43 protein-coding genes, 2 tRNA genes and 1 pseudogene are annotated in these 55739 nt (G+C 56.9%); 29 read left to right on the forward strand and 17 right to left on the reverse strand.

What is annotated here, in order from left to right; genetic code table 11:
• Positions 1-317, reverse strand: a pseudogene (locus tag RDN59_RS01815) (hypothetical protein); the annotation flags it as partial.
• 190 nt (positions 318-507) lie between these two features.
• Between RDN59_RS01815 and wecC the strand changes: the two are divergent.
• From wecC to RDN59_RS01865, 10 genes are all read left to right on the forward strand, one after another.
• Entirely contained in the window at positions 508-1773 is a 1266-nt protein-coding gene (gene wecC / locus RDN59_RS01820) for a UDP-N-acetyl-D-mannosamine dehydrogenase (protein WP_308606307.1), read from the forward strand.
• Between the two features lie 113 nt (positions 1774-1886).
• The gene (locus RDN59_RS01825; RefSeq protein WP_308606308.1) at positions 1887-3149 is read left to right on the forward strand and encodes a glycosyltransferase family 4 protein; all 1263 of its coding nucleotides are present in this window, start codon (positions 1887-1889) and stop codon (positions 3147-3149) included.
• Between the two features lie 602 nt (positions 3150-3751).
• Positions 3752-5842 carry a glycosyltransferase gene (locus RDN59_RS01830; protein ID WP_308606309.1) on the forward strand — a complete coding sequence of 697 codons (2091 nt, stop codon included), beginning with the start codon at positions 3752-3754 and terminating at the stop codon, positions 5840-5842.
• A gap of 77 nt (positions 5843-5919) precedes the next feature.
• The gene (locus tag RDN59_RS01835; protein WP_308606310.1) at positions 5920-6852 is read left to right on the forward strand and encodes an ABC transporter permease; all 933 of its coding nucleotides are present in this window, start codon (positions 5920-5922) and stop codon (positions 6850-6852) included.
• Positions 6836-7783, forward strand: a complete 948-nt coding sequence (locus RDN59_RS01840) for an ABC transporter ATP-binding protein (protein ID WP_308606311.1) — start codon at positions 6836-6838, stop codon at positions 7781-7783. Before RDN59_RS01835 ends, RDN59_RS01840 begins: the two co-directional genes overlap by 17 nt.
• 102 nt (positions 7784-7885) lie before the next feature.
• Positions 7886-8800: a hypothetical protein gene (locus RDN59_RS01845; RefSeq protein ID WP_308606312.1), complete on the forward strand. Its 915-nt coding sequence runs from the start codon at positions 7886-7888 to the stop codon at positions 8798-8800.
• Positions 8797-10980: a glycosyltransferase gene (locus RDN59_RS01850; RefSeq protein ID WP_308606313.1), complete on the forward strand. Its 2184-nt coding sequence runs from the start codon at positions 8797-8799 to the stop codon at positions 10978-10980. The genes RDN59_RS01845 and RDN59_RS01850 overlap by 4 nt, the downstream gene beginning before the upstream one ends.
• Before the next feature lie 161 nt (positions 10981-11141).
• Positions 11142-13676 (forward strand): glycosyltransferase, encoded by a 2535-nt coding sequence (locus RDN59_RS01855; RefSeq protein ID WP_308606314.1) that lies wholly within the window; start codon positions 11142-11144, stop codon positions 13674-13676.
• A 12-nt stretch (positions 13677-13688) separates the two neighbouring features.
• Positions 13689-15641, forward strand: coding sequence for a glycosyltransferase (locus RDN59_RS01860; protein ID WP_308606315.1), 1953 nt, complete (start codon positions 13689-13691; stop codon positions 15639-15641).
• 390 nt (positions 15642-16031) lie between these two features.
• Positions 16032-17828 carry a heparinase II/III family protein gene (locus tag RDN59_RS01865; RefSeq protein ID WP_308606316.1) on the forward strand — a complete coding sequence of 599 codons (1797 nt, stop codon included), beginning with the start codon at positions 16032-16034 and terminating at the stop codon, positions 17826-17828.
• On the opposite strand, the gene RDN59_RS01870 is transcribed toward RDN59_RS01865, so the two are convergent.
• Complete coding sequence (locus tag RDN59_RS01870; RefSeq protein ID WP_308606317.1) at positions 17815-19206, reverse strand: sialidase family protein; 1392 nt, start codon at positions 19204-19206, stop codon at positions 17815-17817. The two genes, RDN59_RS01865 and RDN59_RS01870, sit on opposite strands and share 14 nt — an antisense overlap.
• Before the next feature lie 163 nt (positions 19207-19369).
• Between RDN59_RS01870 and RDN59_RS01875 the strand changes: the two genes are divergently transcribed.
• Complete coding sequence (locus RDN59_RS01875; RefSeq protein ID WP_308606318.1) at positions 19370-20275, forward strand: UTP--glucose-1-phosphate uridylyltransferase; 906 nt, start codon at positions 19370-19372, stop codon at positions 20273-20275.
• A gap of 75 nt (positions 20276-20350) precedes the next feature.
• Here the strand turns inward: RDN59_RS01875 and RDN59_RS01880 are convergent, their stop codons facing one another.
• Complete coding sequence (locus RDN59_RS01880) at positions 20351-20956, reverse strand: hypothetical protein (protein WP_308606319.1); 606 nt, start codon at positions 20954-20956, stop codon at positions 20351-20353.
• Positions 20957-21058: 102 nt separating this feature from the next.
• The gene (locus RDN59_RS01885; protein WP_308606320.1) at positions 21059-21253 is read right to left on the reverse strand and encodes a type II CAAX prenyl endopeptidase Rce1 family protein; all 195 of its coding nucleotides are present in this window, start codon (positions 21251-21253) and stop codon (positions 21059-21061) included.
• 474 nt (positions 21254-21727) lie between these two features.
• Here RDN59_RS01885 and RDN59_RS01890 point away from each other — a divergent pair, with 474 nt between their 5' ends.
• Entirely contained in the window at positions 21728-22105 is a 378-nt protein-coding gene (locus RDN59_RS01890; protein ID WP_308606321.1) for a hypothetical protein, read from the forward strand.
• A 517-nt stretch (positions 22106-22622) separates the two neighbouring features.
• Here RDN59_RS01890 and RDN59_RS01895 read toward each other — a convergent pair.
• Positions 22623-23321: an ImmA/IrrE family metallo-endopeptidase gene (locus RDN59_RS01895; protein ID WP_308606322.1), complete on the reverse strand. Its 699-nt coding sequence runs from the start codon at positions 23319-23321 to the stop codon at positions 22623-22625.
• A 97-nt stretch (positions 23322-23418) separates the two neighbouring features.
• Entirely contained in the window at positions 23419-23751 is a 333-nt protein-coding gene (locus tag RDN59_RS01900; protein ID WP_308606323.1) for a helix-turn-helix transcriptional regulator, read from the reverse strand.
• Positions 23752-24103: 352 nt separating this feature from the next.
• Between RDN59_RS01900 and RDN59_RS01905 the strand changes: the two genes are divergently transcribed.
• Positions 24104-25057 (forward strand): DUF2971 domain-containing protein, encoded by a 954-nt coding sequence (locus RDN59_RS01905; RefSeq protein ID WP_308606325.1) that lies wholly within the window; start codon positions 24104-24106, stop codon positions 25055-25057.
• A 214-nt stretch (positions 25058-25271) separates the two neighbouring features.
• On the opposite strand, the gene RDN59_RS01910 is transcribed toward RDN59_RS01905, so the two are convergent.
• Entirely contained in the window at positions 25272-27536 is a 2265-nt protein-coding gene (locus RDN59_RS01910) for a DEAD/DEAH box helicase family protein (protein ID WP_308606327.1), read from the reverse strand.
• 440 nt (positions 27537-27976) lie between these two features.
• Between RDN59_RS01910 and RDN59_RS01915 the strand changes: the two genes are divergently transcribed.
• The 3 genes from RDN59_RS01915 to RDN59_RS01925 all read left to right on the forward strand — a co-directional run bounded on the left by RDN59_RS01915 (position 27977) and on the right by RDN59_RS01925 (position 29776).
• Complete coding sequence (locus RDN59_RS01915; RefSeq protein ID WP_308606329.1) at positions 27977-28141, forward strand: hypothetical protein; 165 nt, start codon at positions 27977-27979, stop codon at positions 28139-28141.
• Positions 28138-28821: a Fic family protein gene (locus RDN59_RS01920; RefSeq protein ID WP_308606330.1), complete on the forward strand. Its 684-nt coding sequence runs from the start codon at positions 28138-28140 to the stop codon at positions 28819-28821. Before RDN59_RS01915 ends, RDN59_RS01920 begins: the two co-directional genes overlap by 4 nt.
• Before the next feature lie 94 nt (positions 28822-28915).
• The gene (locus RDN59_RS01925) at positions 28916-29776 is read left to right on the forward strand and encodes a hypothetical protein (RefSeq protein ID WP_308606331.1); all 861 of its coding nucleotides are present in this window, start codon (positions 28916-28918) and stop codon (positions 29774-29776) included.
• 185 nt (positions 29777-29961) lie between these two features.
• Here RDN59_RS01925 and RDN59_RS01930 read toward each other — a convergent pair whose 3' ends face one another.
• From RDN59_RS01930 to RDN59_RS01945, 4 genes are read right to left on the reverse strand one after another with little or no spacing between them, the layout of a single operon-like run.
• Complete coding sequence (locus tag RDN59_RS01930; protein ID WP_308606332.1) at positions 29962-31101, reverse strand: DUF3322 domain-containing protein; 1140 nt, start codon at positions 31099-31101, stop codon at positions 29962-29964.
• Positions 31088-34486, reverse strand: coding sequence for an ATP-binding protein (locus tag RDN59_RS01935; protein ID WP_308606333.1), 3399 nt, complete (start codon positions 34484-34486; stop codon positions 31088-31090). The genes RDN59_RS01930 and RDN59_RS01935 overlap by 14 nt, the downstream gene beginning before the upstream one ends.
• Positions 34479-35141 (reverse strand): DUF4194 domain-containing protein, encoded by a 663-nt coding sequence (locus tag RDN59_RS01940; RefSeq protein WP_308606334.1) that lies wholly within the window; start codon positions 35139-35141, stop codon positions 34479-34481. The genes RDN59_RS01935 and RDN59_RS01940 overlap by 8 nt, the downstream gene beginning before the upstream one ends.
• Positions 35138-36610 (reverse strand): DUF3375 domain-containing protein, encoded by a 1473-nt coding sequence (locus RDN59_RS01945; RefSeq protein WP_308606335.1) that lies wholly within the window; start codon positions 36608-36610, stop codon positions 35138-35140. Before RDN59_RS01945 ends, RDN59_RS01940 begins: the two co-directional genes overlap by 4 nt.
• A 223-nt stretch (positions 36611-36833) precedes the next feature.
• On the opposite strand from RDN59_RS01945, the gene RDN59_RS01950 reads away from it, so the two are divergent.
• Entirely contained in the window at positions 36834-37277 is a 444-nt protein-coding gene (locus RDN59_RS01950; RefSeq protein WP_308606336.1) for a helix-turn-helix domain-containing protein, read from the forward strand.
• A gap of 67 nt (positions 37278-37344) precedes the next feature.
• On the opposite strand, the gene RDN59_RS01955 is transcribed toward RDN59_RS01950, so the two are convergent.
• Complete coding sequence (locus tag RDN59_RS01955; RefSeq protein ID WP_308606337.1) at positions 37345-37764, reverse strand: organic hydroperoxide resistance protein; 420 nt, start codon at positions 37762-37764, stop codon at positions 37345-37347.
• A 63-nt stretch (positions 37765-37827) separates the two neighbouring features.
• Positions 37828-39162 (reverse strand): AAA family ATPase, encoded by a 1335-nt coding sequence (locus tag RDN59_RS01960; RefSeq protein ID WP_308606338.1) that lies wholly within the window; start codon positions 39160-39162, stop codon positions 37828-37830.
• 153 nt (positions 39163-39315) lie between these two features.
• Between RDN59_RS01960 and RDN59_RS01965 the strand changes: the two genes are divergently transcribed.
• The 6 genes from RDN59_RS01965 (at position 39316) to RDN59_RS01990 (ending at position 44939) form a co-directional block, all read left to right on the forward strand.
• Positions 39316-39741, forward strand: coding sequence for a hypothetical protein (locus tag RDN59_RS01965; protein WP_308606339.1), 426 nt, complete (start codon positions 39316-39318; stop codon positions 39739-39741).
• A 120-nt stretch (positions 39742-39861) separates the two neighbouring features.
• The gene (locus tag RDN59_RS01970; protein ID WP_308606340.1) at positions 39862-40401 is read left to right on the forward strand and encodes a hypothetical protein; all 540 of its coding nucleotides are present in this window, start codon (positions 39862-39864) and stop codon (positions 40399-40401) included.
• Between the two features lie 103 nt (positions 40402-40504).
• Positions 40505-40578: transfer RNA gene (locus RDN59_RS01975), tRNA-Ile, on the forward strand.
• 31 nt (positions 40579-40609) lie between these two features.
• Positions 40610-41683 carry a trimeric intracellular cation channel family protein gene (locus tag RDN59_RS01980; protein WP_308606341.1) on the forward strand — a complete coding sequence of 358 codons (1074 nt, stop codon included), beginning with the start codon at positions 40610-40612 and terminating at the stop codon, positions 41681-41683.
• A 48-nt stretch (positions 41684-41731) separates the two neighbouring features.
• Positions 41732-43330 (forward strand): ABC transporter substrate-binding protein, encoded by a 1599-nt coding sequence (locus RDN59_RS01985; protein ID WP_308606342.1) that lies wholly within the window; start codon positions 41732-41734, stop codon positions 43328-43330.
• Between the two features lie 43 nt (positions 43331-43373).
• Complete coding sequence (locus RDN59_RS01990) at positions 43374-44939, forward strand: mechanosensitive ion channel domain-containing protein (protein WP_308606343.1); 1566 nt, start codon at positions 43374-43376, stop codon at positions 44937-44939.
• Positions 44940-45091: 152 nt separating this feature from the next.
• Here RDN59_RS01990 and RDN59_RS01995 read toward each other — a convergent pair whose 3' ends face one another.
• A complete protein-coding gene (locus RDN59_RS01995; protein ID WP_308606344.1) occupies positions 45092-46741 on the reverse strand; it encodes an alkaline phosphatase D family protein in 1650 nt (549 codons plus the stop codon).
• A gap of 154 nt (positions 46742-46895) precedes the next feature.
• Here RDN59_RS01995 and RDN59_RS02000 point away from each other — a divergent pair, with 154 nt between their 5' ends.
• The 3 genes from RDN59_RS02000 (at position 46896) to RDN59_RS02010 (ending at position 49191) form a co-directional block, all read left to right on the forward strand.
• Positions 46896-47525 (forward strand): excalibur calcium-binding domain-containing protein, encoded by a 630-nt coding sequence (locus RDN59_RS02000; RefSeq protein ID WP_308606345.1) that lies wholly within the window; start codon positions 46896-46898, stop codon positions 47523-47525.
• 10 nt (positions 47526-47535) lie between these two features.
• On the forward strand, positions 47536-48339 hold the full coding sequence (locus RDN59_RS02005; protein WP_308606346.1) for a serine hydrolase domain-containing protein: 804 nt from the start codon (positions 47536-47538) through the stop codon (positions 48337-48339).
• Between the two features lie 399 nt (positions 48340-48738).
• The gene (locus RDN59_RS02010) at positions 48739-49191 is read left to right on the forward strand and encodes a hypothetical protein (protein WP_308606347.1); all 453 of its coding nucleotides are present in this window, start codon (positions 48739-48741) and stop codon (positions 49189-49191) included.
• 12 nt (positions 49192-49203) lie between these two features.
• Here RDN59_RS02010 and RDN59_RS02015 read toward each other — a convergent pair whose 3' ends face one another.
• Both RDN59_RS02015 and RDN59_RS02020 read right to left on the reverse strand, forming a co-directional pair.
• Positions 49204-49983 (reverse strand): HAD-IIA family hydrolase, encoded by a 780-nt coding sequence (locus RDN59_RS02015; RefSeq protein ID WP_308606348.1) that lies wholly within the window; start codon positions 49981-49983, stop codon positions 49204-49206.
• A complete protein-coding gene (locus tag RDN59_RS02020; RefSeq protein WP_308606349.1) occupies positions 49980-50285 on the reverse strand; it encodes an acyl carrier protein in 306 nt (101 codons plus the stop codon). Before RDN59_RS02020 ends, RDN59_RS02015 begins: the two co-directional genes overlap by 4 nt.
• Positions 50286-50311: 26 nt before the next feature.
• Between RDN59_RS02020 and RDN59_RS02025 the strand changes: the two genes are divergently transcribed.
• Positions 50312-51325, forward strand: coding sequence for an alpha/beta hydrolase (locus RDN59_RS02025; RefSeq protein ID WP_308606350.1), 1014 nt, complete (start codon positions 50312-50314; stop codon positions 51323-51325).
• A 231-nt stretch (positions 51326-51556) separates the two neighbouring features.
• Here RDN59_RS02025 and aceE read toward each other — a convergent pair whose 3' ends face one another.
• Positions 51557-54313, reverse strand: coding sequence for a pyruvate dehydrogenase (acetyl-transferring), homodimeric type (gene aceE, locus RDN59_RS02030; protein ID WP_308606352.1), 2757 nt, complete (start codon positions 54311-54313; stop codon positions 51557-51559).
• Between the two features lie 173 nt (positions 54314-54486).
• Between aceE and RDN59_RS02035 the strand changes: the two genes are divergently transcribed.
• Together RDN59_RS02035 and RDN59_RS02040 are read left to right on the forward strand one after the other, a co-directional pair.
• Positions 54487-54924, forward strand: a complete 438-nt coding sequence (locus RDN59_RS02035) for a DUF3052 domain-containing protein (RefSeq protein WP_308606354.1) — start codon at positions 54487-54489, stop codon at positions 54922-54924.
• 113 nt (positions 54925-55037) lie between these two features.
• A tRNA-Val gene (locus RDN59_RS02040) sits at positions 55038-55113 on the forward strand.
• Positions 55114-55739: the final 626 nt, after the last annotated feature.

Here is a 55739-nt window from a genome sequence, read left to right on the forward strand (position 1 = left end):
CCAATACTTGCGCCCCGATCAAGCGAGGGATCGGAGATATACACCAAGTTGGCATCAATACCTTCGACCATCTGCCTCCCAATGAAGACTGGGAGAGAGGTCGTCGCCGGGTCGATGGCCGCGTGAAAAAGCACGATGGTGGTATCGGCGCCGCGATCCTCAACGAGCACATCCATGAATGCAGCGCCGTACCGAATCGAAATCGCCTCGGCTTCCTCGGAAGAGCCAGCGGGCACGGGTGAGTAGAGAAACTCCTCTACGGAATCGAAAAAAGTAGTTGAAGCGCCGTAGCGGGCGTAGTTTCTCCTCAGAGCCATAGTCCGTCAGCTTATCGTGCCGAGGTGGAATGAGGTATTTTTGCAGGCAGTCGGCACAGCCCCATCTATGGAAACTAAACGGAGGGAAGACAAAACCTGTGATCGATGTTTTTATTAGTGAGGCTGGCGCGTTTGTCTAACGGCTCCCCGTGCTACCGTTGACTGAGCACAGTAGCGAGAAAGGTAGAAAATGACGCCTCAGGAGATTGCTGCCAATAGCTTTGACAAAGTTTGCGTTGTAGGCCTCGGATACATCGGTTTGCCTACGGCGGCTTTTATCGCCTCAAAGGGCGTCAAAGTCGTAGGTGTTGACGTAAATGAGCGTTTTGTCAAGCTTATTAATGAGGGTAAGGTGCCCTTCTTCGAGCCGGGTTTCGAAGAGCTTCTCTCAAGGGTGGTGGAGGAAGGAAACCTCGTCGCTCAAGCTGAGCAGGTCGAAGCCGACGCTTACATTGTTTGCGTGCCAACACCTTTCCAGGACAATCACAAGGTAGATACCAAGTACATTCGTGCGGCCTCTGAGGCGCTTGCACCGCACCTTCGTCCTGGCGCGCTTGTCGTTTTGGAGTCGACCTCCCCTCCGGGCACTACTGAGGATATGGCGAAGCACCTCATTGAGCTGCGACCGGATCTGTCCCTTAACGATGAAGACGACAACGCCATTTTCGTAGCTCACTGCCCAGAGCGAGTTCTTCCGGGCCAGATCATGGAAGAAATGGAAAACAATGACCGTGTTATCGGTGGTTTGACCCCCAAGGGTACCGAGCTTGCTCGTGATCTGTACGCAACTTTCTGTACAGCAGAACTTCTTATGACCAACGCTACGACCGCAGAGATGGCAAAGCTTACGGAAAACTCCTTCCGTGACGTCAACATCGCGTTCGCTAATGAGCTATCCCTGATTTGCGACCGTTTGGGGATTGATGTTTGGGAGCTCATCGAGCTGGCGAACCACCACCCGCGCGTTAACATCCTGCAGCCGGGGCCAGGCGTTGGAGGCCACTGCATCGCGGTTGACCCGTGGTTCATTGTGTCGGCGGCACCAGAGGAAGCCAAGCTCATTAAGCTGGCACGGGATGTCAACGATGGCAAGCCGGAGTGGGTTATTGAGCAAGTAGTTAAGGCTCTAGAGGGTAAACAGAAGCCAGTTGTGGCGGCTCTTGGTATTGCTTTTAAGAACGACATCGATGATCTGCGTGAATCGCCTTCCGTGGAAATCGTGAAGCGCCTCGGTGTGGATAACCCAGAACTCGATATCCGGGTCGTTGAGCCGAATGTCGATGAGCTTCCCCCTGTTCTCTCCAACATTTCCAACCTGACAAAGCAGGACACGAAGGAAGCTATTGCGGCTGCTGACGTAGTTCTCCTCCTCGTTAACCACAAGGAGTTTGTCAATCTCGATCAGTCTGTGCTGGAAGGCAAGATTGTTATCGATACCAAGGGTATTTGGCGTTAAAGAAACATCTTGTGCGGTTCAACTGTAGGCCCGCGCAGGAAGTCGACACTTAGGAAGAACGGCGTAGGATGCGGATTCTAGTCCTCTCCCAGTATTGGGCCCCAGAGAACGGCGTGCCGCAGCGCCGATGGTCGTGGCTGACAAAGATCCTCGTCGAAGCTGGGCATGAGGTGGCTGTGATTGCGCCTCCACCTCACTACCAGCGCCAAATACGTATGCGGGATTGGTTTTCTAAAGATGCAATCTTTGGTTCCCGCAGAGCTGAGGAAGGTGACTCGGGGGAGAAGATCTTCCGCTCAGGGTTTTTCCCTTCTGGTTCTACGTTAACTCGCCGAATACTAAACCAAGCCTCAGTCGCAGCTTCGATGTTGGCAATGCAGGTGACGCACCGGAAACAAATTCGGGAAATTTCTCCGGATCTGGTTATCGGCACCGTACCTGCTCTCCCAACATCGGTGGTCACTATGCTGGTCGCACGACATCTCGGCGTTCCTTATATCGTGGATCTTCGCGATGCATGGCCAGAGCTTCTGCGTGAGAAAGATGACTGGAACTCCGGAACGGGCAGACGCTCGATTCGCGAGGTGGTCTTGAGCAAAGGCCCTTTCCAAGTTTTGACGGCTCTTACTGAGAAGGCCATGATGCGCGCGTTGACCCATGCCAATGGAATTATCACGACCTCCAAGGACCTAGCAACGCACTTGGGCACCACATTGCCTGCGAAGCGGGACGGTCGTGGGCGCGTTATCCGCACCGTCCGTAATGTGTTTCCGCCAAAAACCAAGTATGTAGCTGCGGATATGAGCAGAATACAGCGGGATGAGCTACATGTCCTCTACGCCGGCACGGTGGGGCGTGCCCAACGCATCGATAATGCAGTCAGAGCGGTAAATATTGCTCAGGAACGCGGTTATAAGGTGCGGTTACGCATCGTCGGCGACGGCGCTGCGTGGCTTGCTGTTAGGGACTTGATTCAAAAAACAGGGGCTGACGCCACGATCGAGCACCGCTATCCTGCGGAGGGATTGGAAGAGTTTTATGACTGGGCAGACACGGCCTTAGTCCATCTCACTTCATGGGAGCCTCTAACGCGCACGGTGCCTTCAAAGACCTATGAGTTGATGTCGGTTGGCCTCCACATTAGTGGTGTAGTGCAAGGAGAAGCAGCCGCATTGGTTGAAAAACTTGAGGCTGGGCATGTTGTGGAACCTGATAATCCAGAAGCTCTGGCAAACATGTGGATAAGCCTCATGGAGGACCGCTCGAAGCTTCACGTATCCGCGCGTGGGCGTGAATGGGTTGCCAAACAACGTGATGAAGCCGTTCCGCACGTCATTCGTGAGATCGTAACGAGCGTTGTTTCGGAAAAGAACTAGCTGGGCAAGGACAACGTGCCGATGAGAATTGAATCGCTTGATGATTACAAGCCCGCCGACACCGACTACGCAGTGCTCCTGTGCTCGTCAGAGCAGCTCCAGCCCTTACCCGCTAGCCATGGGACAGTGGTGTTTTGTTTCAGCGAGGAGGAACTCGATCACGCGGTTAATATGCCAGCGGTGCTTGCCGACGTTCCCGCTGCCCAAGCAACTCCTATTCTCGCTCGGCTCATCCGGGATAGGGAAGTAGTCGAATACTGGGCGCCGCGCTCAGCGGCGGATAACCTCTATGACCTAGTTGATAGCGATGACGTAGTGAGCGAAGAACTAGGCGTCGCAGGATTGCATATTTCCGAAAGGTGGATTCATCTCAGAGTAGAGGAATCAGCTGGTACGTCTCGGCCCCCCGATGATTTTCTTCGGGGACTTTCCGCGCCTCTTTCGGCGTCCAATGTCGGTCCGCGTGACCAGGGTCCAGCCCCCGATACCCCGACGCTCCGAACACTAGTGATTTCACGCGTTGCGACTTTGGCTAAGCCAGTTAAGCAATATCTACCAAGCTCTGCGGTGGTGTCGCTGTACAAAATGTTGGAGAAGATAAGATGAGCACCAACCTTCCAGGAATCAGTGTCATCATTCCCTCTTATGCGCATGATTCAACCAACGCAGCAAGCTCTGGCCTCACTGCGGCGCTCGCTTCGCTTTCGAATCAAACCTTAAGCACCGATCTCTTCGAGGTCTTAGTCGTCTTCAACGGGCCAGCGGCACTAGACATAGAACTAGATCTGGAAGATCAATTCTCGCAGCTCGATCTACGAGTACTTCGGACCGCATCACCCGGCGTCGGTCGTGCCCGCAACCTTGGTATTGCAAGTGCTGGTCGCCATTTCGTTACTTTTCTCGATGATGATGACGCCCTTCAACCTCGATTCCTTGAGACGGGGTTAGAGCATGCTCGCAATGGCGTTTGTGTGCTTCTGCCGATCCTCGATAAGGCGCATGATGGGGCCCTTCAAGAGAATTCGCTCAACGCGCGTATATCAACACTTCGCGGAACCACCGTTCCAGTTGCGAGAGCGCCGTGGGCACTCGGCTTTAATGCGTGCAAGGTATTCCCCACGGAGCTGGCCCAACACTATCGCTATGAGGAATCGCTGCGTTCGGGTGAGGACGTCGCCTACTTTGCACACTTCCTTGAAGAATCAGGACTCGTGTTCAACGTTCCATCAGCACCAAGTAACTCATCGTATTTGAGAACCATCCGACGCGATTCTGTGTCGCGCCAAGTTGAGAGCTTTGATTTCAACGTAGCGCAGCGGCTCGAATGTATTGCACAGCTCCGAGAGATTCGTGAGGTTGACTCTAAGCAGCAGGCCCTTCAGAAGCTTGAGGATGCCCAATTCGGATTCATCGCGAATTACCTACGCGCCCATCCCACAGATGTTCAGCGGGCCATCGACACTGCCGTAGATATTGGTGTTCCTGGTTTGCGCTGGGGCGGTTTGCGTATCGAAAAAGCGAATCGACTAGTGTTCTCCTACTGTTTCCCGCCCTTCGCAGATACTTCGGCCAACGTGACCGCAAAAGTGATTCGGAATGATGCGGAGCTTGTTGACGTCTTCTATGCAAATATGGGGCGCGTGCGCGGTCGCGATGATTCTACAAAGCTCATCGTCGATCCTTACCTTGTTCATGCTGAAGAGCTCGATGTCGTCGCTTCTTTTGCACACTGGGGTGCAATTTGTTCCTACGCACGACAAGCAACTAGGAAGGCTAACAGGCACGCGAAGAATCAAGGCGGTTATGAGTCGATGTATTCGCGCGCACTTTGGTCTGCATCCCATGTCGCCGGAGCGCTTTTTAAAGACAGACATCCTGAAACACGCTGGGAGGCAGAGTTCTCCGATCCACTTAGCATTGGTATCGATGGAACCCCTCGGTCAGGCAAGCTCACCTGGGGAGTGACGACACACATATTGAAAAGGATGGTCAAGCGTTCTGCGTGGCCAGAAGCGCCGTATGCAACCCACTTTGAGCTGACTGAATTGGTAACTTTGATCTATGCCGATGAGGTCATTTTCACCAACGCTAACCAGCAACAGGTAATGCTGGAGCGCTATCCAACTGACCTGCAGGCGTTTGTTCGCGCGAAATCGACGATTCGCCATCATGCTGTGCCCACAGAGGATATGTATCAGCTCGTGGAGTCTGACTATGCTCTTGACCCAAGCTTCATAAACATCGCATATTTTGGAAACTTCTATTCCAACCGCGGTATTGCTGATGTCCTAACAGCGCTCCAAACACATCCGGAGCGGGACCGGTTCCGCATTCATATTTTCACTTCGAAACCTGAAGAGCTGCGGCGTGAGTTGTGGAATCATCCTGTAGTCGAATGCTTAAGGATCAATAGCTACATGCCGTACCTTAATTTCCTTAACGTTTCTACGCGCTTCGATGCTCTAATTGTCAGCGATACGAACACGGCCGGTACCTCGTTGAGCCTTAACCCGTTCCTTCCTTCGAAATATGCTGACTACGTCGGAAGCGGGGCCGCAGTTTGGGGAATAATCGTGGAAGGGTCCCCTCTGTCAGCGCTTCCGCTTACTTTTTCTTCTGTAGCGGGTGACATTCAGCAAGCTAGAAGTGTTCTCGACGTACTCCTGAAAAAGACTGAGTACAATTCCCTGTAGTAATTCTCGGCGCCCCATTGAAGCTTATGGCCTTGAAGGCGTGCGAACCCCGATAGATCTGGAAAGGCTGATGTATTTTGGCACGCCACAAATGGCGAGGTTCCAAAACTTCACAACTAGGAGTCGAAGAACTCAATGCCCAGGTTGCGCGGCACCAAGGGCGCGTACAGATTGTCAACCCAGAAGGTCTTCGTCCGTTGGCTATCCGACCTAGCCTGGCCAAGTACATTACACGGTTGGTGGAACGACGGCATTTTATCCTCGCTGACGCGCGTGCTAAAGCGCTACGTACGACACGGGATTATCGCCTTTGGCAGATATGGTTAGTACTTAATCCACTTTTTGATGTAGCACTATATGGATTTCTCTTTGGCCTGCTTTTGAAAACCTCTCGTGGCGTCGAGAACTTCATCGGATTTCTCTTTATTGGGATTATCTTTATGTCCATGATTACAGGACTCATGAGTTCTGGAATCGGGCTGATGCAGTCATCACGCTCGATGATCCGTGCATTCCAATTCCCAAGGGCATCTATACCTTTTTCCACCGCGCTTCGATCGATGATCGATAACGTTCTACCGGCTATTGTCGCGCTGACGGCTGCCTTTCTCTTTCAGTGGGGAACGTGGCCCTCGTGGACGGTTTTTCTCGTGGTACCGCTCTTTCTTTTGATCCATGTTTTTGGATGCGGTCTAATGATGATCACTGCTCGCCTTACCGCTCAGGTTCCAGAGGCTAAGACCGTTTTGGGACTCGTGATTAGCGGTTTGTTTTTCCTATCAGGCGTGATGTTTTCGGTGGATAGGTTTGCTGAGCACTCAGCTATTCACCAGATAATGTCAGCTAACCCTTGCTATATATTTCTTACCGCAGTCCGAGACTGTTCGATTTACCGAACCGTGCCTAGCCTTGAAACTTGGGGAGAGCTTATCGCGTGGAGCATAGGCGCTTTCGTGGTCGGATTTATCTTTTTTTGGAGAGCGGAGGATAAATATGTTCGACTCGTCTAAGTTACCGGCTGAACCTGGTGAGTATTTTGAAGCAAAGAGAAAAACTGGAGAATCGCGATCGCAGGAAGACCTTATGACTTCAGAGGTAGCGGAGCCGGACCCGGACATCAATTATATTGAGAGAGCAAACGTTGTTGTCGATGATGTATCAAAGCGATACGTAATTAGTCAGGGGCGTTCCTCAGACGCCAGCATGACGCGGGAAGGCCGTGGAAAAACAGTTGTCGATGCGTTGGTTGATGCTTCACTGATTGCTTTGCCAAGTGAATCGATCGGAATTATCGGGCTTAATGGTTCGGGAAAGTCAACCTTGCTTAGTTTGATTTCCGGTGGATTGGCCCCAACCTCTGGGCGAATTCTCACGCGCTCACAGCCCACACTTATGGGAGTGTCGCCTGCACTCCAACCTGACCTTTCAGGGGAACACAACATTTACCTGGGGTGCCTTGCTCTTGGGATGAGCCCGAATGACGCGAAAGATCAGATTGGGGAGATTGCTTCGTGGACTGAATTGGGTGACGCGATAAAACGCCCAATGAAGACCTATTCATCGGGAATGTCTGCTCGTCTGTCTTTCGCGATTTCGACAGCTGTGCGGCCCGAAATCTTAATGATTGACGAAGCCCTTTCAACAGGCGATGCTGCGTTCGGAGCGAAGGCTTCTGCACGCATGGAAGAGCTTTTAGGGAGAGCAGGAAACCTTTTTCTGGTTTCGCATGCACTTGGCGAGATCGAGCGAAACTGTAATCGTGCTATCTGGATTTCGAAAGGTCGTATTATCGCAGATGGCCCCACTGATGTTGTCGCGCCCCAGTATCGAGAATGGGCTAAATTAATGGGGCGAGAGAATAAGAAACCTGCTCACGCTTACTTGGAAGAGCTGAAACAAAGCTATAAGGCACCTCTTATCTTGCTGGAAAAAGCATTATGAAGTGCGAACACTGTGACGAAGAGTTAAGGGCTTGGCAGCGAAAATACTCGATTGCTGAGGTAGAAGCTGGGTTAAAGCGAGTTGTGGGAACGAGGATGAGGAATGGTTGACTTTTTCCGACGGGGACGTGGGCTGACAGTACTTTGCGCTGCGATCGTTGGTTTTCTAGCTCTCTCAGTTTTTGTTGGCAGTGGTTACCTTCATAAATTTCTTCTTTTAGCTTCTTTAGTATTGGGGTTTTTTCTAGCTGCGCTATGGATTTCCTCAATCAAGAAAGCGGAAGGGATCGATCGCGCCATTCTGCGTCGCGTGCGGCAGTTAGAACAGATGAGTGCGGATTTGCTTGCTCACGATAATTCAAGACTGCAAGGTAGCCAGAAAAAGGTACTAGATGCATTGAATTCTCGGAGTGGTCTCATTGGCGATCTGGAACGTAGTGAGGGCGTCGACAATGAAGGGCTGTTCTTCGCGCCCAAAGCTGTTCCTGCATCAAGAATAGTAGGGCGCCCTGCAGCGCAGCAGGCTGGGCGAATCGCAGCGGAGCAGGATATGGAAAGTGATGGTTCTGCTGTTCTTAGGGCGCTTTGGGGGGCAGACAAAGCTGCAAGGAAGAGGGGTATAGAACTAGTCGGTTCTAAAATTGTAGAAGAAGAGCTACGTGCGCTCGGGTGTGTCAAACGGCTGATGGCTCCGCATGAACTTGGTGAACCCGACCCGCGGACCGCTTACCTAGTTATCGAAGAAGCAGCTCTAGGAAATGGCCTTTGGGCGGGTGTGCTAAATACGCAAGGTACTGCCAACTTTCTGACTCTCTCGAAATACATTCGCGAATCAAAACTCGCCGGGGTTCTTGTGATTGTTGTTGAATCTTCAAGTCAAGAGCATTTTTCCAACGAGCTGAGAAGTATTGCAACTGTAGTCGTTAAAGATGGGAAGCCGCAATGGGAGTGGGAGAAAGACATTAGCCTTCCCGTCGTTTCACTGATCGCGGAGGTTTCAGGAAAGGGAAACAAATGAAGTCTGTCGTAGTTTATGGGGACGTCAACTCCAATGTGATTGATGGATCCTCAATCTGGCTTGTTTCGATTACAAATGTTCTGTCTCGCATTTTCAATCATGTTCACTTAGTTCTGAAATGTCCGATTGTCGATAAGACACTTCTCCAATCGCTCGAGGGCATCAAAAATGTAACTATTCATGAGCCCGATTCTGGGACGGATGAAATGGGTATGGTCCCGGGAGAAGCCGTAAAATCTATCCAGCGTGTCGTCGAAGAATTCTCTTCACCCGCCATTGTCGCTCGGGGCTTTAACATTTGTCATGAGATCAGTCAAACGGAAACCCTTGCCTCGCTTTTGTGGGCGTACGTTACTGATCTTCCTTATCCTCCGACCAAGCTTTCAGACACCAATGCCTCTCGGCTAAGGAGAATATCCACTACCGCTAGGAGAGTATTTGCGCAAACGGAAGCGGCTCGGTCGTATTTGGAAGCCATAGTTCCTGAAGCTGCAGGTAAAGTTGTCTTGATGCCTCCCATGATTCCAGACGAGGCATTCTTACCCATTAATGATTCCGTTGTTCAATGCTTGCATCAAAGGCCTTTGCGGATAGTTTATGCAGGAAAGCTGGCGCGTGAGTGGCGTACCTTGGAGATGCTTCAGCTTCCTAAGGAGCTTGCCAAACTGAATGTCGAAGCCGTGCTGGAAGTGGTCGGGGCAAAAATTAATTATGACTCTACAGAGCCCGCTTGGGCGGACACTATGTTGCATGCGCTCGAGGAAGCAGATTCTGATGAGTCTAGTGGTGTGAAGTGGCTAGGAGCTCTACCCCGTAGTGAATCGATGGAGCGCATCCGTAAAGCTGATTTAGGTTTTGGATGGAGAACTGCCGCTTTAGATTCGAGTTTGGAAATTTCGACGAAGGCCTTGGAATACGGCGCGGCCGGTACTGTTCCTTTGGTGAATCGTACCGAGGACCATTGTGCGCTTTGGGGTGCTGAATATCCATTTTTTGTTGACGCTGGCGATTCGATTTCAGATGTAGCAAAAAGTTTAGTTTCCGCACTGCCGAAGCTAGCCGAAGCGCAGGAAGCAGCGCGCAGAGCGAGTGAGCATTTCTCGATGACGGCTGCTGCAAGACGCTTAAACCATTCATTTGCACGTGCAATTGGCAGTCCGGATTCCGCGGGGCAAAGCGAGGCACCGCCTTTGCGAGTAGTCGTGGCTTCCCATGACTTGAAATTCATGGGTGAGTTGATGGAGCACTTGAAGAAGTCTCGAAGGTACGAAGTAAGGCAAGATCCTTGGGAGACACTGCACAAACATGATGAGACTTTGAGCCGCGAGTTGGCAGACTGGGCCGATATAGTGTTTTGTGAGTGGGCTGGGCCCGCTTTGGGATGGTACTCACAGAATATAGCGCCTACCACGCGAATTATTTCAAGGCTTCATCGATTTGAACTAAACGGACCTTGGATGAAGCAAGTTCGGTGGGAAAATGTGAACTCTATGGTATTCGTTTCTGAATGGGTGCGACAAACCGCGTTAGAGAAGTTTGGTATGGACGGCGTAAAGACGTTCGTCATTCCGAACGTAATCGATCTTGATGATTTTGACCGCCCAAAGGTGCGCAACGCTGAGTTTACACTTGGGATGGTGGGATACGTTCCCTTCTTGAAACGTCCTGACAGGGCTCTTCAATTACTCGAAAAGCTAGTCGAAGTAGATCCTCGATACACGCTTCGGTTTAAAGGTAGGTTTCCGTGGGAATACCCACACGTGTGGAACGATCCAGTGCAAAAGCAGCTATACCTCGAATTCTTTGATCGGCTATCTTCCTCGCAAATCCTAAAGGAGCGCGTGGCCTTCGACGGCTTTACTGCAGACGTGGCTTCCTGGTTCCGTGGGATCGGATATGTTTTGTCGCCAAGCGAGTTAGAGAGTTTCCATCTCGCCGCAGCAGAAGGAATGGCAAGCCGATGTATCCCGTTACTATGGGAACGGGAAGGCGTCCAGGATGTGTTTGGTCCGTTTGCCAGCGTTTTAAAAGAGTCCAGCCAAATAGAAACTATCCTGGCAAGTCAGCAGCTCCAGGACTTTAAGGCTCTTGGAAACGAGGCACGCAGTTACGCTTCTCAATGGGATACAGCAGCTGTTCTTTCCAAATGGGATAGGGTCTTCTTGGAAGCAAATTCGTAAGCAAAACTCGATACCGGTGGGGCTAGATTTTGTTCTTCTGTGAGATTTAGAAAATTGCGAGTGCGCTCGGGAGCATTTTCCCCCTAGTTGCTGGAAAGACCTACTAATGGAAGAATGATCCGAGAATGTACGCCGTGAACCATGGAGTGGCAAGCTAGAACGTGAAGAAACCAAAATTTTTTATAATTACAATCGGCATGTTTGTCGCCGGAGCAATTCTGTTGCTTTTGGCGGCTCTTTTGGGGCGTGCAGAGTCAAACTTAACTTTGACATTCGCTCTTGCGGTTCTTGGTGGAGCCGCAGTCGCTGTCGGCGTCGTGTCTTACGTGACGCGACAAGAACGGCAGAACCAGCGTACTAATACGAAGCTCTTGCAGTTGTGGCAAGCTGATAAAACCCTGCAGGCACGTGCGTCTGAGAGCATCAAGGCCACAAACGCTGCCAGCACCAAGATCGATGAGTTAAGTCGAGCTCAACGAGAGGCCGATGTGCTGACAGTGACAGACGCGACCCAAATGATAAAAAATGCCCAAACCGGCATTGACGCAAAGCTTTCGGAAATTAGCAAGAGCAACGAACAAGCAGAGAAACTCCTTTGGCATCTATCGCAGAACTTGGTGGGAGACGAAGGCGGAATAGATTTCACGAATCAGAACTATGTAGTTTCACATGTGGCTGCGCGGAACAAGCGCAAAGATCGCACCATTTTTAGTGACCAACACCGAGTTGACGAAATTCAGGTACTCCGTCGATCGTCCAAACATACGGTTCGCAAGCTCAGTTTGACGATCGCTTCCAACCTGCCTTCCTATGACTTTATTGAGCTGGAGACAAGTCCGCTTAAACTCTCTCTGCCAGTTGAAAGGTGTGAACGTGCCGATATCCAGATTACGGTCGGGGCAGCTAATGGTTTGGTTGAGCGTCGAGCCGGTGTTTTGGCCGTAACGGCTTACGATGACCAGGGCGAACGTATCGATCATCGACTTTTGCATAGCTATAGTGACAAATTTGGCTACTTCTCATACTTGGCGGCGAACGGTGAGAGAAATGAAAATCGAGTATCGGTGTCTGTTCCTGCCCAAGCGAGTGTGCTCAAATTGGAGCTACATAGGTGGTCGGGAACGGTCGAAGTGTGCAACGAAGTTCAGATAGACGTCACTGAACAAAACTCGTCGTGGGCTGTTCAGCGCAAGGCTAGCGACGTAAAAGTGGCTGCAATCCTGGACGAATTTTCTAGCAATTGCTTCCGATATGAGTGCGACATGATTTCACTCTTGCCGGATAAATGGCACGAACAATTGGACGATTTTCAGCCAGATCTATTCCTTTGCGAATCCGCTTGGAGTGGCGCAGACTCAGAGAGTCGTCCTTGGAAAGGTCGCGTGTATTCGTCTTCGAATTTCAAGTCGGAGAATCGGAAAGAACTCTTGTCAATCCTTGAATACTGCAAGAGCCGCGGTATTCCAACAGTATTTTGGAACAAAGAAGATCCATCGCACTATGATGATAAGCGTCATAATTTCGTCGATACAGCTCTACGATTCGACCATGTCTTTACTACCGATCTTGGCTCGGTAAATCGGTATAGGAAAGAATACGGCCACCCAAGCGTGCATGTCCTCCCGTTTGCCGTTCAACCGCGTCTTTTCAATCCGATTGAAATTACCGAGCGAAAGAAGGCAGTGAATTTCGCTGGAGGGTGGTATTCGAATCACGGCGCCCGATGTGAGGCAATGAACCGTATGTTTAGTGCAGTTAATTCTTCGGAATACGAGCTGCAGATCTTTGATCGATTCTACGGTGGTAAAGATGAAAGCCATTTTTATCCTGAAGAGTTCAGCAGCTACATCAAGCCCTCTGTTCCCAATGATCGTGTCGCAGAGGTCTACAAGGGTTCCGAGATCGGTATGACGATTAACACCGAGACGAAATCACCAACTATGTTCGCACGGCGCATTTTTGAATTGATGGCTTGCAACACCTACGTGGTGTCTAACTTCTCGGAAGGTGTACATGAGTTTTTCGGAGACGATGTTCTATACCTTGACCGAGATCCAGATTGTCTCAAACGCTTGTCATCCGAGCAGATGAAAGCAAGCAAGAGAAGGAATCTCATTAAGGTTCTTGAAAAACACACTTACCGTCAACGCTTTGAGCAGATCCTCGATACCGCGAAAGTTGCTTATCGGAAGCATAGCAGCGATGGTGCGGTTATTGTTTCTACGTCCTCCTTGGATGCGGGGCAAAGAGTTTTCGACGGACTAAGCTCCCTAGACAATTGGGGAGGCCCAAAGGTGATTCTCCTTGATAAGAACATCGATAACCTCGCCTATGCTGATGCGTTGACTAACTGGAATAGAGACGGTATTCGAGTTGTATACGAGAAACTGCTTCTGAATGGGGAGTGTGCGATTAGTGAACTATTCGATGACTCTGAGTTTGGTCTTTTGGTGAGCGCATCTGAATTCCTGGAGATGGGACTGGACACTGAAGTGGTTGGAGAAATGGCTTTGCACAGTCAGTACATCGATCTGCCGATCATTTCAGAAGGATCGATGACTCGCGAAAGCTCAGAGCCTAGGTACCGAATAGTTCCGGCGTCTGCAGAGAAATCACTTCTCGTCTCGGAACTTAGTTTATCGGCTGTCTTGGCCGGTCGAGCCAAGGATAAAGCTGTTCAGGCTTATTGCGTTTAAGGCAGGATCAAAATGGAACCGTTATTGAGTGTAATTGTCCCTAGCTACAACGTCAGCAGCAAGATCTTTGAGTGCTTTTCATCGCTTGATGATCTTAAGAATCGAGTGGAAAGGCTTGAAGTCATATTTGTTGACGACAAGTCAACGGACGATACTTACGAAAAGGTCTTAGATTTTTCCTCCACGCGCGAATGGGTATCGTGTATCCAGCTTCCAGTCAATACTGGGACTCCATCGGTTCCTCGCAACGAGGCTTTGAAGAAAGCAAGTGGAACATACGTATTCCACTTGGATTCGGATGATATGATTCTGCCGGACGGAATCTTAGCCGAGATTGCGATTGCGGAGCGCACTCAGGCTGATGTGGTTCGCGCGCCTCTACTAAGATTTGACGGCCGAAGCGAATTGAAGATGAATGTCATTCCTGAGTGGGATGAAACCATGCCTCGTATCGAGAGAGTGCGGAAAGTAGTCCGTTTCCATAGCACTACAGTCTGCGGTCTATACCGCCGTAAGTTTCTTGAGGACGAGGGGATCCAATGGCCGTCGGATCTACGCCTTGCTGAAGATGCGATCTTCTTGTATAAGGCTTTGGTTAAGGCTAATGTGCAATACTCTTCTGAGCCTGACTTCCGTTATAACACGGTAAAAGTCGGTGCCAACACTTCGAGTACGCAGCAGTATCAAAAGCGGGAGTTAGACAACCACTTGTCGGCGTGGCGTCGTTCCACCGATATTCTTTCGATGATTGGTATAGACTACTTCGGGCTCCGAGGTCAAGTTGCTCTCCAGGCGGCTTTCCAAAACATGATTAGGTTCAATCGTGGGGGATTCGCGGAAGAGGATTTCCGCAGGCTTAGCTTGTTTCTAAACGAATTTGAACCTCAAGTTCGAGCGTTTACCTATGGTCCTCGGTTTGCTCAGCTTAGAGATTTTGTATTAGACGGAAAATATTCCGAGTTTCAGGAAGCTATCAAGATTCGCTTGCTGATTGCCGGCTACGATTTGCGGTTTATCCTGCCTGCAGTTCCCGAGCTGTCAAGATATTATCAAGTCTGTGTTGATGAATGGTCCGGTCACGATTCGCACGACGAAGCGAAGAGCCGTCGCTTGCTTGAATGGGCTGATTCAATTCACTGCGAATGGATGCTTGGCAATGCGGTGTGGTATTCCAAGAATAAGAGTCCACGTCAGTCATTGGCGATACGTCTCCACAGGTTTGAAACCACCAAGGATTACGGTAATCAGCTCGACAGAAGCTCCGTTGACAAGATCATTACTATTGCTCCTGGCATGTTTGAAGAGACGCAGTCAGTCTTTAAATTTGACCGTGAGATAGTTACTTATGTTCCTAATTATATTCAAACGGCTGAATATATGACTAGCTCGGATCCGTCGAAAGTATTCAACCTTGTCATGGTCGGAAGCATCCCGATTCGAAAAGGATACAGGAGAGCTTTAGAGCTTTTAAGGCAACTCAAGGAAGTGGATCCGCGCTATTCTTTGACGGTTTTTGGGCGCCGTCCGGACGAGCTGGGATGGGTGATCAATGATCCAGCAGAGCGAGAGTACTTCGCAGAGTGCGAGAGGTTCATCGAGACGAATGGCCTCAGTTCTTCGGTCCACTTCGAAGGTTGGGTGGATACGAAGACGGAATTAGCAGACAAGGGTTTTGTGCTATCCCTAAGCGACGCGGAGGGCTCTCATGTTGCAGCAGCGGAGGGGTTCGCCGCATCGAACATAACCCTTCTCCGTCCTTGGGCTGGTGCCGAATACATGTACCCAAACCAGTACATCTTTGAGTCCCTGGCAGATATGCGTGATTACGTATTGGAATGCCGCGATTTCGAGGTGTTTCAGGCTAGAGCCAAAGATGGTGCAGTTTACGTGGAGGATCGGTACAGTATGGAACGCTTTATCGAGCTCTACACTACGACGATGCCGATCCCGCATAGCGTCCCATAGTCCACGTCCCACTAATTGAGCTTAACTTTTCTTCGTAGAGGCCGAATTAGTCTTCGTTTCGACTAGTCGGTCTCTTCATACTTTAGATGTGACTGTTGGGGACGCCTATGGCACTGGCATCAGCACATGGAGTTTCTATAAGTATCGAGCTTCCTGTTCTTCTTTCTGAGTAGGTTTTCGCTAAACGCTGAATCTACCGCAGTCAGTGCGGCACTAGCAGTCATTCTAAGCGCCGTGGTAATGGTCAAGTATGTACGCTGTGGTGCGATCTGGTTGTTTGGATTATTGCTGTACTTTTGGGTCAGCGGATGCACTTGATTCCCGATTCTCCTGGGAACTCTCAGAATACGGTTACGCCGTTCTTGATTTACAAGTTTGAAAAGGAAAATTGTGTCTTTCTATTCCGCTCCCAACCGCGGCCGCCCCATTGTGATTTCTGGCGGCTTAGGGCGTATCAACAAGGTTTCGCGCGTGTTAAGCGGGATGGTTGTGATTCACTCTTATCCCGAAGTTTTCTTTGATCCCGAAGAAGCGTTCTGGCCTCAGATCGAAAAGCAGCGATTGCACCCAACAGTGCGTTTCTACTTGCACTCGCTGAACTGGCTCGACTTCATAGTGGACCGTGCGGCGGAGCTTCCTGAGTCGGAGTGGACTGAGGAAATCTCAGCCGGCGCAGAGTTCGTCTGGGCGGTGGCGTGGAATTGGTGGGAGATGAATCACGTAACGCCTGGGTGGAAAGACGATGAGTACGTTTGGGGTGGGCACGCGGTGGCGATTAGGGCGGCGTCGCTAAGCGCGCTTAGTGAAATCTTCCCTGAAGACGAATGGCTGCATGAGGCCATCGAATATCACGGAAAGTGGTTGCTGGATCATTTTGATGGATACTGGAACCATGGGCTTTCCCAGGCACTGGCACTGATGGTGGTGGGGGATAGGCTGAGTAATGAGTCGATGCTCACCACCGGTGCAGAGCGCGCAAAAGCTTGTCTTGAAGTAATGATCGACGAGGAAGGCGCTATCAATGAACAAGCTCCGGAGTACGCGAATTATATTGAAAGGCTGCGCCAGACCGCCGTCGATGCCCTTGAGTTGTTTGGGGCACCGGGCGCAGATGTGCTGCGCGCGAAGAAGAAGCCGCTCGAAGAATACATTGCGCATTCACTGACCCCAGGTGGCACATTCATTGAAGTTGGAGACTCAATGCCTCGGCGTCCTGAGTTCGTGCGCGGAGGGGCAGTGGAATTTGCACTATCGAATGGCGCGACTGGTGTGGAGATTCCACGAGTAAAGGTGTACAACGCTGGGTATGTATTTGGGCGCTCAGGTTTTGGGCAACTCCGGGCACAAAATATGGAGAGCTTCTATTCCCTGCGCTTTGGGCCCGCCCGTGACATACATGGTCATTTTGACCATTTGTCGCTGACGTTTTGGGACCGCGGCAGGAACGTCATTGTGGATGCTGGCCACCCAGGTTATGCACGGGGGAAGATGCGTGATTACGCGCAGAGCCGGCAAGCACACAATGTGCTTATGGTGCGCGGGAAGGAACATAACCCCGAGGCAGCCTCACGGTTGGTGAGTCACCAGGTTGAAGAGGCGTGGTCTGCATTCGATTTGGAAGACACTGCGTGGGACGGCCTGAAGTGGAATCGTAGTGCCTGTTTTACTGACTGCGGCCCTTTTGTGGTGACGGACAGTTTGGAGCCTACGCCGAAGGTGGAGTACGCAGAGCAGCGTTGGAATGTGGCTCCGGAGTTTGAGTACGTGGGATCGCAGTATGAAACAGTCCGGTTCTGCTCTGTAGTTGACGGAACACAGTTGGTCTTTATCCGTTACGGAATTGAAGGGTCGCGCTATTTCGAGCACACCGACGTGAATATGGCACGGGGAGACCGCGAAGGGCTTCGCGGCATTGTCTTCCGCAATGAGCAACCCACGGACACGTGGACTGTAGGCTTTGGACGCGCCACCCGTGACTTCGGACTGCTCACAGCTGTTGTCGTGGCTGGGCCGGCGGAGAAGGTGGAGTACACCTTCAAGGACAGCGGGCCAGGCACGAGGGTGCTACGTATCGTTCGTGGGCCGCAGACCTATCTATTCGAGTACGACATCCAGGCACAGAGAGTGCGGGCGCTCTCCGTGCCGGTTGAGCGGGGTTATGCCGAGGGAGGGCTCAGTCGACGCTAATTCGCTCTGCTACTGTGCGATTGATACGCCAATCAGCGCGGCCTTCGCTGAAGCCTGAATAGTACAACTCGAAGGTGAGATCATCGCCGCTGCCGTGGGGGACGAGTGCGGACTTGTAGAGGTTGGGGTAGCCGGACTCCTCGTGGGAGATAATCGGTGTATCCGAACGCTTCCAGGTGACGCCGTCCTTAGAACGCAAGAGGTAGAGGTTACCTTGCTTGACGGTGCCCGGGATGATGTGGACGAGGCCAATGTATTCACCGTCATACAGCTGAACGTCGATATGCCACAGGCGCTGGCCGGACGCTAGCCCCGGCTCAAATTTGACGGTGGTAGGAGCCGACCAAGTCTTGAGATCCGAGCTTTCGTAGAAGACCACGCGGTTAGGCAGCCCACCGCCATTTGCCACGCCGTAGAGGCGCCAATTCTCACCGGTCCAGATGAGGGCTTGGGACATGAACTGTGGTTCAAGGGACCTGATTTCTTCCTTTTCCGACCAGTGCACTCCATCGTCCGATTTGACTAGGAAAATCCGGTTGGTCTTGCCGTTAGGGCGGTCCACCATGCGCCATGTCAGGTACATCTCGCCGCTGGGAGCCATGACGAGCTGAGTATCGGAGTTATGTGGGTTGGGCTTGCCCAGCTGGTCATCGATAGGGTTGTCGAGTCCGTCTGGAACTTGCCACGTCCAGCCATCGTTAGATACGACGACGTTGGGGTCTTCAGCGCCTTCATCGCTGGCTGGGTATGGCGTCATGGCCATCCAGTACTTCCAACCATTCCAACCGTTCTCAAAGTAGAGGACTGAAGGGTGGGTAGCTTGGCCGCTGCCTTCGTGGGTGGGCAGTGTCAGCTGCGGGCCGCGGGGAGCGGTCCACGCCCACAATGGATCCTTATCTTCACTGGTGGCGAGCCGGTCTTTGATGCCGGCAACGTGCTGCGCAAAACCAGGGGAGGGCTCCACGGAGGTGACGGGGGCAGGAGCTGTGCTTGTGGTCGGTTCCGGCGAGGAGCTGGGTTCCTCAGTGGGTGCCGGGGAGATTGAAGGTTGAGTGGACTCAGGCGTGGAAGTGGGAGTGCTTGGAGTTGTTGCAGGGGTGGTGCTCGGTGCTGGGGCCGACGAGGAGCCGTTGGAAGAACCGACTCCGGGCAGTATGCCGGCGATGAGCGCCAAACCGCCGACACTTGCTGCAAGCGCAACAAGTGCGGCAACGGCCTGCCGGACCTGTTCCTCATTGAACTGGGGAAGGGCAGGCATCTGGAAGGATGGGAATTGTTGTGCCTCAGCAGGTGCTGGGGTGGTTGCCTGTCCGGTAACGAGAGAGGCGGTGAGGGCTAAAGCAACGAGTGCTTTACCGGTGCGTGGCGGTCGACGCATGAGAGACTCCTTTGTGCATGAGGACGAGACAGATCGAAGTCTAGTTTGTGGTGACGTGTGAGGCAGGGGAACGGGTGGACATCGACAAGCGTGTGCGCCACAACTTCCGTTCTTTAGTAGTCCGAGGTCCTATGCGGTGTTCCCAGTGCATTAGGATTGACCCATGGCTAATTCCACTTCCGTCCGCACTGTTGTTGTCCCCGCAGCGGGTATGGGTACGCGTTTCCTGCCTGCGACTAAGACTGTCCCGAAGGAGCTTTTGCCTGTCGTGGACACTCCCGGCATTGAGATGATTGCTGAGGAAGCCGCGGGGGCCGGGGCAACACGGCTAGCTATTGTGACCTCGCCTAACAAGGATGAGGTCATGCGCCATTTCGATGAGTTTCCTGACCTAGTTGAGATCCTGCGTGCTCGTGGAAAGGATGAGCAGGCAGCGAAGGTTGAGCGCGCCGCGCAGATCATTGACCCCGTTGCTATTGTCCAGGACAAGCCTTTGGGCTTAGGGCACGCTGTTGGTTTGGCGGAGTCTGTCTTGGACGAGGACGAGGACTACTTTGCTGTCATGCTTCCCGATGACGTCATCGAGCCCACTGCAGCTATGAGCGAGATGATTCGTGTGCGCCAGGAGTATGGTGGCTCGGTGCTGTTAGCTGTGGAGGTAGACCCAGCGCACGTGTCGAACTATGGCGTGTTTGATATCGAGAACACCGACGAGGACAGTGTGAAAAAGGTTGTTGGCATGGTGGAGAAGCCAGCAGCGGAGGACGCACCGTCAAACCTCGTCGCAACTGGCCGTTACCTGTTGGACCGCGAGATTTTTGATGCTTTACGTCGCATCGAACCAGGCAAAGGTGGGGAGCTGCAACTGACTGACGCGATTGATTTGCTTATCTCGGAAGGTCATCCTGTTCACGTCGTAGTCCACGATGGGATCCGCCATGACTTGGGTAACCCGGCCGGCTTTATTCCGGCCAGCGTGGAATTTGGCCTGCGCCATCCAAAGTATGGTCCGGCGTTGTTTAAAGACCTTGAGGCCATCATGGAAAAATATAGGCAGCAATTGGGTTAAAGATGCGAAGAGGCCTAGTTCCCGTTAGGGAATTAGGCCTCTTTTGTTGCGTACTCGGGAAGAGCAGCAGTCAGACTAATCGACCGTATTCACCCGCTGCGGCCAATCGTGTGCGGCGGAGTTGAAGGAACCGGAAACGCTGCGATCACCGGGCTTCGCGCAGGTCAGGTCAGCACTGTCGCTGCCGATTCGGCAGGTAAGGTCATAGCTCTCACCAGTCACGGGGCTCTTGGCAGTGATGTGAGCGGTGTAGAGGGAGCCGACCGTGGGGTTTGAAGGCTCGAGCGGGGTCATGGTGTAGGTGGCCTTCGAGGCCGGGGCGAACATGGCCGCCGCGAACTCGCAGGACGTGGCGCTTCCGGCAGTGATGGGGTGGCCCTGCGGGGTTGTACCGCAGTTGCCGCCAATCTGGCTGGCATTCGTGGTGTTTTCCTCTGCGTCGTCGTGTGCCTCATCGTCATCGTCAGCGTCGTCCGCAGCTGTAGTTGGGGAGGGAGTGGAGTCTTCTTCCGTGCTGGTGCCGTCATCACTGTCCTCGGTGGTCGTTTCCTCCACGGCAACCGTGGTGTCGTCGACGCTGTCGGTGTCAGGTGAGGTGGTTGGGGAAGAGGTGTCATTGCTGCATGCGGTCAGCGCGCATGCTGTGGCGATAGCGAGTGTGAGAGAAGAGAGTTTGTGCATAGCACAGCAGTATATACGGGAATGGTGGCCTGACCTGCTTATTAGCGGAAAATTATTGAGACGGCCGAGGTGGAATCGTGGCGGGGTGGGCAGCGCCACGCGCTAGTGAATCAACCCCGGCAGAACAAACGTCATCCCGGTGCTCCAGACCAGGTGCAGGGTGGGGGAGGAGACGTCGGAAAGCGCGCGGCGTGCCACGTCGCGGAAAAAGAGTTCCTCGCCCACGCCGTTGATGACGAGCGTGGCCAGCGTCATGGGGACGCTGCCGTGGCGCATGTTGTCCAGCAGGTCACTCACCGGCCCGGCCAAGGCGGGGGATGGAGCGAACGATGAGGGCACCGAGTGTTGTGGGCATTCAGCCTTCGGGGAAGGCCTCGTTTCGGTACTCCCTAGAGCTTGAGGACGGATCCATACGTAAGGTCCCACGGCCGCGAATTAAGGGACCGTGGGCGAAGGCTGCTGAGATCGATGAACTCGTGAATCATCAGGTGAGGCTACACGCGCAACGAGGTGGGGAAGAGCAAGACCGTGCCGCAAGCTTCATGATTGAGAGTTGCCGCCTAGGAGAAGCTATGGAGCTGGGAAGTGCCGATGATTTCATAATCACCGATCCGAAAACTCTTGAAGAACTGGTGAATTCCCCATTGGACGTGCTTTTGGACGGAGTGCTAACCGCCCCCTGCGAGGAAGGGCTGCAGATATCTCCCATGGGCGGAGTCCGCATTGTGCAAAGATTCGCGGAAGTCTCATCCAGATGAAGTGCTTGAGGTCGTGGCAAAAGAAGAGAAGGAGTGGAAATTTAAGCTTCGAGAGCATCAGGGAATTAATTCTGCGCGATGGGAATGGGAATTCTATTGTGAGCACTACCGTCCGATGTTTGAACTCTGGCGTGAATGGTGCGGTTTTGCTGCGGTACGGAAGTACGAACGAGAAATAGCGGCTGAAGCAGAGGGAGAAAGGCTTTTTGACTTGGCTAAGCGGCTAATCGAGATTATTGAAGAGAAACAACCAGAGATTGCCAAAATGTACCGGCAGGAACTACTTGCGGAGCAGATAACGCCGTATACCATCCGCGAGACCCCTGACAGGCCATTAGAGCCTGACGAAATTCCAGTTCGGGTTGAGTATCGCAGGCGGCGTTGGGGGTGATAGCAGTGCGTCTCTCGATTGAAAGGGCAAAATGAGGCATGATTAGGGGCAGAAGCAGCCCTACATTACGTACTGCTGCTTGACCCTCACCGGAGGCTACTGGCAGGTGAGGGTCATTTAATTTTCTTTCGCGCCCGGTAGACGGTGCGGTCGTTCAATCGAGTCGTTTCAAAAGGGGCGAGAACATCGAACTTTGAAAGCTTGTCCCAGGTTCTTCGCCATTCCGCCTTGGATTGAGAATCGGGGACCCGCGAATAGGCGGATGTGTTTGAAGAGGCGATCCATGTCGTCGTCAAGCACGTGCACGTGGCCATGCGCAATGAGTGATGACCAGGTTCGGGAGCCACACTGAAACCTGGTGTCCTTTAGCTTTCTGTGCATCACGTCGTTGACTGCAGCAGGCACGTGGAGTTTGTCATTGCCCACGAATTTGAGAAGAAGGTCCTGCTCACCGGAGCAGATGAAGTTCAGCAACACGCTGGTGTCCGCAAAGATGAACCTTCTAGTCACGGTGAACCTACTCGTTTGCGAAGAAGTCTTCTAGGTCGGTCTCTATATCGCGCTGACCTGTTAGGTTTTGGCCGACAGAACCCGGGACGGCGTACATTGAGTCGGCTACTTCCTCTGGGCTTACTTGCTCGGCGAACGCTACCGTTGGCAGCGCGATGAGCCCCTGAGCGTATGCCTTGTAAGCATCGGCCACGAGTCTCTCGGAAGCTCGTGGCAGCTGCGCAATTTGGCAGGCGTGGTCATATGTGGCTTTCCATCCGAAGCGGGAGGCGAGTTTCTTAGCGGTGTGACTTTTTAGTTCCTCTTTAGTGTCTTTCGAGATGAGACCTGCTTGATGAAGCTGGATTGCCGCTACATAAGGCGAGACCTGGAAGCGTTGGACAACTGCAGACAAAAGCTCTTCTGGATCTTCGTACTGAGGTATCTCACGCAACGCTTCCTCGGGGCAGAGTACGCAGCGCGCAAAGGTGTTTGCGCGTGTTTCGGAAGGCAGAGTCTTGTCACATTGCAAGGAAGCACCATCTTCCGTAATGTCCCCGGCCACGATGTGCCCGATTTCGTGGGCGACAGTCAAACGCTGACGGAAAGGGTTGTTGCTCGTGCTAATCCCTACGGTTAAGGCACCTGAAACAGGATCACGAAGAGTCAACGCGTCGAGGTCATCCGGCAAGTCGAGGACGATGAAGTCAGCATCAACGAGTTTCATGAGGTTGTTAATGTCGCCAACTGGTGCTAAGCCGAGATCGTGCTTCGCACGGAAACCAGCAGCCAGCTCCACACCCTGTTGTGAGGGGCTCGTTGACTTAGGCATTTGTGCTATCCAGGTTCACTCGGAGCTGGAGATATGGAAGAAGGGCTTGTGTTCCGTCTTCAACTTTGGTCTCGTGACCACGGGCTGCAACGCGCACGCGCTTAGAGAGTGGGGTGGCGTCCACAAGCTCAGCGGCATCGATACCTAGTGCCCACGCGAGGGCCATGATGTGGTGGAGAGTAGGCGTGGCCGTGCCTTTCTCTAGGCGGGCCAGGGTGGGCTGGGACAGGATGCCTTCAGTCATAGCGGCAAGCTCTCTCTGGCTGAGCCCGCGCAGCTGACGCTGCGCACGGACTCGCTCGCCGAAGTCAGTGGGGATGTTCATGGTGGTGCTCCTTGTTGACTTCGATTAAACACGTGAATCAAAATTGAGTCAATGCGATTCGGGAAGTGATGTGAATTGGTCGCAAACGAGTGTCTCCATCGCGTGCTCAGGCAAGCCTGAAATCTTGGTCAGTAAATTCGTGGTTGAGCTGGTGCAAGACCGTAAGAGCTTCAAAAGGGGCTGTTCAAAGCTGATGTGTGGATTTTCGATACCGGCGTGGATGCCACTTTTACCATGGGTCCGTATTTTGTAAACTAAAAAGTAGCGAGGTTAGTGATGTAAAATGATCGAATGTAAAATGAGATACGGATCTTTGAAGCTACTTATTCTAGTTCTTTAGAAGGGGTTGGGTTTGCTTTTAAGAATCCCCACCACAGAAGCCGTCCTTGAGGGCATTGTTTGGCACTACACGGATGTGCAGGGCTTCAAGGGAATTATTGAATCCGAAGGATTATGGGCCACGAATGCTGACTTTCTGAACGATCCTACGGAGCTTAAATATGGTGTAGAGCTTTTGATTGAGCGCCTATCTGAAAGGCTTGCGGAAGAAAAGCAAGTTGAGGAACAGGCGAACCTTAAGTATATCCTTGAGGTCTTTAGAGACGCGTCTGGTTTCTTCGAGTCTCAAACCAGTCAGTTTTATTTGCTTTCTGCGAGTGTGGAAGGCGATTCCTTAAACCAATGGGCGCATTATGCAGGCGGTGGCGGCGTGGCAGTAGGTATTTGCGCGCAGTACAATCTGCAGATCGTTGACCGAGATCGAAAACTCGTCCCGTTTACATTGGGTAATTCGGAATACGGGAAACTCGGGAATCCGTGTTACATTTCGTCGGGGTGGCGAAAAGTCCTCTATGATCCTGATCGACAGATCAATCAGCTTGATGAGCTAATCAATTTCTATCTTCGGCCCATGAGAAATGAGACGCTGTCTGAATCTGCGATGGACGCTAAAGAAAAACCCTCTAAAACTGTAGAAGATTTCTGGACGAGCGCTCGTTTAGTGTGTTCGTATTTGAAGCACCCCAGTTTCAAGGATGAACGGGAAGTCCGTGCAATCTACCATGATTACCGTGGTGATTTGTCGCACTTCCGTGCGACGCAAAAATCTATCGTTCCTTACTTAGAGACTCGATTTGGTTCAGTTCCCGTGCGCGGTGAAGCCAACATTCCGCACCTTTCCCATGTGCGGTTGGGGCCAGGTGCCACTAAAAAAGAGATTAGGGCAACGAAGGAATTCCTAAAGGCGAGAGGATTTAACTCGACTATGGTGACCATGTCGGTCTCCCCCTACTTGCCTTCTCGCTGACAATTGCACTAAGCACTCCGTCCTGCGGCTTGTGATAGTCAAGCCATAGCGGCGGAGATGCAGGTGCAACTTTAGTCTGCTTCCGCCTAGTCGCCTTGCACCTCAACGCTGCCCGTGAAATACCGTGACTGTGACTTTTCAAGGGCTCCAGGGAGGGCGTTGAAATGTGCACGGCCTCTAATCTAATAGGAATCGTGTCATGGATGGGGCAGCTCTAGCATCCGACGCGAGTGAACCCCTGCTTGGCAATGGTGGAGCTCCTCTTCCTGAAGGCTGCGGCGAGGGCAGGGACGTTGGCATCGAGAAAGTCGTGGACGGTTGCAGAGATGTTCTCTTTGTCATCGGCATCGCGTGTCACTCGGCCAACCTGTTGAATGACAACGCCTCGAAAGCTAACTGGGGCGGCCAGCACAAGAGTATCCAACGCAGGAAGATCAATGCCTTCGCCGGCCACCTGGGACATGGCTAAAAGGATGAAACGCGGTGCTGCGGCAAGTTGTTCACGGACGGCTTGCCTTTCGCTTGCCTTTTGTCCGCCGTGCAGCTGGAGGACGGGGAAGGGGGCGTCGGCAAGCAAGGCATGGAGAGCTGAGAGGTGTTCGCGTCTTTTCACCATGACGAGGACAGTGTGCTCGTCCTGCGCAGCTCGTGTGATGACATCGGCGATGAGTTGGTTGCGGTGTGCATCCGCCGCCAGAGCGGTGTCGAGGTCGGGCCAGAACAGGTAAGGAGCATCGTAAGTGAACTCCGTGTTGTGGACTACATAGTTTCGGCGCCCAGGGCGTTCGAGTTCGACGGTATGGCGGATAGGGCCGCAAATGAGGGGAAGCAGCTTATCGAGTCCGTCAGAACGGTACGGGGTGGCGGTCATGCCGAGCATAAAGCGAACATTGAGGTGCGCGAGGACGTTGGTTAAACCCGCAGCGCCGACTCGGTGGCATTCGTCAACGATGATCTGTCCATAGGCAGAGAGAAAATCAGTCTTGGAATCACTGCGGCTGATCGATTGGGCAGTGACAATGTCTATCTCTCCGCTGAGCTTCTTCTTAGTACCTGAGTATTGCCCAACCTGAGCTTCCGGGAGGAACTGCTTGAGGGCTTGGCGCCATTGGGTAGCAAGCTCCCTGGATGGAACAATCACCGCAGTGGGAACTTGACGCTGGGCGATGATTGCACACGCCATGACGGTCTTACCAGTGCCGGGAGGAGCAATGAGCATTCCAGACTTATGCTTGAGCATCTGTTTGACAGCCAAATGCTGGTAGGAACGTAGTTCACCGGCAAATGACGCATCGATGCGCCGGGGCTTGGGCGTAAGGCCACGGCGTGTGACGGTATATCCTGCAGTCTTCAGGATGTCGAGGACGTCATCGAGCGTGCCACGGTCGAGCGTGAGGACTTGGTCCTTTTCATCAAAACGTATGATGAGCCGTGGAGTGCCGAAAGTGGAGAAACGCTGAGCCTGCTTTATATAAAACTGCGGGTTGGCAAGAGCACCTAGGTGCCGCAGGGCCGTACGGGTGGTGGCGTCGACGCCTGATAAATCGACGTGGACGTGAGAATCGTGCGAGACGTGGACTTTTCCGGAGGCTCTGAGCTTCTTCAGCTCTTCGCGAGTGGGTGCCTGGGGAAGGGACGTCTCGGGATCGGGCTGAAGCGCAGCGTAGATTTTCTTGAGCTCGGAAAGCGTTGACTTCTTCGTCCCAGCCAAAGCCTCGAATTGGTCGGGCAAGGGTTGAAACTCATGATCGACGAAGATTGTTGTGCCTTCGGATCGATGGTGGCCTGCTAATGGGAGGGCAATCAGATTGCCGAAACCACGGCCTTTTGCCGGCAGTGTGTCTTGGGATGGAAAGAACCGGTCGAAACTGGAGAAGTATGAGTCCGGACTAGCCTTGGCAAGAAGTCCGATGCCCACGGAACGAGCGAGGCTGGCGGGAATAGGTTCGCCGAAGAATACCCAGACGTGAGCTCCGTTCCCTGATCGTGAAACCTCTATGAGCGGATCGAGGCCCTGGTTCTTGCATTCTTCCGCGTAGGCACGAACAGCTTGCTTGAAGTCGTCATCATCAAAATCGCAGACCAACAGCCGGCAACTATCATCTATGCACAGTGGATAAAGACCGACGTGGAAGCGGTTGTCTCGGCGTAAATGTCCTTCGATAACCTTTGGTGTCAGAGGCTTTAGGTCGGGATTTCTTCGGTCATAGTAGCCATTGCTGGCCGGGTACCAGGCCTTCTTTCCCGCAGTACTTTTAGCCACTGCGTAGACGTCTGTCCTCCCCGTGAAGTAATCCATGAAGAGCGCAATCTTCTCTTCCGGTGAGCGATTATCAGAGTGAACGCTCGCCGGCGGCGGTGTGTCTGCAGTACTAGGGCGCGAAGAAGTATGACCGAGGGCCTGCAGTAGTTGGGCTACCTGAGACTCCAATTCGCTAACGCGAGTTTCAAGTGCTTGGAGGCGTTCCTGTTCAGTCATGGTGCGTGTTCCTTGTGCGTCGGAACTAGTTTATCGGACGGTGAGCGGCTAAAGGCCTTGCCGGCCTGGCGTTGTATTGCTTAGAATAAGCGCACGACGAGCCGGCTGCCGGAACGTTGTCGCCTGGAGCCGCGAAGGCTCCGAGCTTTTTGGAGGGACTTCTGGGCGCAGTGATGGAGTGCGTGCCTTAACAGTCAAGCCTTGATTCTGGCAGGAGTGCCGGACATGCGCAGCATGTGGAGCATTGGAGTGCCCTCTAGACATTCGCCCACAACTCGGTTGTCCTTAAGAAGAGTCTCACTGAAAAGTGAAAGACGTTTCAGGTGTAAGAGTCATGCTGGGAAAGGAGCGCTGATGGCTTCCTCTACGCAGATTCTCCACGAGTGCTAATCTCTGAGATAAGCAGGCACTGACTACTGAAGGACAAAGGAGGGATTGAATTGACAAAGTCAACCGTTTCAAAGCTAGACAACATTAATACTTCTATTAATACTTCTGTAGCTCAGGTACAGAACATGGATGAGGAAGACCGTCGCCGCTACGTCGAGTACTTAGGGCGAGAGATTGCCAATTGGTCCGCGGAGCTTAACCGCCGTCTAGCTTGACCGCTTATCCCGCCGAAGAGGAAGTCCTTATCGTCGGGGAATTGGCTTGTGGATTCCCGCCCCAAATTCGTGATGCCAATCAGTTTAAAGCAAATGTAAACCGGCCGGCGACTACTGTTTTCGGGAGAGATGCGTTTCCAACCGCTTGGGATAAAGCTGCAGCACTGTTGCATTCTTTCTGCACCACGCAAAGTCTTTTCGATGGTAACAAGCGGACTGGCTGGGCGGCTTGCTGGTTGTTTCTCAGGCTGAACTTGGCAGTAGGTCCTCTGCTTGGAAAGGTTGATGCAGATGCCTCTGAGCAACTTGTGGAAAGAATAGTTAGTGAAAAAGTTGGCGTTCCTGAAATTGCAGATGCTTTGCGGTCTTTAGTGGCACCTTTTCTAGGGAACGCCGGTAGTCTACCTTCAGGATTTAGCGTACTTAAAATAACGGATGAAGGGGAAGACTATTTCGTAGGGGTTGGAAAGACTCCTGACGGAACTCGCTTTATTTACCTGTATCTCGCCGTGAACCAGAATACCCCTATTGAAATGGTGCTTACTCCCGATCAAGCACGCGAAGCAGCTGAAGAATTACTTCAATATGCCGATAACCCTCTAGAGAAAAAGAGGATAAAGTTTAAAGCTCGAGCAATTCAGGCGCACTTAGACATGCATGACTGGTCTCGGTATATCTAGACAGATTGAACTGCTAGGGCAAGAGGCTGGATACTAGGCCCTACGCACGGTTCGGTATAGTAAACGTGTGCGAGAGGCTATGGGGTGATAGTTGATGCAGGGTTATCCGTTGGAGAATTCGTTTGCTGAGTATGAGCACTTCTTTCCGCTGAAGGGGCTTGGCACACATTGTGAAGTCGCAGCGCTCACTGTAAATGAGATGGCTCGTTCACCCCGGGTTCTTACTTCAGAAGTTGCGGATGCCCTTGAGGCGGAATTTGAGCCTAAGGTTCGTGGGGCTCAAAAATGGGGGATATCTCGACTTCCTGATGAGCTAACAGCGGCGGCCTTGCAAGCCGCGGGAGCAGCTTTGCACTCGATAGGTCTGTTGCTGAAGTCCGACATTCGGTATCCGCTTACACCATCAATTCTTGCCAGACCTGCTCTAGAAAACGCTGCTCTAGTGATGTATGTGAATGAGCAAAATGACCCGTGGGTAAGAACCGCCCGAGCGGTAAACGCCGTGATAAATGGGTACGAGAACTCTGGCGCTGCAAGGCCCGAATCCAAGCTTCATGATGCTTTGGAGGCGCATCAAAAAATTAGGCAGGCGTTTGCATCGCAGGGGTACGGCAGGCGCCACAGACTATTGCCGTATACGGATCTGGTTGAGACGTATTTTGATGGGTTTAAAGGTCGTGAGATGTACAGCCAGTACAATCGCTCAGTGCACCACAATGTAATCCGCCAAATTGAAATAGGGATCTCAGCAGATATCGGAAGCCGCGGCAATGCAATGGAAACCTACGAAGTGGCTATCCGAACCGCTATCGTGGTAGCCACGGCAGCATTCAGCCTAAAGGAGTTCCGGCACTGCGACGACGTTGATGAAACACCGTTACATCTGCTTCTTGACGCTTTTAAAAGTTGGAGCGCGTACCTTGATCGAATTGGTGATGATGGCTTCGTCGATTGATGCTCGCTTCATCGAGACGATTGCCTGCCGGCTCCTTACTGTGACGCAGGCGTTGACTAGCTCCGTACTCATTGGGCATAATCCTTGCTAGGAGCAGCCCTACATCGCGTACAGCTGCTCGACCCTCACCGGGGCTACTGGCAGGTGAGGGTCATTTTTCTAGCGCGGTTGGGAAGCTGGTGCTGCTACGGTGGCCCGAGTATCTCGTGAAGTGCTGTACTCGCATGCGCAAACGGAATCCGCTCCTGCTCAATGCGCAGCCGGCCCTCGGTGAACAGAAGGCGGTAGGCGCGCTGCTCTTCGGTGGTGAGGTAGGTAAGTGTGGCAGAGCCGTCGCCGGGGTCGGGGACGGCCAGGTGCTGGAATGCGGTGACGGTGGCGGTGTCCATGAGCAATGACTTCGTGTGGGGGAAGTGGGCGCGCACGGCGTTGAGGATGGCAAAGCCGGCGGCATCGAGGTCGCCCCAGTAGGTGATGTCGGCGCGGTGCAGCCAGTTCAGTGCGTGGAGTTGGTGGGCGGCGGTACCGGAGCCGAGGAGCGCGATGGTGGGAGGGGAGGTGTTGGCAAGCGTGGGCAGAGCTAAGAAGGTCTGCTTGTTCTCCACGATGAGCACCCGGGGCGGTGTGTCCGGGAAGAGTCTGGCAGCGTCGGCAAGGGGGATTTCGATATCGGAGAGTACTGGGGCGTGGTTGAGGTAGCGCAGGCGCAGGCGGGTGTCGCTGCGGCGCAGGCCTAAATCCGTGATGTTAAAGGGCGTGAGGAGTGTCAGAAGCAGGCGGCGGTGGTTGCCAATCCACTTGCCGTCCACGCCTTCGACCGGCACGGCGCGCTCCCACTCGCCGGAATGGGGGTTTGCGCGCAGCCAGCGCAGACACGGCCCGAGACAGTGCAGGTCATAGGCGCTTAAATCGTTCCACTGGTTGTAGGAGCGGTGGACGGTCTGGGTGAATTCCGGGACGTCCGGGAAGATAGCGGCGATGTCCTGGGCGCGCTGCCGGGCGGTGGAATACTCGCGTTCCAAGCCCGCTGCAGTGGCGATGCGCGCAGCGCCGGTGAGTGCAACGCGGGTGGGCACATCGTTGGTGCCTAGGCCCGCGCGGGACCAATTGCGTGTTTCATAGATGACTTCGTCCTGGTGCTGCTGCCAGCGCTGCCAGGCGCGGATGAAATCCTGGGTGGCGCTGATATCGCGGGCGGCGGCCGCGGCTGTTGGTGGGTGTAAAGGCCACGCCAGGCGCAGCGAATCCGGTTCGGTGAGCGCTTCGGCAAAGTGATTGCGCAGGTACTTTTCCGCATGCGCCTGCAGGTCTTTAGGCATCCGCATCGGCGGGCTCCTCGGGGCGGGGCTGTTCGGGTTCGGGGTTGGAGAGCGTGGAGGCGTCGATAAGCGAATAGCCCGTGCGCGCCTGCGGGCGGCCGTTGATGAGGGGCTCGTCGTAATTGACCACGATGGTGCCATCGACGTAGGGCGAGAGCGTCTGGATGAGCTTGAAGGGCGTGGCCAGAATCATGTGGAAACCAAAGGAAGCAAAGACGGACATGGCCGTGCGGGTGAATGTGGGATCGGCGCGGTCAAAGGCCTCATCCAAGATGATGGAGCCATAGGTGGGCACGTCCTGGTCTGGTTCCGCCAGGCGGAAGCGTAGGGCCGCTGCCAAGCAGAAGAAGACGAGTTTTTGTGCTTGGCCGCCGGAGAGCGACGCAGAATCCTGATAGGTATTGGCCGTCGTGCCGTCGGGGTAGCACTCGCGGCCGATGAAGCTGACGTGGCGGCGGGTATCCAAGACCACGTTGCGCCAGCGGATATCCTCCGGGTGGCTAGAGCCCAGTCGGCTCAAGATCTTGTCTAGGTCGTGGTAGCGCCGCAGGGCAGCATCGTGCTCATCCTCGCTGATTTCGGCCAGGCTGTGGGAGGTGGCGGCGTCCAGGTCCCGCTGGAAGTCGTGGACCACCTGGCCGCGGGCATCCTTGACGTCAATGCGCAGGGTGCGCTCACCGTTGAAGGGCGAGCGCTCCAGGGACTTGTTGATGAACTCCATGCGCGTTTCGATATCGCTGCGCGCATGGCGCAGGGAGGAAGCCAGGTGGGAAAGGTTCTGGACGGTCTGGCCGTTGAGCAACTCCAGGAAGCGGGCGCGGAAATCCGCCAGGCGGTCAGCGCGTAGGTACTTCAGCTTCTCTATGCCTTCGCCGGCGAAGCTGGCCTGCGGTTCCAAGTCGGCGGCTTCTGCCGGCCACTGGGACAGGTAGGCGTGGAGGACGGAGACGATCGTGTCGTTGGCTTCCTCGATGCGGCGCGCGGCTGCGCGGGCGGCGTCCTGTAGCTCGGCCTGGACTTCATCGCGCCGGGTATCGATGTTATCGATGGTGAGCGTGCGTTTGCCCTTGTGCAGGGCCTCTTCGACGGCTTTCGCGATGTCCTTATTCGCGATCTCCGGCACGGTGCCGATGACGCGGCGGCGCTCTGTGGAGCGCGTCAGCTCGCCTTCGACATCGCCGAGGTGCTTCTGCGCCTGGTTGAGCCGGGCGCGGGCGGCGTCTAGTTTTTCTTTCGCGTGCTGATGGGCGGCGGCTAAGGCTTGGGCCTCGGGGGAGGATGCCAGGGCATCGTATTGCTCTTGAAGGTCCTGCTTGCGCGCCTTCGCGGAGGCGGTGTCAATGTCCTGGAATTTCGTGTCCAGCACCTGCTGGGCTTTATCGCGCTGGGTGCGCAGGATGTCCATCTTCCGGTTCAGGTCGTGGACCTGCCTGGCTGCGGCGCTGGCGGTGGCTTTGGCCTGTGTTAACTGCGAGCGCAGTAGCTCAATCTTGGCGGTGTTGGTGGAACCCACCCGGTACCACGCTGTGCCGGAAAAGCGCCTGCGGTCATCCTTGATGAAACGCGTGGAGCCGTCCTTGTCCTTGGGGCGGCTTTCCAGGCCATCGCGGGTAACGGCCGGAGTTCGGGTGACCTTGTCCAGTTCCGCTACCGACTCCACGCATTCATAGTTGAAGCGGTGCGAAATGTGTTGGCGTACCCACGCCGTCATGGGGTGATCCTGGAACTCCAGCTTGTGGATGAGCTGCCGCGGGCTGCGCGCGGAGGCTGGCGCTGACGTGAACTCCGGGATGGTGCGGTATTCCAAGCGGGTGCCCACGTTGCGGGAGTTGACCCACTGGTTAATGGCCTTCCGGGCTTCCTCTGGTACGAGTAGCGTGGCGGCGAAACCGTGCAGGAGCTTCTGGATGACTGGCTCCCAGTCCGCCTGCTGCGGGCTGATATCTATCAACTCGCCGGCGAAGGGAAGCTCGGATTCGGCATAGCCGGTATCGCGGGCGAGTTGGGAGCGCAGCTCCACTAAAGCCTTATCGATATTGGTGCGCCGCGAGCTGAAAGAGCGCAGCTCGCTATCCAGGCGCGCGCAGGCGGTGGCCGCGTCGCGGGCGGCCACGCCGGCTTCCTGCTGCTGATTCGCCAGATCGGCGGAGTCGGTCTCGAAATCGGAGAGTCGTAGCTGGGCGTTGGCCTGCAGCTCAGCGAAACCTTGCGGGCTGAGCTCATAGTGCTCGGTCCATTGGCCCGCGGCAGCAGCAAGGCGTTGGAATTCTTTGGAGCGGTGCGCAATCTCTATGTCGGCAGTCTCCATCTTGGCGCGCAGGGCATCGAGCTCGCCGGCGCTGAGCTGGGAAACGGCCATCGCGGCGCGGCGCTCCGCATCATCGAGGTGGGCGACATCGGCCTCAAGGGATTCCACTTCCGACTGGGCCTCTACCTGCTGGGCGTTCAGCGCGCGGATGCGAGAGTCCAGCTCCTCTGCCACCAGGCGAGCGCGCACGGCCGGCAGTGCCTCGCTCATGGCCTCAGCCTTGTTCTTATCTGTCTCCGCGGTCGCGCGCTGAGCATGCAGCTGGGGTAGGGGAGCAAGCGTATCAATCTGGGCCTTGACGTCCTCGACCCGCAGGTACGCTTGGCGCAGATCTTCAAACTGCTCTACGGCTTCCTCCGCCTTGGAGAAGGTCGAGGGCCGGTCGAGCATGTAGTCCCGGAAGAGCTGATCCAGGCTGGACAGCGACTTCGCGGACTGCGTGCGGTGGAGCAGCAGCTGGCCCTCCACGTTCTTGATGCCAAGGCGTTTGCGGAAGCGGTCTGCGAACGTGGCATACGTCGGCGTAAAGGACGCGCCGGGTCCCTTGTACAGGGCTTTGATCTTGCGGGTGTCCAGGCTACGAGCGAGCAAGGGGCTGAGCTTATCGAAGTCCTCATCACCCGGCACCAGCCCATACAACTTCTTGATCTGGCCTACTGAGTTCTCACCGCCGTTGAGGCGGAAGATAGCAATGAGCGTGTGTTGCTTGCCCGCGCCGTTGTCATAGGTCAGCGCAACCACCGAGTTGGTAGCCCCCTCCCGCAGGTACTCCGGGGCGATCTCGCCGGTCTGCGCGTTCTCCTGCTGCCGCCACGCGCCGCGCACGTAGGAGACGAGGCTGCGCCCGTTGTGCCGGCCGAGGTCCTGCTGCGAAGCTGCGTTGAATTTCAGGTGGTTCTGCGGAACCAAGACCGCCGACATCGCATCCAGTAGCGTGGATTTACCGGAGCCCGACCCTCCGGTGATGAGGAAACCTTTGCGTGCCACCGGGATGGAAAAGTAGCCGTGGAAGGTACCCCAGTTGATCAGCTGAATGCGGCTGATGCGGAACTGGCCGGGGTACAAGTTGGTGTGGCTAGTCATCGGAAGTTTCCTCCTTCTCCTCTACCTGCTCTTCCTCGGCCTGCGCCAGGCGGGCGTATTCGTCACGGATGGCGGTGACGGTGGAGGCGTCGAAAAGCTGGCGTAGCACCGGTGATACCTCAAAGCGCCCCTCGGTCTCAGTAGCGCTCAGCAGTGAATAGTCGTTCTGAATGCGCTTAATGGCGGCGTTGAAACGACGGTTGAAACCGGCTTCATCGCGGTTGTCCACCGCGCGGACGTAACCGATTCCTTCCCGGAGGTCCTCGATGTCCACGATGACCCGCTCGCCGGGCAGTGCAAGCCCCAGCTCTTGGCGCAGGTTCAGCAAGATAGCGGTGTCGATGTGCTTGAGCTTATCCGTGCGCAGCACCTGCGGAATGCTCAAGGTTTCTTCCTCCACCATCCGGGTAAATGCGAAGCCTTCGGTCTCGTCCACGACGAGTTCCAGAAACACCTCATGCAGCCGGGCGCGGAGGTTCTCCTCATCCGAGATGATGGCGGCCCACAGCACCGGTTCCTTCTGCGCGCGAATGAGCGGGCCTTGTAAAAGCTGCACTAACGCGCGCCGCGAATGGTAGGTCAGCGAGCCTTTATCGTGCTCCCACAGCGGTGGCTCGTGGGCAGAATCGACGCGGGGAGTGGGTGCGGCGGTCACTGTAGCTCCTTAACGGTGGTGTGATCGAAATACTTGGCAGGGATATGGGCGGAGCGCACCGTGCCGTCCTCCTCGGTCCACGTGACTTTCTCACGCGTTGGACGCAGCACAGGCACTGGGTGTTGGTCGGCGATGTGCACCAAGCCCACCACGCTGGCAAGGCCCTGGGTTGGGGGATGGGCGTGCAGCACCTGGCCGATCGTGCAGGGGCCGGACTGGGCGACGGCCGAGCGTATCGCCTCGTGCAATTCCTCGAAGTCAATCTCCGATTCGCGCACCAGCTCATATAAGGCTTGCGGGTCTTCTGCCTCCGGCTGGTATGCCACTGGGGTTTCCTCCACGATTTCCCGTCCCGGGTTGGCTAGGCGGATACGGGAGACGGAGTGAATCGACATACCGATGCGCTGCAGCGGTGTCTCCATCCGGTGAAAGGCTTTGAGCTCGGAGTTTTGCGCGGCATCGATAGCCATGCCGCGGGCCTCCCGCAGTAGCTCAAACATGCGCCGGTCCTCCGCGAACTGCTCGGAGGAGACATAGTTGCGCAGGCTGCGTGCCAGCCCCGTCATGGTCTGGTTAACCTCGAAGCTGGTTTCCTCCATATCGCGGAAGAGCCTGCGCAGCTGCTGCCGCCTGTCCGCGGCCAGCGCCTGCCCGGCTTCACTATCGAGGACCTCTGTGATCCACTGGTCCAACCAGGCGCTGCGCTCCCTATCCATCAGGAGGGAATAGAAGCCGCGGAAACTGCGCCCGGCGTCTGACTCTGCGATGTGGTCCACACCGTTGAAGATCTCCTCCAGCACCTCTCCGCGGTAACCCTCTGGATCCAAAAGCTGGCGGCGCAGCTGGTGGTTGAGGGCCTCGAGCTCGTGGCGTACCCGGGCGAAATCGCTCGGCACAGCCATGGCCATGTTCAGAACGTCCTGGACGCGCTCTTCTGCCTCCGCGGCGGTGAGCCTTTCGAACTGCCCGCTGCGGGCTTTTTCAATCTCACGGTCGATGCGGTCGCGCTCTTCTTCCAAGCTGGCTACGCGGCTGGCGATGTCTTCGTTCGTATCCCGCGCTAGCCTTTGCAGCGCGGAGCTAATCGATTCCACGCGTGACGCCGTTACCGTGGTCACCGGCGCTTCCCAGCGCTCAATGGCTTCGAGGGCAGACAGGGCCTCCTCGCTGGGTTCGAGCGTTTCGCCATGAGAGCTCTTTCCGGATTTTCGGATGAGCCACCCAGCCTTGACCCAATCATTGCAGTAATTCTGTGGTGTGCGGGGCATGGAAAACTCACTGGCGAGCACCTCGAAATCAGTGACCATGAGCTCATAGACCTCCGCCGCCGGGCGCGCCCCGGTACCTCGCGGGAAGTACTCCGCGATCAACGCCAAAATCACGGGCGCGTTATCCGCGGCCAGTAGCCGGATCGCGGCGGAATCGCGCATCAAACGCCGCAGCGATAGGGCGCGTGCTTCAACAGACATGTCTTGATTCTGACAGGTGCGCCGGACATGCGCAGTGGAGTAGGGCTCAGATCTTCGAAGATCGGAGGTTTAGAGTGCGGGTAAGACCATGGGCAATTCGGGTAAGGGGGTGGCGAATTGGGGTATTTTGTGGTCACGTACGTGCAGTGTGACTACGATTGGAAGAGATTTCACTTGTAAGTGAAAAGGATTTAATTGGTTGTAAGAAGAGGAAGGAGTGCCGATGAACGCCGCGACATTGATTAACGATCGGGTGATGATCGACGATGACATGGTTGAAAATCTCCAGTCCCTACCTTCTCTCGGCGCCGCGACTTTTCGGGTGACAGACGCAGAGGGCCGTGTTGTGTCGTTGCCCCTTGACGTGCAGCGACTGATTTCTCAAGTGTTGACTTCTGTTGCGCAGCGCGGCGAAATTACCATTTCGCGCGTACCCGAGGAACTTACCAGTACTGTCGCTGCAGAGATTTTGGGTGTCTCTCGTCCAACCCTCATGAAATGGGTTAAAGAGGGAAAGATAGTGGCTCACAAGTGTGGAACGCACACCCGCTTTAAGCGTGATGATGTTCTGAAGCTGAAGCAGCAGCGAGCCGAGGAGCGGGCTCAGGCGTTCAGTGAGTGGCGTGAATTCGAAAAGGAGAACGAGAGCGTTTTCTCTGAGTCCTAACTGAGGGGATATTTAGGACGCAGTGCGCGAGGCATTAAAAGTCCTCGCGCGACAGTAGACCCCCTTCTTAGTCCTCCGCCACGGTAACGCTGACGTCGATGTTGCCGCGGGTGGCCTTGGAGTAGGGGCACATCTCGTGGGCGGCGTCGGCAAGCGCTTGGGCGTCCTCTGGGGCCAGGCCGGGGATGGTGACCTCGAGCTCGACGCTGAGGAAGAAGCCCTCGGAACCATTGTTGAGGGTCACGCGCGCGCCGACGGCGGAGTCGGTGACGTCGACGTCCTTGTCCTTGGCCACGGCCTTGAGCGCGGAGTGGAAGCAGGCGGCGTAGCCGGCGGCGAAGAGCTGCTCGGGGTTAACGCCTTCGCCACTGCCGCCCATTTCCTTCGGGGCGGTCATGGTGAAGTCGAGGTCAGATTCCTGGACGACGGTGCGGCCATCGCGGCCAGAGCCAGTGGAGAGTGCTTCGGTGGTGTAGGCGGCGGTCATGAGTAACTCCTTCGTGGTTGAGAGGTTCTGGGGCGCCGATTGTACGCGGGAATGGAAGCTTGCTCACGTGCTGGCCGTGACGAGCTCTCGTAACGCGGCCAGTGCCTCGCGTGGCGCGGTACCGTAGCGCTCGCGCAGGAAGCGGTGGGTGGCGTCGGGGTTGTTCAGGGACACGGATGCGTCGCTGAGGTTGTGCAGCTCCGATTCGCCGGCATCGGTCTTTTCCACGGACCAGAAGCTTTCCGGGCGCAGGCCCAGCTCGCTGGAGCGCTCAAGCACGCTGAAGGCGTGGGAGGCAAAGATGAGCTGCGCACCGTTGACGTTGATGCTGGGCTCGCTAAAGGCGTGGATGAGGAAGTCGAGCAGTGCTGGGCGCAGGGCGGAATCCAGCTCATCGGCCACCAGGATCCCGCCGCGGCGCAAAGTGTCCAGAACTAGGGGAGCGGTGGCCATCCAGTTCTGGGTGCCGCCGGATTCATCGGTCAGTTTTAGCTCGTAGAAGGAATCATCGGTCTTGTGCTCCACGATGATGGCGTGCAGCAGGGATTCAATCTCCGCATCGGAGTAGGCGCTGAACTCGTCGGGGCGGCGGATGCTGCCGCTATTGCGGCTGAGGGCATCGATGACGGGGCGCATCTGGCGGAAGACGTGCTCCGGGATGTGCTCCTGGTTAAGCCGCACGGAGTGGATCCCGGCATCGGCCGCGCGCAGCAAGGCGGCAGCCTCATGCAGGTGCAGCTTGCCCTCACGGATAAGGGTGGTGATGCGGGAGGCAGTGCTCATGGAGGCGTGCCCGTGCGGCAGGTAGGACACGTCGTGCACCAGTGCGCGTGCTAGCGGGGCGAGGATGGGGTGCTCATCGCGCAGGCCGACGGAGAGGATCAACTCGGTGTCTGTTACGGGGCCGAGCTTGGCCACATCCCCTTTGTCCATAAAGGACTTAGTCCACTGCACTTCCTCACCGCGGGTGCGCACGAAGCAGGGGCTCCACCTGGTCGATGGCACGCGGCTCAGCCATTCGGCGTGCACGCCGGTAAAGCTCCACTGGAAGCCGTAGAGGTAGCGCACGCCATCGAGTTCGAACTCCAGCTCAAAAGTGCTGGGCAGGCGCTGCGTGCGGGGGTTGAGGCGGTACGGGGCGTGGGGGAGTTGGTTGGGTGGGGCGTCGGCAAGCCAGGCGGTGGCGGAGGACTCGATGGCGAGCAGGGCGAAGGCGAGGGCGTTGAGGATGCTGCTCTTGCCGGAAGCGGTGGGGCCGATGAGTACGGTGATGGGATCGCTAACCTGCGCCCAGCCTTCTTCCGGGGCGGTGGAGTGCTGCCAGTCGTGATAGAGCGTGAGCGTCTGCGTGGCGCGGATGCTGCGGAAGTTGGACACGCTAAAGGAAAGGAGCCTCATGATCACGAGACTACAAGCTCACGGATTCTTCATCAGATAAATCTTTCCTAGGTTCGGGCGCTGAGATTTCGTTCTCGCCCCATGCCTTAACCCAGCCGGCGCTAGTAGCGTTTTAGTACGTACCGCAAAAGCAACCACAGGAGGCCACATCCTATGGACGGTTCTATTACTGATCTGCTCTTATGCATCGGTTTAGTGTTGGTCATGGTGGCCTACTGGACCTTCTACATCCTGTGCGTGCGGAGGAACCCACAATCGGAAGAGTGGTACGACTCAGCCGATGCAACAGGCGCAGAAAGCGATGGCGTCCTCTTCATTTATCCTTATGGCACGCTCATTATGGGCGTGGCCGGTGCCACAGGGTTGGTGGCAAGCACAAACCTTCCCGAGTCTGTCGAAACGGTGCTGCTTGTTCCGCTCGTGGCGGCTTTCGTCATTGGAGTCATTGGATTTACCGGCGCATTTGGTATTCCGCTTCCGTGGCCTTTTGTTCCCCACTGGGTCGTGGACATCCGCAAAGCAAAACGTGCTCGAAGGCGCGAGCGCAGACAAGCCAGAAAAATGAAAAAGAAAGAATAAGCTTGGCAGCTTACTCAGCTGCCGAAGTGCGCGTACAGTGGGGCCGTTGTGGTGTCTGGCGCTGAGTGCCGAAACAGTTTTGTGGATAAAAACAGTGGCGCAGCACGCTAGACTTTTGGCATGAAGTATCGGAACGTTCAGATCAGCTCCGTCGCGGCGCTTGTCATGGGCCTGTTAGGCGCGGCGTTCTTTGCTTTGGGGCGGGTCATATTTGATGTCGGCGGATGGCTCGCATTCTTTACCCTTCCGGTCGGCGGCATCGTGGTCCTTGCGCTGTTAGTTTTGTGGCTCATCCCCGTACGTACCCCGATGGAAGATGAAGCGGGCGGAACGTACAAGGCATTCGGGTGGCGCGAGTCGTGGGCATTCATTGCTGTGACCGTGTTTCTCTTCCTTGCTGGCTTTTTTATCGTAGATTTCGGCGATACCGATGAGAGCGTGAAATCTGCCTTCACCCAGATTGTCGGTCGGTGGGCCTTAGACCTGTCCTCGGTGCTGTTCTGGATTAGCGTTTTCGGGGTCATTGCCTCCTACGTTATCGGGGTCGTTGTGTCGGTGAAGGGACGCAACGCTGCTGATGAGGACCAGACGCAGAGTTCAGCCCCGGAAGACCTAAACGAGGCACACCGAGGCGAGGATCTCGGCCAGGACGAGCCCTAAATTGCCGTTTTCTGGGCCTGCCGATTAATGTTGCTGGGAGCGGATTCGCTGTGTGCGTGAGTGCTGGCTCAGTGCTGGTGCGGAATGCAGGCAGGGAATACGCGGGGCTATAGCTCAGTCGGTTAGAGCTACGGACTCATAATCCGTTGGTCCCGGGTTCGAGCCCCGGTGGCCCCACTTTTGCGCGCTACCCGATATGATGACCACCATGAGCGTTGTCGAGATGGACCCATTGATCGAGTCGCTGTATTACTGGTCCGACATTATTGGTGTCCTCCTCATGGGCATCATCGGTGGCACCATGGCCCGGCAGCGCGGCTATGACATCGTGGGTTTCTTCTTCATTGCGATGTTCTCCTCCCTCGGCGGCGGCATGATCCGTGACGTGCTCATCAACCGCGGCACTGTCGCCGCGATGAGCCAGCCGGAGTATCTCTACCTGGCGTTTACCGGTGCTATTATCGCCCGCTTCGTCTACTTCAAGGGCAAGACATGGGACTACGTGCAGTCGCATGGTGATGCGGTGGTCTCGGCCCTGTGGGCGTCGACAGGCGCGCTCAAAGCCATCGCCTATGGTCTGCCCTTCATTCCCTGCATCATGATGGGCGTGTTCACGGCCACGGGTGGATCCATGATCCGTGACATCGCCATGGGTCGTGAGCCGGCCGTGTTTGGTGATAACACCCCCACCGTGATTCCGGCCGTGGCGTGTGCGCTGGTGGTCTTGGGTGCAGACTCGGCCGGCTACTTGGCCTGGGGGGTTATTCTCGGACCGGTCGTATCCTTTGTCCTCACGATGCTGGGCATCTGGGCCGGGTGGCGCGTGCCTGCACGCCAGGAGTGGGCGCCGGTCAATGACACCGCAGCCTACGTCATGGTCATGGCGCGCAAGGCAGAAAGCAAGGGGCGTGCCGTGGGACGTCGTCTAGAGCCCACGAAGCTTCGCTCCTGGCGCCACAACCAGATGGAAAAGGCCCTGCAACGCCGCATCGAGCGTGAAGTCCGAGCCGGCAAGCGCCGTACGGAAGCCGCCATCGATGCCTCCGAGTTCCTCGACTCCTTCAACGAGGAAGTCGCAGAGATGTCGGAGATGATGGAGCCGGTCGCTGCGGAGGCAGAAACCTCCGACTTCGGTGTGGACTTAAGTGGTGACTCCTACGAGGAGCAGAGCACCGAGGGGCCGACGCCGCGCGAGCTTTTGGATCGCATCTTGGCCGATGACCAGCTCACCGATGAATTGGTGGAAAGACTCATGCGCCGATATGAAAAAAGAGATGATTAGAACCTGAGAAATGCTTTAACCTAGTGTTGAAAGTGAGGTGATGGACGCGTGACGTCGAGGCGTTCTTTTCTGGGTATGCTCGCGGCGCTGGCGGTGTCGGGCGTTGTGGCCCCCACGCTGGCGGGTTGCGGAACGGAACCGGAGCTCATGGATACCTCGGGAATGAATCTCATTACCACCGATATCTCGGAGCCACAGCGGTCCCTCATCCCGGCCGATTCCAACGACGTGCCAGGCCAAACCATTATCAACCTGGTGTACTCGGGGCTGATGTACCTGGATAAGGACGGCGGCGCCCATTACGACATGGCGGAATCCGTCACGCAGGTCGATGACACCACTTTTGACGTGCAGATTCGTGAAGACGCGGTATTCTCCGATGGCACGAAGGTCGGCGCACAGGACTTCGTCGATACGTGGAATACCGCGGTGCGCCAGTCCCTGCTTTCCGCACATCATTTTGCGCCGATTCTCGGTTTCGATGAAGGCAGGAAGGAGATGCGCGGCCTGACGGTGACGGGGGAGAAGTCCTTCCGCATTGAGCTCTCGCGCCCCACAGCGGGCTTTATGGAGCGCTTGGGTTATTCAGTCTTTTTCCCCATGCGCTCTGCGGATCAGGACAAGCTGAGTGAGCGCGGCACGGACCCGATTGGAAGCGGGCCCTACCTGTTAGCCTCGTGGGAACGTGAGAAGGCGTTAACCCTCGTGCCGAACCCGCGCTATAAAGGGCCGCGAAACCCGCAGAATGAGGGCATAAAGTTCGTCGTGTACGCCTCGGAGGAACAGGCCTACCAGGATCTTGTGGCGGGCCGGCTGGACGTGCTGACGCGCATTCCAGCAGAGAAGCTCGAAAGCTTTGAAAAGGAGCTAGGTTCCCGAGCTCTGACTAAGCCCGGCGGTTCGATCGTGGAGATCACCATTCCCGCCAACGATGCCAATTTCCGTGGCGAGGCTGGCCGCCTGCGCCGCCGGGCCCTGTCCATGGCGGTAGACCGAGAAAGGATTGCGCGGGACATCTTCGACGATAGGGTGACTCCAGCCAACGGTTTCGTAGCGCCGCTCTTCGGCTCCCCACCACCCGCGCCGGAGGGTGCTGACGTGCTGACCTACCAGCCGGATAGAGCCCGCGAGCTGTGGGCACAGGCGGAGAAACTCGATCCGTTTGAAGGGACGTTCAGCATCGCGTTTAACGCCGATGGCGGCCACAAGACGTGGGTCGATGCCGTGGCTAAGCAGGTGACGGATACCCTCGGTGTGCTCGCCGAAAGCAAGGAATTTGGGACCTTGAAGGAATTGCGTCAAGAGGTCACAGCGCGTCACATTACCGGTGCTTTCAGGACGATTTGGCAGGCGGAATTTCCGGATGAGTCGACCTTCCTGATACCGCTGTTTGCCTCCTATTCCTCAGAAAACGAGTCAGGTTTTAGCAGCACCGAATATGACGAGTTGCTGAAGAAGGTAGGCCAGGCGAAGGACCGGGAGGAGGCTCAGGAGTACTACGTGCAGGCCCAGGCGCTGTTGCTGGAGAAGATGCCGGCGATTCCGCTGTGGACGACTAAGGCATTCAGCGCCTACGGCAAGGACATCATCCCTGCTGGCTACACGTGGAAGCCCACTCCGAACTACTACCTCATCCACCGCGCTTGAGATTCCAAGGGTTCTGTCAGGCTGTAGGACTAGGCTTGGCGTAATGCTGAAGTATTACTTTTTCGCCATGTGGCAGGCCTTCGTTGACCATGGCTTGCCGCTGCTAGGAATGCTGTTGTTGGCGATTCTCATCCCGCGCATCGGCCGCTTGGCGGTGCGGGTTATTGAGTCCCGCCTCGATGAAAACCAAGAGTCCACCAAGGCGCGCTTGGCGCTGGCCGGCGCGCTGGTCTATGTGGCACAAGCGGTGGCGTACTTCCTGCTCGTGTTGGCTGCACTGGCCAACGTTGGGGTGCCTCCCCTGGGTGCGGCCATCCCGGCAACCGTGGTCTCGGCTGCCGTCGGTTTCGGTGCACAGTCGATCATCGGTGATTTCCTCGCCGGTTTCTTTATCCTCTCGGAAAAACAGTTCGGTGTGGGTGACTACGTCAGCTTCGACGGCGTGACCGGCGTGGAGGGCACCGTCGTTTCGCTGACCTTGCGCACGACGACGGTGCGTACGCCGACCGGTGAAGTTGTCATGGTGCCGAATGGTTCGGCGGGCGTGGTCACAAATTACTCGCAAGAGTGGTCGCGCGCGGTGGTGGATATTGCCATCCCGGTCCATGAGGGCGATTCCGTGCAGGAGCTGACCGAACAGGTAGAGAAGATTTCGCAACGCGCCATCAATACTCCAGACATCCGCGCGGACGTGGCTGGTGAGCTCGACGTTCTGCCCGCCACGGGGTTGGTTGCTCCTACGGTGGCTGGCCAGCCTTGGCAGGTGCAGTACCGAGTTCTGGTGCAGGTTAATCCCGCACGCCAGTGGGCGGTGGAGCGCGCAATCCGTTCGGCGCTGCTTTCTTCCTTCTGGGATTTGTACAAGCTGCCTAACGCAGAAAACGTCGCGGGTGATGTCCTGCAGGTGCTGGGTGGCGCGGTTGATGCCGATGCCCCCACCACCGTCATGGCGGCGGCAGGCGCGAACACCGAGTCGGGAGAGCAGCGCTCGGCGTCCGAGGCGGAGGCGGTAGCCGCCGACGCTGTTGCTGATGCGGCCGCTGAAGCGCAAGACAGCAAGGACGACGGCCCAGGGCGCCCGGCCTACTCGGCCGAACCCGACGATGAGGAAGAGGATGATTACGGCCGCGGTATCTGGCGCGCGGATAAGCCGGAGAACAAGTGGGACTCTTTCTGGACGCTTGGCGGGCGTGTGCGCCGCTCCACCACAGGGCTTATCGCCGGGCTCGGCGTGATTAGTGTGCTGTTGTTAGCGTCTGCCAACCCAGACGGAGTGGAGGATGCCGGGTGGCTGTCGCCATCACGCTGGATGGGTCAATCAGAGTCCACGTCCGAGTCCACTCAGCCCATCGAGCCTTCGCCTACTCCACAAACCGCGCCGCAGGACGAGCCTTCCTATGCCTCCACGCCTGAGGAGCCGGCTGAAGGCGTGCAGGGCACAGTCACTGATAGCACCCCGGACAGTGAGGCGACATACGCACCCGCGAACCCAGGGGAACCGACAACCCAAACACCAGCGGAGGAAGGGGTCTCCGAGACTCCCGCGCCCACCGAGGGCGCACAGGCTACCGCTACTGAAGGGGCTTCGGAGCCTTCCGCCGTGATGTAGACCCGAAGGGGCCGAGAGGCGCTGCACAGAGAGAGGCGAGAGAGACGCTTGGAGAGGGCGCACGAGAAATATGAGTGATAGGGAAGTGCAGCGGCGTAATGCGCTACGCCTTGTGTATCGACGCATCGCCACCGTTCGTTAACGCAAGCAAGCTAGCTCACAATTCCCGCGCCCGGCCTATAGGTCAGCGCGTGCGCCTCTTTCACGGAGGAGCCCGGCCTGAGCAAGTCATCGACGCGCAGCCAGTGCATCTGCGCCTCCTCGCGGCTCAGCGTGACGGAACAATAGCCGTGGCTATCCAGCTCCACGTGGTGGCATTGCGGGTTGGCCTGGCGTAGTACCTGTTCGGCGAGGCGGGAGACAGTATTACCCGCGCGTAGGTTGAGCGCCTCGTTGATATTGGGCGCCGACACGGACCCGCACACCATCTCCGCGGCAACTACCTCCTCGCCCTTGCTAATCGTATGTGCCCATTCGGTGTGGATATCGCCGGTGAGGAACAGGGCGTGGGCAGGGGAGGCGCGGAGGGCGTCGATAAGCGCGCGGCGTTCTGCGGAATAACCATCCCACTGGTCCCCGTTGACGGGAATCGCCGTGATGTTCTTCGTCAGGGCGGCGGCCACCTGTGCGGTCAGCGAATTCTCCTGCAGTGACACTAGGTTCAGCGGGGCAAACATCACCGAATTTCCCAGCAGATTCCACGTGGCCTGCGAGGTCTCAATCTTTCCCAGCAGCCAGTCATACTGCTCAGTTCCCAGCATGCTCCGGCCCTCTTCCATAAACGCCACCGGGTTCCATGGAGCCTGCTGGTCGCGGTAGGTGCGCAGGTCCATCATGGTCAGCTCGGCCAAGTCGCCGAAGGTCAGTGAGCGGTACAGATGCCCGGCCTCGGAAGGTGCTGTGGCGCGCACGGGCATCCACTCGAAATAGGCGCGCATGGCCGCCGTTTGCCGCTCCTGCCAGCTTCCTTCCGTGGCGGGGGCGTGGTTCTCCGCGCCTCCGGCCCAGTTATCGTTGGCTATTTCATGGTCATCCCACACCACGATCCACGGCAGAGCGGCATGCGCTGCCTGCAGGTCGGGGTCGGTGCGGTAGCGCCCGTAGCGCGTACGGTAATCCGCCAGCGTGGTGATCTCGTGGATTGGGTGGTGCAGGCGCACCGGCCCAAACCCGGAGTATTCGCCGGCGGCGTATTCGTAGATGTAATCGCCTAAGAACACCATGTAATCCAGCTCCCCGGTCTGCGCGCGCTGGGCGATGTCCGCGTAGGCGCTGAAGAAGCCCGACTCCCAGTTGGCGCAGGACGCAACACCAAACGTGAGCTGCTCCGGCGAGGCGGTGGCCGCAGGTGCGGTCTTGGTCCGTCCGATGGGGGAGGAGACGCCATCGACGAGGAAGCGATAAAAATACACGGTGCCCGGCTGAAGGCCGTGCGGGTCCACGTGGACGGTATGGTCACGGCCTGTGGAGGCCACGACGGTGCCGCGCTTGACGACGTCCCTCATCTCCCCATCCGCTGCCACCTCCCACTCCACGGTGACCGAAGCTCCTACGCCGCTGCCCGGCAGTGCCTCTTCGGTGGGCGTGATGCGTGTCCAGAGGATGACCGAATCTGGAGTCGGATCGCCGGATGCCACTCCGTGCAAGAAGGGGAGCGTGCCCGCGGGTGGCTCTACGAGCCCAAGTGAGGAGGTGGACGTGGGATCGGCTGCCGAAGCCGAAGAGGCGACGAGGGAGGCGGCGGTGGCTGTGGCTAATCCGGAGGCGTGGAGGAGGCGGCGGCGAGTCAGAGAGCGGCGCATGGCTCTACGGTTTCTCCGCTGTGGCGGTGTCGCAACTTGGGGACAGAGAATTCGCCCGCCGGTCAGGTGTGGTTTTCCGAGGCTTTACGTTTGTTTTACCCCTTGGGGTGGAGCAATTTCTTGCGGGGTGAGTTACGGGCTATAACTTATGCCTATGAAGAAGTTCTCTCGTGCGGTTCTCGCCGCCTCTGTCTCTGTTTCTCTCTCCCTGTCCGTTGTCGTCCCCGCCCAGGCGGAGGTCGGCGCATCCTACGAGGAGGCCCCTACCGTGGTTTCCTCTCCGTCTGATACGGGCGACATCGACGCCGGCCTTTCTTCGGAGCTGGACGTTGAATCCTCCAGCAAGGAGGAAGATGACGCCGAATTCGAGCAGTCTTCCCAGGGTGAGAGGATTGCCTTGGGCCTGGGTATTAGCGCCGCGCTTCTCGCGGCCATCGCCGGTGGCGTGTTCTGGGCCGTGCAGCAGGGCATCATCCCGAACCCGCTGCCGGGCGTGATTCCTTCGCCGAAGGCGCAGGAGCCCGCACCGGCCCCTGCCCCTGCTCCTGCTCCTGCTCCGCAGCCAGCCCCGGAACCGGCTCCTGCGCCGGCGCCTGCTCCCGCACCTGCGCCGAAGCCGGCGCCTGCTCCCGCACCGAAGCCAGCACCAGCTCCGGCCTACTACTCTCGCTGCGCTGACGTGTGGAACGCGCTGGGCCGCCCCATCTACCCGAGCGACCCGGGCTTCCGCTCCAAGTTCGACCGCGATGGTGATGGCGTAGGCTGCGAGCGCGATCCTCGTTAAGCTGGAGCGCATGAGCGCTTTTTCTTCTCTTGAGTCCTGGCCTGTCGATGTCGTTGCCGGTGCCTTGCTGCACCGCGGTGAGGTAGTAGAACAGGTCGGTGATGTCTCCCGCCGCTTCCCGGTAGCCTCCGTGACCAAGCTGGTGGCCGCCTATGGGGTGATGGTGGCAGTAGAGGAGGGCGCCGTGGAGCTGGATCAGGCTGCCGGTCCTGAAGGCTCCACGCTGCGCCACCTGTTGGCCCATGCCTCGGGCGTGGGTTTTGATGCCCGGGAGTCTCAAAAACCGGTAGGTGAGCGCCGCATTTATTCTTCAGCGGGCTATGAGTGGGCCGCCGAGATAGTCGAGGCTGCGACCGAGATTCCTTTTGCTGACTACCTTTCAGAAGGTGTGTGCGCCCCGTTGGGTATGCAGGCCACCACCCTGGAAGGCTCGGCCGGCCACGGGCTGGTCTCCAGCGTGGAGGATCTTGCTGACTTTGCTGCCGAGGTGTACTCACCGCGGTTGCTCGATGCCTCCACCGTGGAAGAGATGCGCAGCGTCCAGTTCCCGGGGCTGCGCGGAATCGTGCCAGGCTACGGCAGCTTCAAGGACTGCACGTGGGGGCTGGGCTTTGAAATCCACGGCGAAAAGAAGCAATGGATGGGCGGCTTGCCAGCCGATGCCGTCGGCCACTTCGGCATGAGCGGAACCTACCTGTGGGTGGCCGGTGAGTGGGCCATGGTGGCGCTCACGGACCGCGACTTCGGAGATTGGTGTAAGCCGCTATGGGCGGAGACCAATACGGCGATCTGGGAGGATTGCCAGGCGCGCTAGCCAGCGCCGCGTGAAGATTTTGAGCGTTGTCGCGGCGCACCGACAGGAACCACAACGGGGGTAGTGGGGCGCCTGTGGCGGCCGCGCGTGCCTGATGCTGATGAGCTCTTGTGTGGCGTATGTGATTAGTGGGGTGAGTTTTCGGGTGAAAGTCTCAACCTGATATTGAGGCAGTGGGGGCTTAAGTGCAGGTTGAAGGTTGTTGTGGCCCAAGTGGCGGGGGAAAATTGTGGACACACAACGACGCACCGAGTGGCCACGTACCGTGGCCGCACCAATCGGTGCTCGCGCCTCGGCGCGAGTGGCGTGATGAAGACAAGTTCGTAGGGGAAGACGAAGCTCGTCTTGCGTCGGCGCATGCCGGCGTGCCATCACTCGCACGTCAAAGGAGTTTAAGGAGTGAATCAACGCGTTCACCCGCAGGTAGCCGGTGCAACCGCGCCGGCCCCTTCAGCCAGCCTACTTGGCAGCCCAGCGGATACGTGGCCCAACCGCGCCTGCGGTGAGGTCTGCACCGCCGTGCTGCAGATCTCGGGCATGCCGCGCAGCCTGCGCCCCGCCATCGAGCGCGCCATGGCGCGCTGTATTCGCAGCGAAAGCGAATTCATCGTCCCCGGCGATGATCCGCTGACCGCCCAGTGGTGCACCCGCTGGCGCCGCGATCCAGTATGGGACGTTGTCGGTGCAGGCGGGGACAACGCCGAGAGCGCGGCGGTCGGCAACGCCGGTGCCGGAATCGGCTGCCAGCAAGTGCTCACCGGAACACCCAGCGAACTAGAAGCGCTGGGCCGCGCGGTGGAGATGCTGGCGGGGGAGTACGGTTTTCGGGGCGTCGTTAAGCGCGCGGTCTAAGTCGGTGAGGGCCTAGTCCGCGAAGGGATCGAGGATGCGCTCCGGCAGGTCCGCCACGGAGTCAATGATGCGTGTCGGGCGGAAAGGATAGCGCTCGATGATGCGGTCATCGCTGATACCGGAGCGCACCAGGATGCTGCGCATGCCGGCCTCTAGGCCGGACTTGACGTCGGTATCCATGCGGTCACCGATCATGACGGTATTTTCCGAATGTGCGCCGATGTTATTCAGCGCGCTGCGCATCATGACCGGGTTCGGCTTGCCCACGTAGTAAGGCTCGCGGTTGGTCGCCGCGGTGATGAGTGCTGCGACAGCGCCTGTGGCCGGCAGCACACCCTGTGGGGCCGGGCCGGTGACGTCCGGGTTGGTCGCAATGAAGCGCGCGCCGTTGCGGATGAGATTGATGGCCGTGGTGATGGCTTCAAAAGAATAGGTGCGGGTCTCTCCCAAGACCACGAAATCTGCGTCCCGGTCATTGAGAATCCAGCCCGCCTCGTGCAGGGCGGTGGTCAGCCCAGACTCGCCCACGACGTAGGCAGTGGACAGTCCCGCCTGGTTGGAGAGGAAGGCCGCCGTGGCCGTCGCGGAAGTCCAGATGCGCTCCGCCGGGATATCCAGGCCGGTGTTCTGTAGGCGGGCGGACAGATCCCGCGGGGTGGACATTGAGTTATTGGTCAAAACCATGTACTCGATGTTGTTATCCTTCAGCGCCTGGATGAACTGGTCCGCGCCGGGAATCATCTCCCCTTCCTTGATGAGCACGCCGTCCATGTCCGAAAGATAGGAAATCACGAGTGTTCCTCCACATAATCAGCAAGTTCGCCCACCGTGGTTACGGAGAGCATGGTTTCTTCAGAGAGGCGGACCCCGCAGGCTTCCTCCAGGCGCACTGCTAATTCGATGCGCTCGAGCGATTCAACCCCCAGGTCCTCCAGTTTCGCTTCGCGCTCTAGGCCTTCCTCCACGCCGGTCACCTTCGTGATGAGGCGAGTGAGCTCACTATAGGCGTCGCCGCCGGCGGGTGTGGAATCCTGCTCTTGTGCCGGCGCGGAGCCGAAGCGGGCTTGGAGTTGCGCTGAAAGGTCATTAGCCATAGGGCCCAGTCTAGTATTGAAATGTCATGGTTATTCGAGCACGTTCCTCCGCCATCGCCCGCAGCTGGTCGCGCCGGGTTCGCCCCCGCATGCGCTCCATCGAGCACACCGTCCACGATCAGTTGCATGATCTTACGACGGAGCCGGGCCTGACTGGGGTGACGGACTCGGGCTTCGTCGACAACGACGGCGTGCGCGTGGCGTGGTACGAGGTAGGCCCGCAGGACGCGGAGGCCACCGCGGTTTTCATCCACGGCTATTGTCTGTCGGCTGAGAGCTTCTACTCTCAGGTCAACGACGTACGCCGCAACTATCCCACGGTGCGCTGCCTGCTTGTCGACGTCCGCGGCCACGGCCAATCCACCCACGTCGCCCCCGCGCAGTGCACTGTTCGGGGTGCGGCCGATGATGTGCTGGCCGTGATTGCCGAGCGTGCCGCCGAAGGGCCGTTGGTGTTGCTTGGGCATTCCATGGGCGGAATGATCGCGCTGAATTTATTGCGCCGCGCCCCGCGGGATGTCTTTGACCGCGTTGAGGGAATGGCGCTGGTGGCCACCTCGATGCAGCGCTTCGCCGCCGCAGGAGTGGCGCGCATGTTGGAATCGAAGACCCTCGGTGCGGTCTACCGCGTGTGCTTGAAGTTGCCCCGTCGGCTCAACCGGGTGCGCTTCGAGGTAGCGGCACTTGTCGCCCCGGCGTTCGCGGCGCTGCTGCAGGGCTTTCCGCAGATGGACAAGCTGCAATTTCACGTGGCGATGTTGCTGGACACGCCGATGTCGAGCTACGCGGGCTTCTTCGATGACTTGGTGGAGCACTCTGAGTTCGGCGCAACGGCCCGGCTGCGCAGCGTGCCGGGGGAAATCGTGGTGGGCCAGCATGACATCGTGACCCCGCGCCGCCAATCGGAGGTGATTGCCCGCCACTGGCCGGGTTCCACCCTGACCGTCGTCGACGGGGCGGGCCACATGGTCATCCTGGAAGAACCGAGTGAGGTGTCCAAGGCTTTGGGGCGGGTGCTCGATCGCGTGCTCGGCGGCTAGTCCCCACTGCTGATGGCGGTTGAGCCTTTTATCGGCGTTGGCTGAGCCTCCTGTGGTGCTCGAACTGCCCGTTCTGACAAAGTTAGAGCCTCTGATTCAAGATCTGGCTAGAACTTTGGCAACTAGGGCAGTTGTCCCTTGGGCTTAGGCAAGAAGAATGCCCCTCCTGCTCAGGCAGAAGGGGCTGGAGGGCTTGGGGCTGTTGAGCCCAAGCCTTAATCCGTTTCAGGCTTAGTCCTCGTCGGAGGACGTAGAGATGGTGGCGGTCGGGTCGTCGAGCTTCAACTCGCGAGCTGCCTTCTCGACGGTGCTGCGCTCCACCTTGCCCTCGCGGGCCAGGCCCTCGAGAACGGCGACGACGATGGACTCGGCGTCGATGTTGAAGTAGCGGCGAGCGCCTTCGCGGGTATCGGAGAAGCCGAAGCCATCTGCGCCCAGGACGATGTAGTCGCCCGGAACGTAGGGGCGGATCTGCTCCTGCAGGTCCGTGCCGAAGTCGGAGACACCGACGAACGGTCCCTCGAAGCCCTTGAGCTGGGAGGTAGCGAATGACTCGGTCGGCTCAACACCCTTGCGCAGTGCTTCCTTGTTGCGCGCAGCGCCGTCGCGCGCCAGTTTGACCCACGAGGTGACGGAGAACAGCGAAGCCTTGACATCGAAGTCCTCAGCCAGGATCTCCTGGGCGCGCAGGGCCTCGTACATGCCCACACCGGAGGCCAGGATGTTGGCCGGGATGGAGCCGGACTCGGCGGTGTTGTAGTGGTAGATGCCCTTGTGCAGGCCCTCGACGTCGAGGTTCTCCGGCTCTGCAGGCTGCTTGACCGGCTCGTTGTACACGGTGATGTAGTACATGATCGGCTCGTTGTCCTCGCCGTACATGCGCTCGATACCGCGTGGAACCAGGTGCGCAATCTCGTAGCCGAAGGCCGGGTCGTAGACCTCCACGGCCGGGTTGGTCGACGCCAAGATCGGGGAGTGGCCGTCCATGTGCTGCAGGCCCTCACCGGTCAGGGTGGTACGGCCGGCAGTAGCGCCGATGATGAAGCCGCGGCCCAGCTGGTCGCCCGCTGCCCAGAAGGCATCGCCGGTGCGCTGGAAGCCGAACATCGAGTAGAAGATGTACAGCGGGATCATCGCCTCGCCCTGGGTGGCGTAGGAGGTGGCAGCTGCGGTGAAGGAAGCTGCGGCACCGGCCTCAGAAATGCCCTCGTGCAGAATCTGGCCATCCGTGGCCTCACGGTAGGAGAGCATGAGGTCGTGGTCCACCGGGACGTAGTTCTGGCCACGCGGGTTCCAAATCTTCAGAGTCGGGAACCACGAGTCCATACCGAAGGTGCGGGCCTCATCCGGAATGATCGGCACGACGCGCTTGCCCAGCTCCTTGTCGCGCATGAGCTCCTTGAAGGTACGTACCAGCGCCATGGTGGTGGCGACGTCCTGCTTACCGGAACCCTTGCGGACCGAGCGCAGCTTGGACAGGTCCGGGGTGGTCAGCGTTTCAAAGTTCTCACGGCGCTCCGGCAGGAAGCCGCCCAACTCTTTACGACGCTCCAGCATGTACTTGATCTCCGGGGCGTCCTTGCCCGGGTGGTAGTACGGCGGCAGGTACGGATCGGCCTCGAGCTGCTCGTCGCTGATCGGGATGCCCTGCTTGTCGCGGAAGAGCTTCAGATCCTCCAGCGTCAGCTTCTTCATCTGGTGGGTAGCGTTGCGGCCCTCGAAGTTGTGGCCCAAGCCGTAGCCCTTAATCGTGTGGGCCAGGATGACCGTCGGGCGGCCGGTACCCGCGTAGCTCAACGCCTTGTCGTATGCGGCGTAGATCTTGCGGTAGTCGTGGCCGCCGCGGCGCAGTGCCCAAATCTCATCATCGGACATGTCCTCCACCAGCTTGAGCGTGCGCTCATCGCGGCCGAAGAAGTGCTCGCGCACGTAGGCGCCGTCGTTAGCCTTGAAGGTCTGGTAGTCACCATCAGACGTGGTGTTCATAATGTTGACCAGGGCGCCGTCCTTGTCGGCTTCCAGCAGCTTGTCCCAGCCGCGGCCCCAGACAATCTTGATGACGGACCAGCCGGCACCGCGGAAGAAGGACTCCAGCTCCTGAATGATCTGGGTGTTACCGCGCACCGGACCATCGAGACGCTGCAGGTTACAGTTCACCACGAAGGTCAGGTTATCCAGCTCATAGAGGGAAGCCATCTGCAGCAGACCACGGGACTCCGGTTCATCCATCTCGCCGTCGCCGAGGAAGGCCCAGACATGCTGCTTGGAGGTGTCCTTGATGCCGCGGGTCTCCAGGTACTTGTTGAAGCGTGCCTGGTAGATGGCGTTGATGGGGCCCAGACCCATGGACACGGTGGGGAACTCCCAGAAGTCCGGCATCAGGCGTGGGTGCGGGTAGGACGGCAGGCCGTTGCCCTCGCCGCGGGAGTGCTCCTGGCGGAAGCCGTCGAGGTCTTCCTCGCTCAGGCGGCCCTCCATGAAGGCGCGGGCGTAGACACCCGGGGAGGCGTGGCCCTGGAAGAAGACCTGGTCGCCGCCGGAGGGATCATCCTTGCCCTTGAAGAAGTGGTTCAGGCCCACCTCATACAGCGGGGCAGCGCCCGCGTAGGTGGAGATGTGTCCACCGACGCCGATGCCCGGGCGCTGTGCGCGGTGCACCATGATGGCCGCGTTCCAGCGGATCCAGCGGCGGTAGCGCTTCTCCAACTCCTCATCGCCCGGGAACTCTGGCTCCAGGGAGGTGGGGATGGTGTTAACAAAATCCGAGGACGTCAGCGACGGCAACGGCACGCGCTTGGCGGTAGCGCGCTCAAGAAGACGCAGCATGAGGTAGCGGGCGCGCTCCGGATCGGAAGAATCTAGAAGACCGTCGAGGGAGTCCATCCACTCGCGGGTCTCCTCGGGGTCGGAGTCATGCAGGTATGCTGCCACGCCATCGCGAACGATGGGAAAGTTGGAGTCGCCGTTGTGGGCGTCCAAGTCGGCCATTAAATCCTCCTGGGTCGTAGTACACAGATCTTGCTCTAGGATACGCGCCCCTTTCACGGTGGGTCATTCGGAGGCCCCCACGGGTGGTTTTATAGGGGAAAATGTCCACCTCCGGGGCCGAACGGGGGAGGCTTGACGCGAAAAAGTGCACCGTAGACGTTAAAATACTCTGCATGACATCAACTACTTCATCGGAAGGAACTCAGCGAGTGTCGGGATTTGCAGCCAAGCTCGGCGTTGAGGAGGGCCAGGTTGCCCTAGAACTTGGTTGGGACGAAGACTGTGACTCCACGATTTCTGAGTCCATCGAGGACGTGTTGGGGGAGGATTTCCTCGAGGAGGAGACCGACGAGTTGTGCGACCTCGTGCTGCTGTGGTGGCGCGCGGAGGACGGCGACTTGGTCGATGGGCTGGTGGATGCCACCCGTCCCTTGGGCGATTCCGGCCGCATCTGGCTGCTGACCCCAGGAGCTGGAAAGCCGGGCAACTTGGAGCCAGGCGAGATCTCCGAATCTGCACAATTGGCCGGTCTGGTGCAGACCAAGGCCGAGCGCCTCGGCGAGTGGCAGGGGTCCTGCCTCGTGGCCCGCGGCTACACCAAGAAGCCTTAAGAAATAATCGCAGGATATACCTGCTCACGCGGCATTCGCAGCGGCGAATCACACCCCGATTTGTTGCTGCGGGTGCCCATGGGCTAATCTTGTTCGAGCGCACCAAGTGCACTGCGGCTTTAGCTCAGCTGGAAGAGCAACTGGTTTACACCCAGTAGGTCGGGGGTTCGATCCCCTCAGGCCGCACCAAATGAAACCCCTTTCCGTTAAGTCGGAGAGGGGTTTCGTCGTGCTCGGAGGCCGGTGCTCTAGGGGTTAAGGGCCGCTTTGGTGGTCGGTGTAGATGCGGACTGCTCCGGCGGCCTAAACAACACGTTTTGTCGTTTAGGCCGGATTGGCGCCCTGATGCTGGACTTCCTAGAACAATAGCCCAACGATGTAATCTGGGTGGGGGAGACGACTAACCACACAAACTCGCGCTAAAACAGCAAACATGTATTGAGGAGGACGGCATTGAGGCGTAAACAGAAAAGTGCAGCCTACTGGTGGAGCGTTACTGTCGTTGTAGTGCTGTTCATCGCAACGCTTGTAATCAATTATCTAGCAGGCCTAAGTGCTGATGAATCATACTTTGGAGCACATTGGTGGCATCGTCTGGCGTGGGTTACGCCACTGTTGTTCTTGGCTTCTTTGATTTGGGCCTGGTTCGAGCACAGAAAGGTGCGTCGGTATCCGCATTGACCTGGGGTTGCCCGCAAATCGTGGACACGTAGTGGAGCTACCTAGTGGTTAGGCAGCTATTTCTTTTCTGCTGTTGATTGCGCCGGCGTGGTTCTCGAAGTCGACGGGGCTGACCATTCCGAGTGCAGAGTGCC

Source organism: uncultured Corynebacterium sp., assembly GCF_902489365.1.
Lineage (GTDB): Bacteria > Actinomycetota > Actinomycetes > Mycobacteriales > Mycobacteriaceae > Corynebacterium.

Excerpts from the sequence above, each read along its gene's own strand:
- RDN59_RS01900 (WP_308606323.1), bottom strand. The coding sequence starts at position 23,751 with ATGAACATCCCCACTGACTTCGGCGAGCGAGTCCGTGCGCAGCGTCAG.
- RDN59_RS02025 (WP_308606350.1), top strand. The coding sequence starts at position 50,312 with ATGGTTATTCGAGCACGTTCCTCCGCCATCGCCCGCAGCTGGTCGCGC.
- RDN59_RS01845 (WP_308606312.1), top strand. The coding sequence starts at position 7,886 with ATGGTTGACTTTTTCCGACGGGGACGTGGGCTGACAGTACTTTGCGCT.
- RDN59_RS01950 (WP_308606336.1), top strand. The coding sequence starts at position 36,834 with ATGAACGCCGCGACATTGATTAACGATCGGGTGATGATCGACGATGAC.
- RDN59_RS01945 (WP_308606335.1), bottom strand. The coding sequence starts at position 36,610 with ATGTCTGTTGAAGCACGCGCCCTATCGCTGCGGCGTTTGATGCGCGAT.
- RDN59_RS01955 (WP_308606337.1), bottom strand. The coding sequence starts at position 37,764 with ATGACCGCCGCCTACACCACCGAAGCACTCTCCACTGGCTCTGGCCGC.
- RDN59_RS01970 (WP_308606340.1), top strand. The coding sequence starts at position 39,862 with ATGAAGTATCGGAACGTTCAGATCAGCTCCGTCGCGGCGCTTGTCATG.
- RDN59_RS02035 (WP_308606354.1), top strand. The coding sequence starts at position 54,487 with ATGACATCAACTACTTCATCGGAAGGAACTCAGCGAGTGTCGGGATTT.
- RDN59_RS01935 (WP_308606333.1), bottom strand. The coding sequence starts at position 34,486 with ATGACTAGCCACACCAACTTGTACCCCGGCCAGTTCCGCATCAGCCGC.
- RDN59_RS01850 (WP_308606313.1), top strand. The coding sequence starts at position 8,797 with ATGAAGTCTGTCGTAGTTTATGGGGACGTCAACTCCAATGTGATTGAT.
- RDN59_RS01830 (WP_308606309.1), top strand. The coding sequence starts at position 3,752 with ATGAGCACCAACCTTCCAGGAATCAGTGTCATCATTCCCTCTTATGCG.
- wecC (WP_308606307.1), top strand. The coding sequence starts at position 508 with ATGACGCCTCAGGAGATTGCTGCCAATAGCTTTGACAAAGTTTGCGTT.
- RDN59_RS01880 (WP_308606319.1), bottom strand. The coding sequence starts at position 20,956 with ATGCACAAACTCTCTTCTCTCACACTCGCTATCGCCACAGCATGCGCG.
- RDN59_RS01895 (WP_308606322.1), bottom strand. The coding sequence starts at position 23,321 with ATGAAACTCGTTGATGCTGACTTCATCGTCCTCGACTTGCCGGATGAC.
- RDN59_RS01870 (WP_308606317.1), bottom strand. The coding sequence starts at position 19,206 with ATGCGTCGACCGCCACGCACCGGTAAAGCACTCGTTGCTTTAGCCCTC.
- RDN59_RS01910 (WP_308606327.1), bottom strand. The coding sequence starts at position 27,536 with ATGACTGAACAGGAACGCCTCCAAGCACTTGAAACTCGCGTTAGCGAA.
- RDN59_RS02000 (WP_308606345.1), top strand. The coding sequence starts at position 46,896 with ATGAAGAAGTTCTCTCGTGCGGTTCTCGCCGCCTCTGTCTCTGTTTCT.
- RDN59_RS01860 (WP_308606315.1), top strand. The coding sequence starts at position 13,689 with ATGGAACCGTTATTGAGTGTAATTGTCCCTAGCTACAACGTCAGCAGC.
- RDN59_RS01930 (WP_308606332.1), bottom strand. The coding sequence starts at position 31,101 with ATGCGGATGCCTAAAGACCTGCAGGCGCATGCGGAAAAGTACCTGCGC.
- RDN59_RS01980 (WP_308606341.1), top strand. The coding sequence starts at position 40,610 with ATGAGCGTTGTCGAGATGGACCCATTGATCGAGTCGCTGTATTACTGG.
- RDN59_RS01995 (WP_308606344.1), bottom strand. The coding sequence starts at position 46,741 with ATGCGCCGCTCTCTGACTCGCCGCCGCCTCCTCCACGCCTCCGGATTA.
- RDN59_RS01840 (WP_308606311.1), top strand. The coding sequence starts at position 6,836 with ATGTTCGACTCGTCTAAGTTACCGGCTGAACCTGGTGAGTATTTTGAA.
- RDN59_RS02005 (WP_308606346.1), top strand. The coding sequence starts at position 47,536 with ATGAGCGCTTTTTCTTCTCTTGAGTCCTGGCCTGTCGATGTCGTTGCC.
- RDN59_RS01875 (WP_308606318.1), top strand. The coding sequence starts at position 19,370 with ATGGCTAATTCCACTTCCGTCCGCACTGTTGTTGTCCCCGCAGCGGGT.
- aceE (WP_308606352.1), bottom strand. The coding sequence starts at position 54,313 with ATGGCCGACTTGGACGCCCACAACGGCGACTCCAACTTTCCCATCGTT.
- RDN59_RS01965 (WP_308606339.1), top strand. The coding sequence starts at position 39,316 with ATGGACGGTTCTATTACTGATCTGCTCTTATGCATCGGTTTAGTGTTG.
- RDN59_RS01960 (WP_308606338.1), bottom strand. The coding sequence starts at position 39,162 with ATGAGGCTCCTTTCCTTTAGCGTGTCCAACTTCCGCAGCATCCGCGCC.
- RDN59_RS02020 (WP_308606349.1), bottom strand. The coding sequence starts at position 50,285 with ATGGCTAATGACCTTTCAGCGCAACTCCAAGCCCGCTTCGGCTCCGCG.
- RDN59_RS01925 (WP_308606331.1), top strand. The coding sequence starts at position 28,916 with ATGCAGGGTTATCCGTTGGAGAATTCGTTTGCTGAGTATGAGCACTTC.
- RDN59_RS01990 (WP_308606343.1), top strand. The coding sequence starts at position 43,374 with ATGCTGAAGTATTACTTTTTCGCCATGTGGCAGGCCTTCGTTGACCAT.